This window comes from Pseudomonas sp. NPDC088414 (assembly GCF_044753325.1).
Lineage (GTDB): Bacteria > Pseudomonadota > Gammaproteobacteria > Pseudomonadales > Pseudomonadaceae > Aquipseudomonas.
In genome coordinates this window covers 40,126-97,167 of sequence record NZ_JBIVMY010000020.1, presented here as the reverse complement: position 1 = coordinate 97,167, position 57,042 = coordinate 40,126, and the positions used below count along the sequence as shown (strand labels likewise).

The 57,042-nt window shown below is 62.0% G+C and carries 53 protein-coding genes, 1 tRNA gene and 2 pseudogenes (1 of these 56 only partly in view); 22 read left to right on the top strand and 34 right to left on the bottom strand.

Annotated features, from left to right (window positions below; genetic code table 11):
• The 9 genes and pseudogenes from ACIP8I_RS17870 to ACIP8I_RS17830 form a co-directional block, all read right to left on the bottom strand.
• A protein-coding gene (locus tag ACIP8I_RS17870) for a D-alanyl-D-alanine carboxypeptidase family protein (RefSeq protein WP_025108693.1) crosses the window boundary here: on the bottom strand, positions 1-577 show its 5' end (the start). 581 nt of this gene lie to the left of the window's left edge; 577 of the gene's 1,158 nt are visible here — the first part of the coding sequence; the start codon lies at positions 575-577; the stop codon falls past the left edge of the window.
• A 187-nt stretch (positions 578-764) separates the two neighbouring features.
• Positions 765-1,775, bottom strand: coding sequence for a septal ring lytic transglycosylase RlpA family protein (locus tag ACIP8I_RS17865; protein WP_007960588.1), 1,011 nt, complete (start codon positions 1,773-1,775; stop codon positions 765-767).
• On the bottom strand, positions 1,775-2,785 hold the full coding sequence (gene mltB, locus ACIP8I_RS17860) for a lytic murein transglycosylase B (RefSeq protein ID WP_400762744.1): 1,011 nt from the start codon (positions 2,783-2,785) through the stop codon (positions 1,775-1,777). Before mltB ends, ACIP8I_RS17865 begins: the two co-directional genes overlap by 1 nt.
• 17 nt (positions 2,786-2,802) lie before the next feature.
• Positions 2,803-3,906, bottom strand: coding sequence for a rod shape-determining protein RodA (gene rodA, locus ACIP8I_RS17855; RefSeq protein WP_047296919.1), 1,104 nt, complete (start codon positions 3,904-3,906; stop codon positions 2,803-2,805).
• Between the two features lie 31 nt (positions 3,907-3,937).
• Positions 3,938-5,833, bottom strand: a complete 1,896-nt coding sequence (mrdA, locus tag ACIP8I_RS17850; RefSeq protein ID WP_400762742.1) for a penicillin-binding protein 2 — start codon at positions 5,831-5,833, stop codon at positions 3,938-3,940.
• Between the two features lie 10 nt (positions 5,834-5,843).
• Positions 5,844-6,317 (bottom strand): 23S rRNA (pseudouridine(1915)-N(3))-methyltransferase RlmH, encoded by a 474-nt coding sequence (gene rlmH, locus ACIP8I_RS17845; RefSeq protein ID WP_400762751.1) that lies wholly within the window; start codon positions 6,315-6,317, stop codon positions 5,844-5,846.
• 9 nt (positions 6,318-6,326) lie between these two features.
• Positions 6,327-6,815, bottom strand: a pseudogene (gene rsfS / locus ACIP8I_RS17840) (ribosome silencing factor); the annotation flags it as partial.
• 72 nt (positions 6,816-6,887) lie between these two features.
• A complete protein-coding gene (nadD, locus tag ACIP8I_RS17835; RefSeq protein WP_400762741.1) occupies positions 6,888-7,610 on the bottom strand; it encodes a nicotinate-nucleotide adenylyltransferase in 723 nt (240 codons plus the stop codon).
• Complete coding sequence (locus ACIP8I_RS17830; RefSeq protein WP_367085844.1) at positions 7,579-8,850, bottom strand: glutamate-5-semialdehyde dehydrogenase; 1,272 nt, start codon at positions 8,848-8,850, stop codon at positions 7,579-7,581. Before ACIP8I_RS17830 ends, nadD begins: the two co-directional genes overlap by 32 nt.
• Before the next feature lie 177 nt (positions 8,851-9,027).
• On the opposite strand from ACIP8I_RS17830, the gene ACIP8I_RS17825 reads away from it, so the two are divergent.
• Together ACIP8I_RS17825 and ACIP8I_RS17820 are read left to right on the top strand one after the other, a co-directional pair.
• Positions 9,028-9,723, top strand: a complete 696-nt coding sequence (locus ACIP8I_RS17825; RefSeq protein ID WP_400762739.1) for a DNA-3-methyladenine glycosylase — start codon at positions 9,028-9,030, stop codon at positions 9,721-9,723.
• Positions 9,724-9,849: 126 nt separating this feature from the next.
• On the top strand, positions 9,850-11,166 hold the full coding sequence (locus tag ACIP8I_RS17820; protein WP_400762737.1) for a bifunctional DedA family/phosphatase PAP2 family protein: 1,317 nt from the start codon (positions 9,850-9,852) through the stop codon (positions 11,164-11,166).
• A gap of 121 nt (positions 11,167-11,287) precedes the next feature.
• Here the strand turns inward: ACIP8I_RS17820 and ACIP8I_RS17815 are convergent, their stop codons facing one another.
• From ACIP8I_RS17815 to ACIP8I_RS17805, 3 genes are read right to left on the bottom strand one after another with little or no spacing between them, the layout of a single operon-like run.
• Entirely contained in the window at positions 11,288-11,878 is a 591-nt protein-coding gene (locus tag ACIP8I_RS17815; RefSeq protein ID WP_367085848.1) for an LON peptidase substrate-binding domain-containing protein, read from the bottom strand.
• 10 nt (positions 11,879-11,888) lie between these two features.
• Positions 11,889-12,605 carry an LrgB family protein gene (locus tag ACIP8I_RS17810; RefSeq protein ID WP_007960614.1) on the bottom strand — a complete coding sequence of 239 codons (717 nt, stop codon included), beginning with the start codon at positions 12,603-12,605 and terminating at the stop codon, positions 11,889-11,891.
• Positions 12,605-12,967, bottom strand: coding sequence for a CidA/LrgA family protein (locus ACIP8I_RS17805; protein ID WP_400762734.1), 363 nt, complete (start codon positions 12,965-12,967; stop codon positions 12,605-12,607). Before ACIP8I_RS17805 ends, ACIP8I_RS17810 begins: the two co-directional genes overlap by 1 nt.
• A 194-nt stretch (positions 12,968-13,161) precedes the next feature.
• Between ACIP8I_RS17805 and ACIP8I_RS17800 the strand changes: the two genes are divergently transcribed.
• The 3 genes from ACIP8I_RS17800 (at position 13,162) to ACIP8I_RS17790 (ending at position 16,116) form a co-directional block, all read left to right on the top strand.
• Positions 13,162-13,617 carry a MaoC family dehydratase gene (locus ACIP8I_RS17800; RefSeq protein WP_003228575.1) on the top strand — a complete coding sequence of 152 codons (456 nt, stop codon included), beginning with the start codon at positions 13,162-13,164 and terminating at the stop codon, positions 13,615-13,617.
• A gap of 102 nt (positions 13,618-13,719) precedes the next feature.
• Positions 13,720-15,447, top strand: a complete 1,728-nt coding sequence (locus ACIP8I_RS17795; protein WP_400762732.1) for a C13 family peptidase — start codon at positions 13,720-13,722, stop codon at positions 15,445-15,447.
• Positions 15,448-15,474: 27 nt separating this feature from the next.
• The gene (locus ACIP8I_RS17790) at positions 15,475-16,116 is read left to right on the top strand and encodes an oxidoreductase (RefSeq protein WP_095139170.1); all 642 of its coding nucleotides are present in this window, start codon (positions 15,475-15,477) and stop codon (positions 16,114-16,116) included.
• Between the two features lie 162 nt (positions 16,117-16,278).
• Here ACIP8I_RS17790 and ACIP8I_RS17785 read toward each other — a convergent pair whose 3' ends face one another.
• The 4 genes from ACIP8I_RS17785 to ACIP8I_RS17770 all read right to left on the bottom strand — a co-directional run bounded on the left by ACIP8I_RS17785 (position 16,279) and on the right by ACIP8I_RS17770 (position 20,646).
• Complete coding sequence (locus ACIP8I_RS17785; RefSeq protein ID WP_115986843.1) at positions 16,279-16,563, bottom strand: YceK/YidQ family lipoprotein; 285 nt, start codon at positions 16,561-16,563, stop codon at positions 16,279-16,281.
• Positions 16,556-17,203, bottom strand: a complete 648-nt coding sequence (gene ubiX, locus ACIP8I_RS17780; protein ID WP_108589965.1) for a flavin prenyltransferase UbiX — start codon at positions 17,201-17,203, stop codon at positions 16,556-16,558. Before ubiX ends, ACIP8I_RS17785 begins: the two co-directional genes overlap by 8 nt.
• Entirely contained in the window at positions 17,200-18,549 is a 1,350-nt protein-coding gene (gene mpl, locus ACIP8I_RS17775) for a UDP-N-acetylmuramate:L-alanyl-gamma-D-glutamyl-meso-diaminopimelate ligase (protein ID WP_400762729.1), read from the bottom strand. The genes ubiX and mpl overlap by 4 nt, the downstream gene beginning before the upstream one ends.
• 183 nt (positions 18,550-18,732) lie before the next feature.
• Positions 18,733-20,646, bottom strand: coding sequence for a sigma-54-dependent Fis family transcriptional regulator (locus ACIP8I_RS17770; RefSeq protein WP_400762727.1), 1,914 nt, complete (start codon positions 20,644-20,646; stop codon positions 18,733-18,735).
• 442 nt (positions 20,647-21,088) lie between these two features.
• Between ACIP8I_RS17770 and ACIP8I_RS17765 the strand changes: the two genes are divergently transcribed.
• From ACIP8I_RS17765 to ACIP8I_RS17715, 11 genes are all read left to right on the top strand, one after another.
• Positions 21,089-22,609, top strand: coding sequence for an aldehyde dehydrogenase family protein (locus tag ACIP8I_RS17765; protein WP_400762725.1), 1,521 nt, complete (start codon positions 21,089-21,091; stop codon positions 22,607-22,609).
• 301 nt (positions 22,610-22,910) lie between these two features.
• Complete coding sequence (gene eat, locus ACIP8I_RS17760) at positions 22,911-24,281, top strand: ethanolamine permease (protein ID WP_123588866.1); 1,371 nt, start codon at positions 22,911-22,913, stop codon at positions 24,279-24,281.
• Between the two features lie 156 nt (positions 24,282-24,437).
• Positions 24,438-25,832, top strand: a complete 1,395-nt coding sequence (locus tag ACIP8I_RS17755) for an ethanolamine ammonia-lyase subunit EutB (protein ID WP_400762723.1) — start codon at positions 24,438-24,440, stop codon at positions 25,830-25,832.
• A gap of 5 nt (positions 25,833-25,837) precedes the next feature.
• On the top strand, positions 25,838-26,662 hold the full coding sequence (gene eutC, locus ACIP8I_RS17750; protein WP_400762721.1) for an ethanolamine ammonia-lyase subunit EutC: 825 nt from the start codon (positions 25,838-25,840) through the stop codon (positions 26,660-26,662).
• 114 nt (positions 26,663-26,776) lie between these two features.
• Positions 26,777-27,238, top strand: a complete 462-nt coding sequence (locus ACIP8I_RS17745; RefSeq protein ID WP_007968150.1) for an N-acetyltransferase — start codon at positions 26,777-26,779, stop codon at positions 27,236-27,238.
• Between the two features lie 346 nt (positions 27,239-27,584).
• Positions 27,585-28,241: a DedA family protein gene (locus ACIP8I_RS17740; protein WP_247268903.1), complete on the top strand. Its 657-nt coding sequence runs from the start codon at positions 27,585-27,587 to the stop codon at positions 28,239-28,241.
• A gap of 4 nt (positions 28,242-28,245) precedes the next feature.
• The gene (locus ACIP8I_RS17735) at positions 28,246-29,058 is read left to right on the top strand and encodes a zinc-dependent peptidase (protein WP_027612913.1); all 813 of its coding nucleotides are present in this window, start codon (positions 28,246-28,248) and stop codon (positions 29,056-29,058) included.
• Between the two features lie 112 nt (positions 29,059-29,170).
• The gene (ppa, locus tag ACIP8I_RS17730; protein ID WP_003205933.1) at positions 29,171-29,698 is read left to right on the top strand and encodes an inorganic diphosphatase; all 528 of its coding nucleotides are present in this window, start codon (positions 29,171-29,173) and stop codon (positions 29,696-29,698) included.
• Positions 29,699-29,921: 223 nt separating this feature from the next.
• Positions 29,922-30,668 carry a helix-turn-helix transcriptional regulator gene (locus ACIP8I_RS17725; RefSeq protein WP_400762718.1) on the top strand — a complete coding sequence of 249 codons (747 nt, stop codon included), beginning with the start codon at positions 29,922-29,924 and terminating at the stop codon, positions 30,666-30,668.
• A gap of 518 nt (positions 30,669-31,186) precedes the next feature.
• On the top strand, positions 31,187-31,747 hold the full coding sequence (locus ACIP8I_RS17720) for a hypothetical protein (protein ID WP_400762716.1): 561 nt from the start codon (positions 31,187-31,189) through the stop codon (positions 31,745-31,747).
• Between the two features lie 15 nt (positions 31,748-31,762).
• Positions 31,763-32,197 (top strand): hypothetical protein, encoded by a 435-nt coding sequence (locus tag ACIP8I_RS17715; protein WP_027612917.1) that lies wholly within the window; start codon positions 31,763-31,765, stop codon positions 32,195-32,197.
• 23 nt (positions 32,198-32,220) lie between these two features.
• On the opposite strand, the gene ACIP8I_RS17710 is transcribed toward ACIP8I_RS17715, so the two are convergent.
• Genes ACIP8I_RS17710 through ACIP8I_RS17690 form a run of 5 tightly spaced genes read right to left on the bottom strand, consistent with a single transcriptional unit; the run spans position 32,221 to position 40,949 of the window.
• The gene (locus ACIP8I_RS17710) at positions 32,221-33,033 is read right to left on the bottom strand and encodes a YfaP family protein (protein ID WP_400762714.1); all 813 of its coding nucleotides are present in this window, start codon (positions 33,031-33,033) and stop codon (positions 32,221-32,223) included.
• A gap of 3 nt (positions 33,034-33,036) precedes the next feature.
• Positions 33,037-34,656 (bottom strand): DUF2300 domain-containing protein, encoded by a 1,620-nt coding sequence (locus ACIP8I_RS17705; protein WP_400762713.1) that lies wholly within the window; start codon positions 34,654-34,656, stop codon positions 33,037-33,039.
• A 1-nt stretch (position 34,657) separates the two neighbouring features.
• The gene (locus tag ACIP8I_RS17700; protein ID WP_400762711.1) at positions 34,658-39,232 is read right to left on the bottom strand and encodes an alpha-2-macroglobulin family protein; all 4,575 of its coding nucleotides are present in this window, start codon (positions 39,230-39,232) and stop codon (positions 34,658-34,660) included.
• Positions 39,229-39,879 (bottom strand): DUF1175 domain-containing protein, encoded by a 651-nt coding sequence (locus ACIP8I_RS17695; protein WP_400762749.1) that lies wholly within the window; start codon positions 39,877-39,879, stop codon positions 39,229-39,231. The genes ACIP8I_RS17700 and ACIP8I_RS17695 overlap by 4 nt, the downstream gene beginning before the upstream one ends.
• Entirely contained in the window at positions 39,864-40,949 is a 1,086-nt protein-coding gene (locus ACIP8I_RS17690) for a DUF2138 family protein (RefSeq protein WP_400762709.1), read from the bottom strand. Before ACIP8I_RS17690 ends, ACIP8I_RS17695 begins: the two co-directional genes overlap by 16 nt.
• A 39-nt stretch (positions 40,950-40,988) precedes the next feature.
• On the opposite strand from ACIP8I_RS17690, the gene ACIP8I_RS17685 reads away from it, so the two are divergent.
• Both ACIP8I_RS17685 and ACIP8I_RS17680 read left to right on the top strand, forming a co-directional pair.
• Positions 40,989-41,095 (top strand) — tRNA-OTHER (locus ACIP8I_RS17685).
• A gap of 88 nt (positions 41,096-41,183) precedes the next feature.
• Positions 41,184-41,618, top strand: coding sequence for a hypothetical protein (locus ACIP8I_RS17680; RefSeq protein WP_400762707.1), 435 nt, complete (start codon positions 41,184-41,186; stop codon positions 41,616-41,618).
• Here the strand turns inward: ACIP8I_RS17680 and ACIP8I_RS17675 are convergent.
• Positions 41,615-42,406, bottom strand: a complete 792-nt coding sequence (locus tag ACIP8I_RS17675; protein WP_135296650.1) for a YfaP family protein — start codon at positions 42,404-42,406, stop codon at positions 41,615-41,617. The two genes, ACIP8I_RS17680 and ACIP8I_RS17675, sit on opposite strands and share 4 nt — an antisense overlap.
• A 494-nt stretch (positions 42,407-42,900) precedes the next feature.
• Between ACIP8I_RS17675 and ACIP8I_RS17670 the strand changes: the two genes are divergently transcribed.
• The 4 genes from ACIP8I_RS17670 (at position 42,901) to ACIP8I_RS17655 (ending at position 48,058) form a co-directional block, all read left to right on the top strand.
• A complete protein-coding gene (locus ACIP8I_RS17670; protein WP_003228627.1) occupies positions 42,901-43,143 on the top strand; it encodes an exodeoxyribonuclease VII small subunit in 243 nt (80 codons plus the stop codon).
• Entirely contained in the window at positions 43,140-44,027 is an 888-nt protein-coding gene (gene ispA, locus ACIP8I_RS17665; RefSeq protein ID WP_400762705.1) for a (2E,6E)-farnesyl diphosphate synthase, read from the top strand. The genes ACIP8I_RS17670 and ispA overlap by 4 nt, the downstream gene beginning before the upstream one ends.
• Positions 44,028-44,118: 91 nt before the next feature.
• A complete protein-coding gene (dxs, locus tag ACIP8I_RS17660) occupies positions 44,119-46,017 on the top strand; it encodes a 1-deoxy-D-xylulose-5-phosphate synthase (RefSeq protein WP_400762703.1) in 1,899 nt (632 codons plus the stop codon).
• A 154-nt stretch (positions 46,018-46,171) separates the two neighbouring features.
• Positions 46,172-48,058: a TonB-dependent receptor domain-containing protein gene (locus ACIP8I_RS17655; RefSeq protein WP_400762701.1), complete on the top strand. Its 1,887-nt coding sequence runs from the start codon at positions 46,172-46,174 to the stop codon at positions 48,056-48,058.
• Positions 48,059-48,172: 114 nt separating this feature from the next.
• On the opposite strand, the gene ACIP8I_RS17650 is transcribed toward ACIP8I_RS17655, so the two are convergent.
• The 12 genes and pseudogenes from ACIP8I_RS17650 to nrdR form a co-directional block, all read right to left on the bottom strand.
• Positions 48,173-48,973 (bottom strand): cobalamin-binding protein, encoded by an 801-nt coding sequence (locus ACIP8I_RS17650; protein WP_400762699.1) that lies wholly within the window; start codon positions 48,971-48,973, stop codon positions 48,173-48,175.
• Entirely contained in the window at positions 48,973-49,392 is a 420-nt protein-coding gene (locus ACIP8I_RS17645) for a hypothetical protein (protein WP_007968175.1), read from the bottom strand. The genes ACIP8I_RS17650 and ACIP8I_RS17645 overlap by 1 nt, the downstream gene beginning before the upstream one ends.
• Complete coding sequence (gene ribA, locus ACIP8I_RS17640) at positions 49,389-50,006, bottom strand: GTP cyclohydrolase II (RefSeq protein WP_007968177.1); 618 nt, start codon at positions 50,004-50,006, stop codon at positions 49,389-49,391. Before ribA ends, ACIP8I_RS17645 begins: the two co-directional genes overlap by 4 nt.
• 237 nt (positions 50,007-50,243) lie before the next feature.
• On the bottom strand, positions 50,244-50,981 hold the full coding sequence (locus ACIP8I_RS17635; RefSeq protein ID WP_400762697.1) for a substrate-binding periplasmic protein: 738 nt from the start codon (positions 50,979-50,981) through the stop codon (positions 50,244-50,246).
• 34 nt (positions 50,982-51,015) lie between these two features.
• Positions 51,016-51,519: a phosphatidylglycerophosphatase A gene (locus ACIP8I_RS17630; RefSeq protein ID WP_007910933.1), complete on the bottom strand. Its 504-nt coding sequence runs from the start codon at positions 51,517-51,519 to the stop codon at positions 51,016-51,018.
• A complete protein-coding gene (thiL, locus tag ACIP8I_RS17625) occupies positions 51,516-52,481 on the bottom strand; it encodes a thiamine-phosphate kinase (protein WP_400762695.1) in 966 nt (321 codons plus the stop codon). The genes ACIP8I_RS17630 and thiL overlap by 4 nt, the downstream gene beginning before the upstream one ends.
• An 18-nt stretch (positions 52,482-52,499) precedes the next feature.
• Positions 52,500-53,000: a transcription antitermination factor NusB gene (nusB, locus tag ACIP8I_RS17620; RefSeq protein ID WP_123588845.1), complete on the bottom strand. Its 501-nt coding sequence runs from the start codon at positions 52,998-53,000 to the stop codon at positions 52,500-52,502.
• Positions 52,997-53,473, bottom strand: coding sequence for a 6,7-dimethyl-8-ribityllumazine synthase (ribE, locus tag ACIP8I_RS17615; RefSeq protein ID WP_003228649.1), 477 nt, complete (start codon positions 53,471-53,473; stop codon positions 52,997-52,999). Before ribE ends, nusB begins: the two co-directional genes overlap by 4 nt.
• Positions 53,474-53,720: 247 nt before the next feature.
• On the bottom strand, positions 53,721-54,812 hold the full coding sequence (gene ribBA, locus ACIP8I_RS17610) for a bifunctional 3,4-dihydroxy-2-butanone-4-phosphate synthase/GTP cyclohydrolase II (RefSeq protein ID WP_007966103.1): 1,092 nt from the start codon (positions 54,810-54,812) through the stop codon (positions 53,721-53,723).
• A gap of 16 nt (positions 54,813-54,828) precedes the next feature.
• Positions 54,829-55,494: a riboflavin synthase gene (locus ACIP8I_RS17605; protein ID WP_400762692.1), complete on the bottom strand. Its 666-nt coding sequence runs from the start codon at positions 55,492-55,494 to the stop codon at positions 54,829-54,831.
• Between the two features lie 47 nt (positions 55,495-55,541).
• A complete protein-coding gene (ribD, locus tag ACIP8I_RS17600; RefSeq protein ID WP_400762690.1) occupies positions 55,542-56,675 on the bottom strand; it encodes a bifunctional diaminohydroxyphosphoribosylaminopyrimidine deaminase/5-amino-6-(5-phosphoribosylamino)uracil reductase RibD in 1,134 nt (377 codons plus the stop codon).
• A pseudogene (gene nrdR / locus ACIP8I_RS17595) lies at positions 56,672-57,042 on the bottom strand (transcriptional regulator NrdR); the annotation flags it as partial. The pseudogene nrdR and the gene ribD, both read right to left, overlap by 4 nt.

Below are 57,042 nucleotides of genomic sequence, written 5' to 3'. Positions count from 1 at the left end.
AGTGAGCCGGGTCTTCGTGGATGATCGCACGGGCCAGGATTGCCATGTCGTGAGCCGACGAGTAGTGCTCAGGGTTCGGCAGACCGGTCGGGTTCATGAAGTGCGAGTTGGTCATGCCCAGATCGGTAACGGTCTTGTTCATCAGGTCGGCGAAAGCATCTTCGCTGCCGGCGATGTGCTCGGACAGCGCCACGCTGGCGTCGTTGCCGGACTGGATGATGATGCCGTGCAGCAGGTCGCTGACGGTCACTTGCGAGCCGACTTTGATGAACATCCGCGAACCGCCGGTACGCCAGGCGTTTTCGCTGACGGTCACCGGATCGTTTTCACCGATCTGGCCACGACGGATTTCCAGCGTAGCGATGTACGCGGTCATCAGTTTGGTCAGGCTGGCTGGCGGCAGACGCTGGTCACCGTTGTTCTCCACCAGCACGTTGCCGCTGCTGGCGTCCATGAGCACGTAGGCTTTTGCAGCCAGTTGAGGTGGCGACGGCATCATCTCGGCCGCGAAGGCGGCTGGCGAGAGGAGCAGCGGGACTAGCAGACACAGGCGTTTGGCAAAGGTGGTGATGTTCATCCGTCTCTCGAAATCGCTAATGGAAACTTGCCCGAGGGCAAAACTATTCAGACAGCCTTCTGACGGGCCATCGCGTGTTCAGTTGCTCACTCCAGTCACCCTTGCCGGGCTTTTGTTCTTCGACGAGCCAACAACCTGGTTCACCCCCCAAAACCGCAAGTGAACCGTCAATCAAGTGCTACGTATATTACTCGGTGACCACGCTCGGCGAACCGAGATTGGCCAGGCGCACGCTGTTCTGCACCTGGGCGATTTCACCCGGCGAACCGATCGGCCCCAGGCGTACCCGGTGCAGGGTCTGCTGATTGCGCACGATCGAGCTGATGAACACCGGAGCGCTCACCATCCCGCTGAGCTTCGACCTCAGGAGTTCTGCAGCGTCCGGGTTGGCGAACGCGCCCACCTGCAGATACTGGCCAGACGCTGGTGCAGAAGCGTTTTTTTTTGCGCTGATCTGTACAGGTACAGTGTCAGAGGCATGTTGCTGCGGCGGCGGCGTCCACTGCTCGATGGTACCGGCCGACGCCGTGATCACCGGGGCGCTATTCTGCGCGACTTGCGGCTCGTTGAGCATCAGCGGCGCCGGACGGCCTTTCGCGGCCCACCATTGCTGCGGATCGATGCCCTCGACCTTGACCCGTGCAGTGCCGATTTCGGCATAACCGAGCTTCTTCGCGGCCGCGTAGGACAGGTCGATGATCCGGTCCGAATAGAACGGCCCGCGATCGTTGACCCGCAGGATCACGCTCTTGTTGTTGTCCAGGTTGGTCACCCGAACGTAACTTGGCAGTGGCAGAGTCTTGTGAGCGGCACTCATGCCGTACAGGTCATACACTTCGCCGTTGGCGGTGTTTTGCCCGTGGAACTTGGTGCCGTACCAGGACGCCGTGCCCGAGGCAACGTAGGTCTTGGATTCCTGCAACGGGAAATAGGTCTTGCCCAGCACCGTGTACGGGTTGGCCTTGTACGGGCCGGTGTGCAGGGTCGGCGTGGCGTCGGGGATGCGCGAAACATCGACATCCCACCACGGCGCGCCGTCTTTGTGTGCGCGATTGATGTCCAGCCCCGGCTGTGCACGCACGGCGGTGGACGAGGTCTTCTGGGTTGGCGCGCGGCTGGTCGAACAGCTGGCGACCAGCACCGCCAACGCGGCGAAAGCCACCAGCTTCAGGGGTTTATTGATAGGCAATGCCCGCATTACTTGACGCCCCGTGCTTTTACCAGCTCTTCAGACAGTTGATGTACGGCCATGGCGTACATCACGCTGCGGTTATAACGCGTGATCGCGTAGAAATTCTTCAGGCCCATCCAGTATTCAGGGCCGTTGTCGCCTTCGAGGCGAAATGCAGTAACCGGCATATCATCGCGCAGCGCATCATGACTTGACCAGCCCAGCGCCCGCAACTCTCCGACCGTTTTCGTCGGCTCGATGCCGGTGGTCAGGCCTTCATCGACCTGCTCGCCGCGCACATCGGCGCGACTGACCACCGGTTCCCCGGCGACCCAGCCGTGGCGCTTGAAGTAGCTGGCCACGCTGCCGATCGCATCGTCCGGATTGGTCCAGATATTGATGTGGCCGTCACCGTCGAAATCCACCGCATAGGCGCGAAAGCTGCTCGGCATGAACTGCGGCAAGCCCATCGCCCCCGCGTACGAGCCTTTGAGGGTCAATGGATCGACTTGTTCTTCACGGGCCAGCAGCAGGAACTCACGCAATTCCTTGCGGAAAAATTCGGCACGGGGAGGATAGTCGAAACCGAGCGTGGACAGCGCATCAATCACCCGGTAATTGCCGGTATTACGTCCGAAAAAGGTCTCGACGCCGATGATCGACACGATGACTTGTGCCGGTACGCCGTATTCCTGCTCGGCACGGGCCAGCACGGCCTCGTGCTGGCGCCAGAAGTCCACACCACGGGCGATGCGCGCGTCGGTGATGAACATCGGACGATATTCTTTCCACTGCTTGACCCGCTCGGCGGGTTTGGAGATGGCGTCGAGAATCGCCTGCTTGCGCTGCGCTTCGCGGAACACCGCCATCAGTTGCTCGCCAGCAAAACCGTAGTCGCGGGTCATTTCACCGACGAATTCGGCCACCTGCGGTGAACCTTCGTAATCGCCGGCCAGCGTTTCCTGCGCGCTGCCAAGGATGCCGACCAGGCCGACCCACGGCGCGTAACGAGTCGCCCAGCTGCGCATGACTTGCATTGAACTCTTCACCTTATTCAAACCTGTGCGATCCACTTGCGATGCGTATGAATCGACATCAAAACCCCAAACGCTGACAGCAGTGTCACCAGCGAAGTTCCTCCGTAGCTAATGAAGGGCAACGGCACCCCCACCACCGGCAACAGGCCACTGACCATACCGATGTTGACGAAAACATAAACAAAAAACGTCATGGTCAGCGCGCCGGCGAGCAGTTTGCCGAACAGCGTCTGCGCCTGGGCGGTAATCACCAGGCCGCGACCGATCAGCAACAGATAGATCAGCAGCAGCGCGCAGATGCCTACCAGACCGAACTCCTCGCCGAGTACGGCGATGATGAAGTCGGTGTGGCTTTCCGGCAAAAAGTCCAGGTGCGACTGGGTGCCCAGCAGCCAGCCCTTGCCGAACACACCGCCGGAACCGATCGCGGCTTTCGACTGGATGATGTTCCAGCCGGTGCCGAGCGGATCGCTTTCCGGGTCGAGGAACGTGAGGATCCGCTGCTTCTGATAGTCGTGCATGATGAAGAACCACATGGCGATCGCCACCGGTACGGCGGCGGCCAGCACGCTGAGGATCCAGCGCCAGCGCAGCCCGCCCATAAACAGCACGAACGCGCCGCCGGCCAGAATCAGCAGCGACGTGCCGAGGTCAGGCTGGCGCACGATCAGAATGAACGGCACACCGATCAGCATCAGGCTGATGCCGACGTGCTTGAGCTGCGGCGGCAGCGTGCGTTTGGACAGATACCAGGCAATCGTCGCCGGCATCAGGATCTTCATGAACTCCGAAGGCTGGAAGCGGATCACCCCGGGGATGTTGATCCAGCGCGTCGCGCCCATGGCGTTGTGGCCCATGATGTCCACCACCATCAGCAGCACCACGCCGACCACGTAACCGAGCGGCACCCAACGCGCCATGAACCGCGGTTCGAACTGGGCGATGACGATCATCGACACCAGACCGATGCCGAACGAAGTGGCTTGTTTGCCCAGCAGATCCCAGCTCTTACCACTGGCCGAATACAGCACGAACAGACTGCCCGCCGCGAGGATCAGCAGCAGGATCAACAGCGGGCCATCGATATGCAAACGTTGCAGCAGCGTCGCCCGGCGACGCATCACATCCTCGCTGGAGAGCATGCGATCAAAATTATTCATCACGGGCCGTAGCCTCCGCACTGATAGGACCGGCGTATTCAGCCTTCAATCGACCCTCCTGATCCAGAAGCCAGGCGTCCATGACCTGACGCACCACTGGCGCGGCGACCCCGGAGCCGGACTCACCGTTCTCGACCATCACCGAGACCACGATTTTCGGGTTGTCGGCCGGGGCGAAACCAACGAACAAGGCGTGGTCGCGGTGGCGCTCCTGAACCTTGGAACGGTCGTATTTCTCACCTTGCTTGATTGCGACGACTTGTGCCGTACCGGACTTGCCGGCGATGCGGTATTGCGCACCGATCGCCGCCTTGCGCGCGGTCCCTCGGGCGCCGTGCATCACCTGCTGCATGCCGTGGTTGACCTTGGTCCAGTCGGACGGATCACGCAGGACAATGTCCGGCATCGGGTTCTCGTCTACCGGTTTGGCGCCTTCGATGGTCTTGGCCAGGTGCGGGCGGTTCCAGATGCCTTTGTTGGCGACCAGCGCCGTGGCCTGCGCCAACTGCAACGGTGTGGACTGCATATAACCCTGGCCGATCCCCAGAATCAGGGTTTCGCCCGGGAACCACGCCTGTTTGCGGGTCGCGCGCTTCCACTCGCGGGATGGCATCAGGCCGGGGGATTCTTCGAACATGTCCAGCGAGACCTTCTGGCCGATGCCGAACTTGTTCATATAGGCCGACAACCGATCGATGCCCAGCTTGTGCGCCAGGTCATAGAAGTAAGTGTCGTTGGAACGCATGATCGCCGTGTCGAGATCGACGAAGCCGTCACCGGTGCGGTTCCAGTTGCGGTATTTGTGATCGTAGTTGGGCAGCATGTAGTAACCGGGGTCGAACACCCGGCTAGACGCCGTCACTACGCCAGAATCGAGACCGGCAATCGCCACTGCCGGCTTGATCGTTGAACCCGGCGGGTACAGACCGCGCAGCACGCGGTTGAACAGCGGACGGTCGATGGAATCGCGCAGCTCGGCATAGGCCTTGAAGCTGATGCCGGTGACGAACAGGTTCGGGTCGAAGCTCGGCTGACTGACCATCGCCAGCACTTCGCCAGTCTTCGGATCGAGCGCCACCACCGCGCCACGCCGCCCGCCCAGCGCAGCTTCGGCCGCCTCCTGCAGTTTGATGTCCAGGCTCAGGACGATGTCCTTGCCGGGAATCGGATCGGTACGCTTGAGCACGCGCAATACGCGGCCGCGGGCGTTGGTCTCGACCTCCTCGTAACCCACTTGGCCGTGCAGTTCCGGCTCGTAGAAACGCTCGATGCCGGTCTTGCCGATGTGGTGGGTGCCGCTGTAGTTGACCGGGTCGAGGCTCTTCAGCTCTTTCTCGTTGATGCGCCCCATGTAACCCACCGAGTGCGCAAAATGCGCGCCCTGCGGGTAATGGCGCACCAGTTGCGCAACCACTTCCACCCCAGGCAGGCGGAACTGGTTCACCGCGATCCGGGCGATTTGCTCTTCGGTCAACTCGAACAGGATCGGCACGGGCTCGAATGGCCGACGCCCCTGACGCATGCGTTTCTCGAAGATCACCCGGTCCTCGGGCGTCAGTTGCAGCACTTCGACGATCACGTCGAGCACTTGCTGCCAGTCGCCGGAACGCTCGCGCGTCATGCTCAGGCTGAAGCTCGGACGGTTGTCCGCCACCACCACGCCGTTGCGGTCGAAGATCAGCCCGCGGGTCGGCGGAATCGGCTGCACGTGGACGCGGTTGTTTTCCGAGAGCGTCGAGTGGTACTCGTACTGGATCACCTGCAAGTAGTACAGCCGCGCAATCAACACGCAGATCAACAGCATGACCGCAATGGCCCCGAACACGACGCGGCTGCGCACCAGGCGGGCGTCCTTTTCGTGGTCCTTGATGCGGATCGGCTGAGACATGAGGGCAGGACTACTTGTGGTAAGGGTGACCGGACAGCACGGTCCAGGCACGGTACAGCTGTTCGCCGATCAGGATCCGCACCAGCGGGTGCGGCAAGGTCAGCGGCGACAACGACCAGCGCTGATCGGCGCGGGCGCAGACTTCCGGCGCCAGCCCTTCGGGGCCGCCGACCATGAAATTGACCGTGCGCGAATCCAGCCGCCAGCGGTCGAGTTCGACCGCCAGTTGCTCGGTGCTCCAGGGCTTGCCGTGGACTTCCAGCGTGACGATCCGCTCGTTCGGCCCGACCTTGGCCAGCATGGCTTCGCCTTCCTGGCGGATGAAACGGGCCACGTCGGCGTTCTTGCCACGGGTATTGAGCGGAATTTCCACCAGTTCCAGCGCCAGCTCGGACGGAAGACGCTTGGCATATTCATGCCAGCCTTCTTCCACCCACTTGGGCATGCGTGAACCGACGGCGATCAGTCGCAGTCGTACATCTATTGCTTTGTGCTGGTCTTTGTTGAGCTTGGTGAAATGCTCGTGGGTGTTTTCCGGGCTGTGGTGCTTGGCGTCCGCCGCACGGCTTTGCTCGGCACCGGCCCACAGGCGCTCCAGGTCGTAGAACTGACGTGCCGAGGCAGTCATCATGTGCACGATCACCAGGTCGAGGTCGAGCAGCACCCAGTCGCTGTCGCCCTTGCCTTCTTCGCCCAGCGGCTTGGCGCCCTGCTTTTTGACTTCCTCACGGACCTTGTCCAGCATCGCGTTGATCTGGCGATTGGACGTACCGGTGGCGATGATCATGTAGTCGGTGATGCTCTGCTTGTCGCGAACATCGATGATCTGGATGTCTTGTGCCTTGACGTCTTCCAGGGCTGCCACGGCAACCTTGACCAGCTCGTCGCCCTTCAGCGGCTCGTTGGTGTTGGCGACTTCCGGCAGCGGCGCGCTCTTGAACGTGCCTTTGCGCTTGACTTTGCTTACATCTTTGTCGGTCATATAAAACTCGTTTTGCTCATGTATTCGGCGGCTTGGCGATACGTGGATTCGTATCAGTGAAGCACGCCTTGTTCAGTTCGACGCACGGTACAGACCGTGCGCATCGATGTAGGCCAGGACCGCGTCGGGCACCAGGAAACGTACCGACTTACCGCTGGCCAGCAGTTGACGGATCTGGGTGGCGGAAACCGCGAGCGGTGTCTGCCAGACGAATGCAATCTGTCCGCTCGGCCCGTTCAGGGCCAGCGGGTCGCTCACCGAACGCGCTGCCAGCAGGTTGCGCAAGGCATCCGGCGGTTCGCTGTCGGCGTCCGGGCGCTGTAGCACCAGGATGTGGCAATGCTGGAGCAACTCTTCCCAGCGGTGCCAAGTGGGCAGGCCGCAAAATGCGTCCCAGCCCAAAAGCAGAAAAACCTGGGTCTCGGCGGCCATTTCAGCACGCATCAACTCCAGGGTATCGATGGTCCAGGACGGTTTGTCCCGCTGCAATTCGCGGGCGTCCACCACCAGCGGCGGCACTCCGGCCACCGCGCACTCAACCATTGCCAACCGATCCTGCGCCGACACCTGCGGCGTATCGCGGTGCGGCGGCCGGGCGCTGGGCATCATGCGCAACTCGTCGAGCGCCAGCGCTTCGGCGACTTCCAGCGCACCGCGCAAATGGCCGATGTGCACCGGGTCGAACGTGCCGCCCAGCACGCCGATGCGTTGCGGGCGAGACTCGCTGCCGGGTTGCGGCGCTGTCAGGTCGAGGTCGGTCAAGTCAGACCGTCGCCTGGCCGCGCAACTGGCCATCACCGACCACGATGTACTTCTCGCATGTCAGTCCTTCGAGGCCCACCGGACCGCGGGCGTGCAGCTTATCAGTAGAAATGCCGATCTCGGCACCCAATCCGTATTCGAATCCATCGGCGAAGCACGTCGGGGTGTTGATCATCACCGATGCCGAGTCGACTTCCGCGACGAAACGCCGAGTGTCGGCGAGGTTTTCGCTGACGATCGAGTCGGTGTGATGCGAGCCGTAATGGTTGATGTGTTCGATGGCCTGGTCCAGTCCGTCGACCACGCGGATCGACAGGATCGGCGCCAGATACTCGGTGCTCCAGTCGTCTTCGCTGGCCGCCACCGCGTCGATGCTCGCCCGGGTGCGTTCGCAACCACGCAGCTCGACGCCTTTTTCGCGGAACTGGGCAGCCATCGACGGCAGGAAATCCTTGGCAACACTTTGATCGACGAGCAAGGTCTCCATCGCGCCGCAGATGCCATAACGGTAAGTCTTGGCATTGAAGGCGATGCGCTGGGCTTTCGCCAGATCGGCATGGGCACTGACATACACGTGGCAGATGCCGTCCAGGTGTTTGATCACCGGCACCCGGGCGTCACGGCTGATACGTTCAATCAGGCCACGGCCACCGCGTGGCACGATCACGTCGACGTACTCGGGCATACTGATCATCGCGCCGACGGCGGCACGGTCGGTGGTTTCGACCACTTGCACCACGGCTGCCGGCAACTCGGCCTCGGCCAGACCGCGCTGGATGCACGCGGCAATCGCCCGGTTGGAATGAATCGCCTCCGAACCACCACGCAGGATGGTCGCGTTGCCGGACTTCAGGCACAGACTGGCGGCATCGATGGTCACATTGGGCCGGGATTCGTAGATGATCCCGATCACGCCCAGCGGTACGCGCATCTTGCCGACCTGAATGCCGGACGGGCGAAAGCTCATGTCACGGATCGCACCGACCGGGTCCGGCAGTGCCGCCACCTGACGCAGGCCGACGATCATGCCGTCGATGCGTGCCGGGGTCAGTTCCAGACGCTCCAGCAGTGCCGGCTCCAGACCGTTGGCGCGACCGGCCGCCAGATCCTGTTCATTGGCTGCGGCCAGCTCGGCGCGCGCAGCGTCCAGCGCATTGGCAGCAGCCTGCAGGGCGCGGTTCTTCTGCGCGGTGCTGGCACGGCCGATGACCCGGGAGGCTTCGCGGGCGGCGCGACCCAATCGGGTCATGTAGGCAAGAACGGACTCAGTCATGGTCTGCTGGGGTCTTGGCAAAGAGGAAAGCGGCAGATTATAGCTGTCGCGTCCCGGGACTAACAGCGGTGACAGGCGGATGGTCGAAATGGACTGCAATTTGCCGACGTTCAGCCGTAATTAAGCCGCGGATTGTTATCATCACGACCTCCTTCGCCTGGATAAACACCGTTTGCCATGTCCAACCTGACCGTTCGCGCTACCGCCGGGCGCCTGCCACTGGGCCTTCCGGACGCTTTCTTTGACCGTGACGCGCAAATGCTGGCCCGCGATCTACTGGGCAAAGTCATCCGCCACCGGGTCGGCGATCTGTGGCTCAGCGCCCGGATCATCGAAACCGAAGCGTATTACTGCGCGGAAAAAGGCAGTCATGCGTCTCTCGGCTACACGGAAAAACGTAAGGCTTTGTTTCTGGACGGCGGGCACATCTATATGTACTACGCCCGCGGTGGCGATTCGCTGAACTTCAGCGCTCAGGGGCCCGGCAATGCGGTGCTGATCAAGTCCGCCTACCCGTGGGTCGATGAAATCAGCGGACCGGCGAGTCTGGCGCAGATGCTGCTGAACAATCCTGATGCTCAAGGCCGACCGCGCCCTTCGCAAAAGCTCTGCGCCGGGCAGACGCTGCTGTGCAAGGCGCTGGGGCTGAAGGTGCCGATGTGGGACGCCAAGCGTTTCGATCACGAGCTGATGCTGGTGGAAGACACCGGGCCGGCGCCGACCCAGATTATCCAGACCACCCGCCTGGGTATCCCCCAGGGCCGCGACGAGCACCTGATGTACCGCTTCGTCGACGCCACGTATGCCCAGTGGTGCACGCGCAACCCGCTGCGCCGGGGTCAGGTAGAAGGTCGCGATTATTTCCTGCTGTAAATACAAGCCTGTGCAGGAGCTGCCGCAGGCTGCGATCTCTTGATTTTGTTTTAAAGCATCAAGATCAAAAGATCGCAGCCTGCGGCAGCTCCTACATGAGGTGATCAATAAAATGGAGTTATTTGTATGGGCCCATGGCTCGATAGCGTGACCGGTTGGCTGGCGGCCAATCCACAGTGGCTGGCCGCCGCCGTATTGATTGTCGCCTTCGTGGAGTGTCTGGCGATTGCCGGGCTGATCGTGCCCGGCACGGTGTTGCTGTTTGCCGTCGCGGTACTGGCCGGCAGCGGCGCGTTGTCGCTTAGCGAGACCCTGCTGCTGGGCTTTCTCGGCGGTATTCTCGGCGATGTGATTTCGTATTTCCTCGGCCGCCACTTCCATCAGAACATCCGCCGCTTGCCCGGCCTGCGCCATCACCCGGAATGGATGGCCGGGGCCGAAACCTACTTCCAGCGTTACGGCATCGCCAGTCTGCTGGTCGGGCGCTTCATTGGCCCGCTGCGGCCGATGCTGCCGATGGTTGCCGGAATGTGCGACATGCCCTTCCCGCGCTTCGCCGCAGTCAGCCTGCTGGCCGCTGCCGGCTGGAGCATCGCCTACCTGCTGCCGGGTTGGGCCACCGGCGCGGCGATCCGTCTGCCGCTGCCGGAAGGTTTCTGGCTGCAAGCCGGCATCGTCGCCGCCAGCATTGCAGTGATGGTCGGCCTGAGCGTCAACAGCAGCTTGCGCCAGCATCGCCGGGCGACGATCTGGATCAGCAGCATGAGCCTGTTGATTCTGATCGGGCTGTTTATTGGCTATCCGTACCTGCACGCCCTCGACCAGGGCGTGATGACTTTGGTGCAGGAACATCGTCAGCCGATGCTCGATGAAATCGCCGTGACGTTCACCCTGATCGGTGAATTCCGCAACATGCTGCTGTTCAGCGCCCTGCTCACCGGTCTGTTGCTGCTGTGCCGGCAATGGCGTCAGGCGATTTTTGCCGGCGGTACGCTGCTGTGCACCGCGCTGCTGAATACCGTCACCAAACAGTTTTTCGCCCGGGTTCGCCCGGACGTGCTGACCGATCCGCTGACCAGCTACAGCATGCCCAGCGGCCATGCCTCGGGTTCGTTCGCCTTGTTTCTGGTGCTGGCGGTTCTCGCCGGTCGCGGCCAACCGCCGCGCATGCGTCTGACCTGGCTGTTGCTCGGCTGTATTCCGGCGCTGTCGATTGCCTTGTCGCGGGTGTATCTGGGCGCGCACTGGCCGACGGATATTCTGGCCGGCGCAATGCTCGCAGCGTGCGTGTGTGCGGCGGGGTTGTGGCTGAGCCAGCGCAAGGCGCCGCTCAACGCCATGCCGTTCAAGGTCTGGTGGCTGATCCTGCCGGCGCTGCTGGCGCTGTTCAGCCTGTTCGTTCTGCGGCATTTGCCGGACACGATGTTGCGTTACGCTTATTGAGAAGCAAAAGATCGCAGCCTGCGGCAGCTCCCACACGGGATTTCGTTTACACCTGCGCCATCGTGCGCATGTGAACAAACCCCTGTAGGAGCTGCCGCAGGCTGCGATCTTTTTCGATGGCTCAGGCGAACAATTCGCCCTGAAGCTCATCGAGCAGCGCCTGGATCGCATCCAGCCGCTGCTGCGGATCGTCGAGTTGCAGCAGGTCGATCTTGTCTTCTTCGGCGAACGGCAGCAGATAGGCCAGTTGATTGGCCAACGACTGCTGCCCCAGCGCTTCGGTGCCCATGTTCAGCGCCTCGACCATCGGGTGCTCGGCCAAGGCCTTGAGCAGCGCCACCAGATCGGCGTCTTCGTCCTGCAACGGTTGCTCCGGTTCATCGTCCAGCCATTCGATGTCGGCGAGGATCAACTGATCGCGCTGCACCTCAGTGCGCAGCACCTGAAAGCGCCGCCCGCCCTGCACCCGGATCCCCAACAGACCGTTGTCCTGTTGCTGGAAATCGGTGATCCGCGCCTCGCAACCGACCAAGGCAAAGCCTTCTGGCGCAACGCCGACTTCATGGCCGTCGAGGATGCACACCACGCCGAAACCGCCGCCCTGTTTCATGCAGCGGCCGATCATGTCCAGGTAGCGCGCCTCGAAGATCTGCAAGTCGAGGTTGCAACCGGGAAACAGCACTGTGTTGAGCGGAAAAAGCGGCAGACTCATAGACATTTCCTTACACCACCATCGACACCGCCAACGGCAGGAACACCGCCGTGGCCACGCCCATCAGACTCATCGCCAGCGCCGCGAAGGCGCCGCACTCATCGCTTTCCTGAAGCGCCACCGAGGTGCCGACCGCGTGCGCGGTCATGCCCAGCGCCATGCCGCGCGCCTCGGGGCTGTGCACGCCGAGCCGGGTCAGCAGCGCCGGACCGAAGATCGCGCCGATCACCCCGGTGATCAGCACGAACACCGCCGCCAGCGCCGCCACGCCACCGATCTGCTCGGCCACCAGCATGGCAATCGGCGAGGTCACCGACTTGGGGGCCATGGTCATCAGGATCATGTGCTCGGCACCGAACCACCAGCCCAGCAAAACACCCATGCCCGTGGCGACCACCCCACCAATCACCAGCGTAGTAAAAATCGGCCAGAACAATTGGCGGATGCGCTTAAGGTTGAGATACAGCGGCACCGCCAGCGCCACCGTCGCCGGCCCCAGCAAAATGCTGAGGATCTCGGTGCTCTTGCGGTACTCGGCGTAAGTCAGGCCGCAGCCGACCAGCACGCCGATCACCAACAGCATGGAGACCAGCACCGGTTGCAGAAAGATCCAGCGGGTTTTCTCGAACGCCGCCAGCACCAGTTGATAGGCGCCAAGGGTGATGCCGATGCCGAACAGCGGATGATGAATGACCGAAGCCCAGGCGCCTTGCCAATCGAAGAGCATCAAGCGTCCTCCGATTTCGGTGCGTGACGCTTGACCAGCCGTTGCATCAACACGCCGGCGAAGGCCATCGACAGAATCAACGACAGCACCAGCGCACCGACAATCGCCCAGAAATCGGCGGCAATGTCGCTCGCATACACCATCACGCCCACGGCCGGCGGCACCAGCAGCAACGGCAGATAACGCAGCAGGCTGCCCGCCGCGAGGTTCAGCGGCTCGCCGACTTCACCGCGAATGATCAGGAACACCAGCAACAGCAGCAGACCGATGATCGGCCCCGGCAGCACCGGCAACAGCAAATGGTTGAGTGCCGTGCCGAGCAATTGGAACAGCACCAGCATGGTCAGGCCGCGTAGCAACATCCGACATCTCCGTCTTACTTTTTCACCCTGCAAGTGGTCGGCATTATAAGCACGGCTGCGCTATGGATCGGCATTCGCCAAAAGCATGGCAGGTTGACCGGAGCAAATCGCCATGTTGATCTACAGTGGTTCGCAGGGCGGTCAAATCCCCCACCTGAAAAACTATAAAACCGATGAACCCAAGGAGAGTCTCAATGCCCTATGTTCCCGTTGCAGAGCTCAAAGATTATGTCGGCAAGGAACTCGGACGTTCCGAATGGCTCACCATCGATCAGGAGCGCATCAACCTGTTCGCCGAAGCCACCGGGGATTATCAGTTCATCCATGTCGACCCGGTCAAAGCCGCGCAAACGCCTTTCGGCAGCACCATTGCTCACGGCTTCCTGTCGTTGTCGCTGATCCCGAAACTGATGGAAGACATCCTCGTGCTGCCGCAAGGCCTGAAGATGGTGGTCAATTACGGTCTGGACAGCGTGCGCTTCATCCAGCCGGTGAAGGTCAATTCAAAAGTGCGCCTGAAAGTCGATCTGGCCGAAGTGACCGAGAAAAAACCCGGTCAATGGCTGCTCAAGGCCACCGCGACGCTTGAGATAGAAGGCTCGGACAAACCGGCCTATATCGCCGAACCGTTGTCGCTCTGCTTCGTTTAAGTGCCCCGGATGCGAAGCGGCTCACGCTGTTTCGCATTCCCTCTCTATATATGCGACACATAGCTGCGGCATACTCGGTCGCCTAATTGCCCGGATCCCGCTATGCGCCCACTCGCTTCCCTTGCACCCCTTGCCCTGACCCTGATGCTCACCGCGTGCGGCGACGGCGAATCGCTGTTGCCCCCGGATGCGCGCCTGCCGGACGGCGGACGCTATCGCGGCGAACTGGTCAACGGCTTGCTGCAAGGCCAGGGCCGGGTCGACTACCCCAATGGCAGCTGGTACGCCGGGCAGTTCGACAAGGGCCAATGGCATGGCCAGGGCGAGTGGCACGGCAGCAACGGCGAGGTCTATCGCGGCCAGTTCCAGCAAGGCCTGTTCGATGGCCAGGGCAGCCTGACCACCAACGCCAGCAGTTACACCGGCGGCTTCAAGCAGGGCCGGCGCGACGGTGAAGGTACGCTGAAAGAAAACGGCATGACCTACCGTGGCGAGTTCAAGGCTGACCAGTATTCCGGGCTGGGCCGCCTGGAAATGGACGACGGCAGCTCCTATCAAGGCCAGTTCGCCCACGGCAAACCCAACGGCGAAGGCCAGCGCGGCGATGCCAGCGGCAACACCTTCAGCGGCCATTTCGTCAACGGCCAGCTCGAAGGCAATGGCACCTTCAACAGTGCCGATGGCGACATCTATGTCGGCGGCTTCAAGAACAGCCAGCTGCACGGCAAGGGCCGCTACGAGAACGCCGACGGCGACGTGTGGCTCGGCCAGTTCAAGGAAGGCGCGCTGACCGGCAAGGGCGAATTGATCGGTGCCGACGGCAGCCACTACATCGGCTTCTTCAACGACTGGCGCTTCAGCGGTCAGGGCCGCTTGAACCTGTCTGACGGCAGCTTCTACATCGGCGGGTTCGACAGTGACAGCTACGCCGGGCGCGGCACCCTGGTGCTGACCGACGGCACCGTGCTCAGCGGCACCTGGATCAACGGCCAGCGCGTACGTGACGCCGACGGCAAGCTGTTGCCCGACACCCTCGAACTCGGCTTGCTGGCCCAAGGGCGTCTGCTCGATGACGCACTGGCCGCCGTGCCCGCCTCGACGCCAGCAGTCGAGCTGTACACCCTGACCCTCGGTGGCGACGGCAAACAAAGCGTGTTCCTGCGCGAGTCCGACTACGTCGCCAACATGCTCACCACACGCTTCGGTGCCTACGGCCAGATTCGTCTGGTCAACCACCGTGACCACCTCGTCGACCGACCGATGGCCACCCGCGAAAACCTGCGCCGCGCCGCGCAGACCCTGGCCGAACGCAGTGGCCCGGAGGACCTGATCTTCATCTACCTGACCAGCCACGGCACCGCCGAACACGAACTGGTGCTCGACCAGCCGCGCATGGAGCTGGCGGACCTGCCCGCCGACGAGCTCGCCACAGTGCTGGCGCCGCTGAAAAACCGCGACAAGGTGATCGTGATTTCATCGTGCTATTCCGGTGGTTTCATCCCCGCGCTGAAAGATGAGCGCACCCTGATCATGACCGCCTCGCGTGCCGATCGGGTGTCGTTCGGTTGCTCGGAAGAAGCCAACTTCACCTACTTCGGCGACGCCTTGTTCGCTCAGGCACTGAACCAGACCGACGATCTGGAGCAGGCCTTCAAACTGGCCAAGGCCACCGTCGCCGAGCGCGAACTGGCGGACAACTTCGAAGCTTCGGAGCCACAGATCTGGGCACCGAAAACCGTGCTGGCGCACTGGCAACTGCTGCGCAAACAGCAGGCAAGAAAAGCGTTGCAGAGTGCTGCATTGAACGACGGCGCAACAAACAGCAACTAAGCTGAACAGTATCAAGGGAGAAACACTATGTACTTGACGCCTCAGCACGTATTGCTTGCCGGAGCCACCGGACTGACCGGTGAACATCTGCTCGACCGTTTGCTCAACGAGCCGACGATCACCCGCGTGCTCGCCCCGTCCCGTCGTCCATTGGCGGAGCATCCGCACCTGGAAAACCCGGTGGGCGACCCACAGGCGTTTCTGCCGCAGCTCAGTGGTCGCGTCGATATCGCCTACTGCTGCCTCGGCACCACCATCAAACAGGCCGGCTCGGAAGCGGCGTTCCGCGCGGTGGATCTGGACATGGTCGTGGCGTTCGCCAAACGTGCGCGGGAGATGGGCGCGCGGCACTTGATCGTGATCAGTGCACTGGGCGCCGATCCGAAATCATCGATTTTCTACAACCGGGTCAAAGGTGAGATGGAGCAGGCGTTGCGCGCGCAGGACTGGCCGCAACTGACCATCTGCCGGCCATCGCTGTTGCTGGGTGATCGTACCGAACCGCGCCTGGGCGAACAGCTGGCGGCGCCGTTTTCCAAACTGATTCCCGGCAAGTACCGCGGCATCGAAGCCTGCCAACTGGCCCGGGCGATGTGGCGCCTGGCGCTGGAAGAACAGGATGGGGTGCGGGTGGTTGAGTCGGATGAGCTGCGCAAGCTCGGCAAGTAAACACCGTACTTTGTGGCGAGGGAGCTTGCTCCCGCTCGACTGCGCAGCAGTCGCCAGCCCTGAATTATGCGGTGTATCTGAAGGATTTAGTCGCGGGGTTTGGGGCCGCTTCGCAGCCCAGCGGGAGCAAGCTCCCTCGCCACAGGTGTGCGCAGCACTCCCCTACAATCCACCCGTCGCCTGAAACCCCACGCCAATCACCGTAAGTAACGACAACGGCAACAACAGCGTATCGAGCAACGCACTCGCCGGCAGATCCACGCCCGGATAACTCGGTGCCTCAGCGCCGAAGCGATCCATCGCACAGCACCCGCCATTCATCGCGTACAAATCCAGGCGCGTCCCGGAATACACCACCGGCGCGCCCGGTTTGGCCGCATCCAGCGTACGCGCGGTGGCGCAGCCGGCCAGTTGCAGCGCCAGCACAATCGTCAGCAGCTTATTCATCGCTGCTCAGATGATGCTCGCCCCAACGCGGCAGCATGTCCTGTGGAATGCCCAACAGATTGAGAATCCGTGCGACGACAAAATCGATCAGGTCGTCGATGGTCTGCGGCTGGTGATAGAAGCCCGGCGAGGCCGGCAGAATGGTCACGCCCATGTTCGACAGCTTGAGCATGTGCTCCAGATGAATGCTCGAATACGGTGCTTCGCGCGGTACCAGGATCAACTGGCGGCGCTCCTTCAAGGTGACGTCCGCCGCGCGCTCGATCAGATTGTTGCAGGCACCGGTGGCAATCGCCGACAAGGTGCCGGTGGAGCACGGCACCACCACCATCGCCGCCGGCGCGCCGGAACCCGACGCGACCGGCGACATCCAGTCTTCCTTGCCGTACACACGAATCTGCCCGGCGGCCGCCCCGGTGTATTCGGTAAGGAACGCCTGCATCATCTGCGGCTTGGCCGGCAGCGTGACATCGGTTTCAGTGGCCATCACCAGTTGCGCGGCTTTGGAAATCAGGAAGTGCACTTCGCGATCTTCACGCACCAGGCAATCGAGCAGGCGCAAACCGTACTGCGCGCCGGACGCGCCGGTCATCGCCAGCGTGATGCGTTCCGGGCCGCCGCTCTGGGCAAAAGTGTTCATTGCAGCGCCTCGGCCAGTTTGCCGTGCAGACCGCCGAAGCCACCGTTGCTCATGATCACCACATGGGTACCGGGCTGGGCCTGGCTCTTCACGCGCTCGATGATGCCTTCGAGCGAATCGCTGACAATCGACGGCATGCTGCACAGTGCGGCAGTGGCGCCCAGATCCCAACCGAGGTTGGCCGGGGCGTACCAGATCACCTGATCGGCATCGACCACGCTGTCGGGCAGGCCATCGCGGTGCGCGCCGAGCTTCATCGAGTTGGAGCGCGGTTCGATGATCGCGATCAGCGGAGCATCGCCGATGCGCTTGCGCAAACCGTCGAGGGTGGTGGCAATGGCGGTCGGGTGGTGGGCGAAGTCGTCGTAGATGGTGATGCCGCGCACTTCGGCGACTTTCTCCATGCGGCGTTTGACGTTCTTGAACGCGCTCAACCCGGCGATGCCCATCGATGGCACCACACCGACATGCCGCGCCGCTGCCAGCGCAGCCAGGGCGTTGGCGACGTTGTGCTGACCGGTCAACTCCCATTCCACGGTGCCCTGGCACACGCCTTCGAACATCACTTCGAACGCCGAGCCATCGTCCTTGAGCAACTTGACCTGCCACTGACCGCCGACACCGGTGGTTTGCACCGGGGTCCAGCAACCCATTTCGATCACGCGCTGCAAAGCAGGCTCGGTGGTCGGGTGAATCACCAGACCTTCACTCGGAATGGTTCGCACCAAATGGTGGAACTGCCGCTCGATGGCCGACAGATCGGGGAAGATGTCGGCGTGATCGAACTCAAGGTTGTTGAGGATCGCGGTGCGTGGACGGTAGTGGACAAACTTCGAACGCTTGTCGAAGAACGCGCTGTCGTACTCGTCAGCCTCGATCACGAAAAACGGCGTACCGCCCAGACGTGCGGAAACCGAGAAGTTTTGCGGCACGCCGCCGATCAGGAACCCCGGGCTCATGCCGGCGTGTTCCAGGACCCAGGCGAGCATGCTGCTGGTGGTGGTCTTGCCGTGCGTACCGGCAACCGCCAGCACCCAGCGCCCTTGCAACACGTGATCGGCCAGCCATTGCGGGCCGGAAACGTACGGCAGGCCTTTGTTCAGCACATACTCCACCGCCGGGTTGCCGCGGGACATGGCGTTGCCGATCACCACCAGATCCGGTGCCGGATCGAGCTGGGCCGGGTCGTAGCCTTGGGTCAGCTGAATGCCCTGGGCCTCAAGCTGCGTGCTCATCGGCGGATAGACGTTGGCGTCGGAGCCGGTCACGTGATGGCCCAGCTCTTTGGCCAGAACCGCCATCGAGCCCATGAAAGTCCCGCAGATACCCAGAATATGAATGTGCATAGTCGACCTCGTAAAACATGGCCGCAGGTTAGCGCAGGGAGGGGGAAATCGCACTCTTTAGCTGATCACCATCACCCCACGATCACCACCCCGCCTGTAGGAGCTGCCGAAGGCTGCGATCTTTTGATCCTGTAAAGAACAAGATCAAAAGATCGCCGCCTTCGGCAGCTCCTACAGGGGGGGTTATGCGGTTCGGGCGATGCCGTGTTTGCGCAGCTTTCTGTAGAGGGTGTTGCGGCTCACGCCGAGTTGCTCGGCGGTGTGGGTCATGTGCCAGCGCGTTTGCTCCAGCGCATTGAGCAACGCCAGTCGCTCGGCGTCTTCCAGCGGATGCTCGGACTCAACCGACGTCAGCGCAAGCGTCGGACGCCCCTGCCGAATCATCGCCGGCAAATCCTCAAGGCCGATTCGCCCGTCATCACACAACGCCGCCAGCGTGCGCAGGACATTGCGCAACTGCCGCACGTTGCCCGGCCAGTTGAAGGCCAGCAACGCTCGCCGCGCCGGTTCGTCGATCACAATCACTTCGCCGCCCGCCTCCTCGGCCAGCAGAAAATCCAGCAACTGCGATTTATCACTGCGTTCGCGCAGCGCCGGCAACGCGACTTCGAGGCCATTGAGCCGGTAATACAGATCTTCGCGGAAGCTGCCGTCTTCGACCCGTTCCAGCAGATTGCGGTGCGTGGCGCTGATAACCCGCACGTTGACCGCCTCCGGTTCGCCGCCAATCGGCACCACCTGCCGGTCTTCCAGCACTCGCAACAAGCGAGTTTGCAACGCCAGCGGCATGTCACCGATTTCATCGAGAAACAGCGTGCCGCCATCGGCCTGCTGCAACTTGCCGCGCATGCCGTCCTTGCGTGCGCCGGTGAAACTGCCGCCGCGATAACCGAACAGTTCGCTCTCGATCAGGCTTTCCGGGATCGCCGCGCAGTTGAGCGCGACAAAGGCTTTGCTGGCGCGCTGGCTGGCGTGATGCACAGCCTTGGCGAAGGCTTCCTTGCCGGAACCGGTTTCGCCATTGATCAGCAGCGGCACGTCGCGCTCGAACACCCGTAGCGCCTTGCGGAAATCCGCTTGCAGCGCCGCGTCACCGAGGCAGATGCCCGCCAGCGGTTGCGGCTTGGCCACCACCGGGGCCGGCATGATCGGTGCCGGTTTGCGCGATTCGCCGCGCAGCAAGGCAAACAGATGCCGGCCCCCGCGGGTGCGCAGCGGCCAACTGGCGCTGGCATTGGCGCTGGCACGACCGAGCAACTCGTCCAGCGAGCAATCGAAAAACGCCTCGACCGGTTTGCCGAGCAAACCACCGCGAATATGCCCGAGCAGGTTCAGCGCACTCTGGTTGACCGCGCTGATCCGCCCTTCGCCGTCAAACGCTAGCAGCCCTTCACTGAACAGTCCGACCGATTCGGCCTGCAAATGAAAACGCAGCAGCCACTGGTTATCGAAGCAGCGCAGGAAATAGCAGCTCTCGATCATCTTCGCCGACAGATTGACCAGCGCCATGGTGTGGAACTGGCTCTGGCGCGAGACATCGTGGCGCGCCGAGGACACGTCGAGCACTGCAAGCAATTCGCCATGTGGGTCGAACACCGGGCTCGCCGAGCAGGTCAGGCCGGTGTGGCGGCCGCGAAAGTGTTCGTCCTGATGGATGGTCAGCGCCTGACGCTCGACCAGACAGGTGCCGATGCCGTTGGTGCCTTCGCAGGCTTCGCTCCAGTCGGCGCCGAGCCAGAGCCCGGCCCGTTCGAAAATCTTGCGCTCGGCAGGTGCGGTGACGCAGTTGAGGATCACCCCGCGCGCATCGGTCAACAGCACCGCATGACCGGCGCCGGACAGTTGTTGATGCAGGCTGCTCATTTCATTGCCAGCAATCTGCAACACCTGTTGCAGGCGTTCGCGGCTTTCGAGCACGCGCCCGTGTTCAAGCACAGTCGGCGCCATGGTCAGGGCCGGATCGAGGTGATAGTCCTCGAGACAGCGCAGCCACGAGCGGGCAATCGACGGATCAGCACCGGGTCCGTGCAGGTGCGGCTTGCCCTGACTGACGGTGAGCACCTGCTGGGCATGGCGACTCAAATGGTTGTCGTGCATTTCTTATTGTTCTCCCCGAAAGGTCGCCCCTTCCAGACTACCAACACTGACCTGTGGCGAGGGAGCTTGCTCCCGCTCGAGTGCGAAGCGCTCGCCAAAGTATATGAGCGGTAAACATTTCAGGGCTGCTGCGCAGCCCAGCGGGAGCAAGCTCCCTCGCCACAATAATCAACCACTGGGCGATTGGCAGTCAGCATCCTCCAGCCATCGGCGCATTGCAATGCTGGCAAGACCACCCGGTCACGGTCTGTGCCGAAAGCGGTACAAACTGTCACCCCGTCTGTACCGAAACCATCACAGGCTGCGCCCGCCCGTCCGACAAAAACCACGCAAGGCCTTGATTTGCCTGCCCTGTACGGCAGTGGCCCGACCTTTGCTCTACGCTTATAGCAAGCGCACTTGCGCGTTTCTCTAATAAGTACAAAGCCAAGGAGAACACATCATGCGTTACGCTCACCCCGGTACTGAAGGCGCCAAAGTCTCGTTCAAGAGCAAGTACGGTAACTACATCGGCGGCGAGTTCGTCGCGCCTGTCAAAGGTCAGTACTTCACCAACACCTCGCCAGTGAATGGCCAGCCGATTGCCGAATTCCCCCGCTCCACTGCCGAAGACATCGACAAGGCACTGGACGCCGCCCACGCCGCTGCCGATGCGTGGGGCGCGACTTCGGTGCAGGCGCGCTCGCTGACCCTGCTGAAAATCGCCGACCGCATCGAACAGAACCTCGAACTGCTGGCGATCACCGAAACCTGGGACAACGGCAAAGCCATCCGCGAAACCCTCAACGCCGACATCCCGCTGGCAGCAGACCATTTCCGCTACTTCGCCGGGTGCCTACGCGCCCAGGAAGGCAGCGCAGCCGAAATCGACGGCAACACCGTGGCCTATCACATCCATGAGCCGCTGGGCGTGGTCGGGCAGATCATCCCGTGGAACTTCCCGCTGCTGATGGCCGCGTGGAAACTCGCCCCGGCGCTGGCCGCCGGCAACTGCGTGGTGCTCAAGCCGGCCGAGCAGACCCCGCTGGGCATCTGCGTGCTGATGGAGCTGATCGGCGATCTGCTGCCACCGGGCGTGCTCAACGTGGTGCAAGGCTTCGGCAAAGAAGCCGGCGAAGCCCTGGCCACCAGCAAACGCATCGCCAAGATCGCCTTCACCGGCTCCACCCCGGTCGGCTCGCACATCATGAAATGCGCCGCCGAGAACATCATTCCATCCACCGTGGAACTGGGCGGCAAGTCGCCGAACATCTTCTTCGAAGACATCATGCAGGCCGAACCGACCTTCATCGAGAAGGCTGCCGAAGGTCTGGTGCTGGCGTTCTTCAACCAGGGCGAAGTCTGCACCTGCCCGTCCCGCGCGCTGGTGCAGGAATCGATCTACGACGAATTCATGCAAGTGGTAATGAAGAAAGTCCTGCAGATCAAACGTGGCGACCCGCTGGACACCGACACCATGGTTGGGGCCCAGGCGTCCGAGCAGCAATTCGACAAGATTCTTTCGTACCTGGAAATCGCCAAGGGCGAAGGCGCCGAGCTGCTGACCGGCGGCAAGGTGGAAAAACTCGAGGGCAATCTGGCGACCGGCTATTACATCCAGCCGACCCTGCTCAAGGGCACCAATAAAATGCGCGTGTTCCAGGAAGAAATCTTCGGCCCGGTGGTGAGCATCACCACCTTCAAGGACGAAGCCGAAGCCCTGGCGATCGCCAACGACACCGAGTTCGGCCTCGGCGCCGGCCTGTGGACTCGCGACATCAACCGCGCCTACCGCATGGGCCGGGCGATCAAGGCCGGTCGTGTGTGGACCAACTGCTACCACCTGTACCCGGCGCACGCCGCGTTTGGCGGGTACAAAAAGTCCGGCGTCGGCCGTGAAACCCACAAGATGATGCTCGATCACTATCAGCAGACCAAAAACCTGCTGGTGAGCTACGACATCAATCCGTTGGGCTTCTTCTAAAACCCGGGGCAACACAGGTTTCTGTGTTGCCCTCCAAATAGCTATCGCTGGCAAGCCAGCTCCCACAGGGATCTTTGCAGATCTCGATAACGGGAACACCACAGATACCTGTGGGAGCTGGCTTGCCAGCGATGGCGTCCTCAATGACACAACCCCAAGGCCTGGCCGCTCTGGCACGGCCCTTGCGTACCCGTCATTCAGGTTTTGCACGAAAACTGCCGCTGCGTGAACAGCATCCATCCACCTTAACCGCTGCACCCGAAAGTCCAACAGATCGAACAATAAAAAACAGAGAGGACTTATGACTTCCACCACACAGCTCAAACCCACACTCGGCACCCTGCACCTCTGGGGCATCGCCGTCGGCCTGGTGATTTCCGGCGAATACTTCGGCTGGAGTTATGGCTGGGGCACCGCAGGCACCCTCGGATTTCTGGTCACGGCGCTGATGGTCGCGACCATGTACACCTGCTTCATCTTCAGTTTCACCGAACTGACCACCGCGATTCCTCACGCGGGCGGGCCGTTTGCCTACAGCCGCCGGGCGTTCGGCGAGAAAGGCGGATTGATCGCCGGCATCGCCACGCTGATCGAATTTGTTTTCGCCCCACCGGCAATCGCCATGGCCATCGGCGCCTACCTCAACGTGCAGTACCCGGAGCTTGATCCGAAGGTCGCGGCGGTCGGCGCGTACTTCGTGTTCATGACCCTGAACATCCTCGGCGTCAGCATTGCCGCGACTTTTGAGCTGGTGGTCACCGTGCTGGCGGTCGCCGAACTGCTGGTGTTCATGGGTGTGGTCGCGCCGGGCTTCAGCTTCAGCAATTTCGTGCTCAACGGCTGGTCGGGTGCCAACGAGTTCACGATGGGCTCGATCCCCGGAATCTTTGCGGCGATCCCGTTTGCGATCTGGTTCTTCCTCGCCATCGAAGGCGCGGCCATGGCGGCCGAAGAAGCCAAGGATCCGAAACGCACGATTCCCAAGGCTTACGTCAGCGGCATCCTGACCCTGGTGTTCCTCGCCATCGGCGTAATGGTGATGGCCGGCGGCGTCGGCGACTGGCGCCAACTGTCGAACATCAACGACCCGCTGCCGCAGGCGATGAAAGCGGTGGTCGGCAACAATTCATCATGGATGCACATGCTGGTGTGGATCGGCCTGTTCGGTCTGGTGGCGAGTTTCCACGGGATCATCCTCGGCTACTCACGACAATTCTTCGCCCTCGCCCGCGCCGGGTACCTGCCGAAGAGCCTGGCCAAGCTGTCGCGCTTCCAGACCCCGCACCGGGCGATTCTGGCCGGTGGCGTGATCGGTATCGCGGCGATTTACAGCGATGGTCTGGTCAACCTGCAAGGCATGACCCTGACTGCCGCGATGATCACCATGTCGGTGTTCGGCGCGATCGTGATGTACATCATCAGCATGCTCAGCCTGTTCAAACTGCGCAAAACCGAACCGAACCTGGAACGCACCTTCCGCGCCCCGGGCTATCCGGTGGTGCCAGCGATTGCGCTGTTTCTGGCGGTGGTGTGCCTGGTGGCGATGGCGTGGTTCAACACGCTGATCGGTTGTGTGTTCCTGGGGTTCATGGCCGCTGGTTATCTGTATTTCCAGCTGACCGCCAAACAACGCGCCGACGCCCCGGCAGACGCTATGCTCGAAAGTATCTAGTTGCCATATAACAGTGCGTAGCGCCCCATGTAGGAGCTGCCGAAGGCTCGGGCCGCGTTCGGACGATCTTTTGACTTTGATTTTCTAAAAACAAGATCAAAAGATCGCAGCCTTCGGCAGCTCCTACAGGGGGTGTATCAATTACAGGAGGACAGCATGGCCGCATTTGCCCATTCCGTCGGCGCCCAGACCTACCGCTTCGACAGCCTCAAGGACGTCATGGCCAAGGCCAGCCCGGCGCGCTCCGGTGACTTTCTGGCCGGCGTTGCCGCGCTCAATGACGGCGAACGCGTGGCTGCACAAATGGCGCTGGCCGACATCCCGCTCACGCATTTTCTGCAGGAAGCGCTGATTCCCTATGAGACCGATGAAGTCACCCGACTGATCATCGACACCCACGACAAACAAGCCTTCGCCGTGGTCAGCCACCTCACCGTCGGCGGCTTCCGCGACTGGCTGCTCAGCGACGCCGCTGACGAAACCAGCCTGCGCACCCTCGCCCCCGGTCTAACGCCGGAAATGGTCGCCGCCGTGTCGAAGATCATGCGCGTGCAGGATCTGGTGCTGGTGGCGCAGAAGATCCGCGTGGTCACAAAATTTCGCGGCACCCTCGGCCTGCGCGGGCGCTTGTCGACCCGGCTGCAACCGAACCATCCGACCGACGAGCCCTCCGGCATCGCCGCGAGCATTCTCGACGGTCTGCTGTACGGCAATGGCGACGCGATGATCGGGATCAACCCGGCCACCGACAGCATCGCCTCGATCTGCGCGATGCTGGAAATGCTCGACGCGATCATCCAGCGCTATGACATCCCGACCCAGGCCTGCGTGCTGACCCACGTCACCACCTCGATCGAGGCGATCAACCGTGGCGTGCCGCTGGACCTGGTGTTCCAGTCGATTGCCGGCACTGAAGCGGCCAACGCCAGTTTCGGCATCAACCTCAACGTATTGCAGGAAGGCTATGACGCGGGGCTGAGCCTGAAGCGCGGCACTCTGGGGCAGAACCTGATGTATTTTGAAACAGGGCAAGGCAGCGCCTTGTCGGCCAACGCCCACCACGGTGTCGATCAACAGACCTGCGAGACAAGAGCCTACGCCGTGGCGCGACACTTCAAGCCGTTTTTGGTGAACACCGTCGTAGGATTTATCGGCCCGGAATACCTCTACAACGGCAAACAGATCATCCGCGCCGGCCTCGAAGACCATTTCTGCGGCAAGTTGCTCGGCGTGCCGATGGGTTGCGACATCTGCTACACCAACCACGCCGAAGCCGATCAGGACGACATGGACACCCTGCTGACCCTGCTCGGTGTGGCCGGGATCAACTTCATCATGGGCATCCCCGGCTCCGACGACATCATGCTCAACTACCAGACCACCTCGTTTCACGACGCGCTCTACGCGCGCCAGACCCTGGGCCTGAAACCGGCGCCGGAGTTCGAGCAATGGCTGGCGAACATGGGCATTTTCACCCAGGCGGACGGCAAGGTTCGCTTTGGCAACAACCTGCCGCCGGCCTTCCGCCAGGCGCTGGCGCAACTGGGATGAGTGTTATGGAAAAACCGCCTGTCGACCCGCAAAACCCGTGGCTGGAGCTGCGCCGCCTGACCCCGGCGCGCATCGCTCTGGGCCGCACCGGCACCAGCCTGCCAACCCGCGCTCAACTGGACTTCCAGTTCGCCCATGCTCAGGCAAGGGACGCGGTGCATCTGCCGTTCGATCATGCCGGACTCAGCGCGCAGTTGAGTGAACGCGGGCGCGAGAGCCTGTTGCTGCACAGCGCGGCGGTAGATCGAAACAGCTATCTGCAACGGCCGGATCTGGGGCGCAAGCTCGGTGATGCGTCGGCACAAACCCTGCGAGACTACGCGCAGGCCAACCCCGGCGGGGTCGATCTGGCGATCGTGGTGGCGGACGGACTGTCGGCACTGGCCGTGCATCGGCATACCTTGCCGTTTCTGACCCGCCTGGAGGAGCAAATGGCCGCCGACGGCTGGTCGATTGCCCCGGTGGTGCTGGTGGAACAGGGCCGAGTGGCCATTGGTGACGAAATCGGTGAGTTGCTGGGTGCAAAAATGGTCGTGATGCTGATCGGCGAGCGTCCGGGCCTCAGCTCACCCGACAGCCTCGGTTTATATTTCACCTACAATCCAAAAATCGGGCTGACCGATGCCTACCGCAATTGCATCTCCAATGTGCGGCTGGAGGGCTTGAGTTATGGCATGGCGGCGCATCGCCTGCTGTATCTGATGCGTGAGGCCTGTCGGCGGCAGTTGTCGGGGGTCAATCTGAAGGACGAGGCACTGGTTCAGACGCTGGAGTCGGACGCCGGTGCGGACATGAAGGGAAATTTCCTGCTTGATCCGCCCACAACCTGAACCGTTTCCGCATTGCGTTTCTGCGCCGCTTTCAGGCAGGATCGACGCACGGCCGCAGGGTTTCCCATCGCCGTCAGAGCAGTTGAAGACAGCCACTTGAAGACGAGACCTATCATGCGGATTATTCAAGCGACCCTCGAACACCTGGATTTGCTGACCCCGTTGTTCGTCAAATATCGCGAGTTCTACGGTTCCCTGCCTTACCCGGATTCATCCCGCGCTTTTCTCGAAAAACGCCTGCGCCGCAAGGAATCGGTGATTTATCTGGCCCTGGCCGATGATGACGACAAGAAACTGATGGGTTTTTGCCAGCTCTACCCGAGCTTTTCCTCGCTGTCGCTCAAGCGCGTGTGGATCCTCAATGACATTTATGTTGCCGAAGATGCCCGCCGCCAACTGGTGGCCGACAACCTGATCCGCACCGCGAAGAGAATGGCCAAGGAAACCCAGGCCGTGCGCATGCGCGTGTCCACCAGTGCCGACAACGAAGTGGCGCAGAAAACCTACGAATCCATCGGTTTCAAGGAAGACACCGAGTTCAAGAACTACGTGCTGCCGATCAGCGACGAGCTCTAGCGCTCATCAAGGGCCTGTTGTGGCGAGGGAGCTTGCTCCCGCCGGGCTGCGAAGCGGCCCCACCTCAGTCATCGCAACAGGTCAGGCAGATCAAGGCTTGGGAGTGCTCCGCCCTCCAGCGGGAGCAAGCTCCCTCGCCACACCAAGCTTGCCGCCACCATCAATACCTGCCTGACATTTATTCACACCCCGACATCCCTCGCTACAAAACCAACGCGCTTTTCACCTCTCAGACCGTATAATCCCGAGCTTTCCGGCTTGTAAGAAAAACTACACCCCGCTGTAGGCTTACACCCGAATCATCCGCACAGGCCTGCCGAGTCGGGCCGTCACCACAGGTGCCCCCATGGATTTCAACCCGCTCGACCTTATCCTGCATCTCGATGTGTACCTCGATTTGCTGGTGACCAACTACGGGCCGTGGATCTACGCGATTCTGTTCGCTGTCATCTTCTGTGAAACCGGTCTGGTGGTGATGCCGTTCCTGCCGGGTGATTCGCTGTTGTTCATCGCCGGAGCCGTGGCGGCGGGCGGTGGCATGGATCCGGTGCTGTTGGGTGGACTGTTGATGCTCGCGGCGATCCTCGGCGACAGCACCAACTACGTGATCGGACGAACGGCGGGCGAAAAACTCTTCAGCAACCCGAATTCGAAAATCTTCCGTCGCGACTACCTGCAAAAAACCCACGATTTCTACGACAAGCACGGCGGCAAAACCGTGACCCTGGCGCGTTTCCTGCCGATTATCCGCACGTTTGCACCGTTCGTCGCCGGCGTCGGCAAAATGCCCTACCCGCGCTTCTTCGCTTTCAGCGTATTCGGCACCATCCTCTGGGTCGGTGGCCTGGTGACGCTGGGTTACTTCTTCGGCAACGTGCCGTTCATCAAGAAGAACCTGTCGCTGCTGGTGGTCGGCATCATCCTGCTATCGCTGATTCCCATGATCATCGGCGTGGTGCGCAGCCGTTTCGGCGGCTCCAGCTCCAAAGCCGAAACCCACTGATCCGATGTGGTCACTGAGCGCCTGGCGTCGCCGGCGCATTCTGGCCAGGCACCCGATTGCCGACGACCTGTGGCAACGGGTGCGCCATCACCTGAGCTTTCTCGACGGTATCAGCGCCGCCGAAGACCAATGGTTGCGTGAAGCCAGCGTCCTGTTCCTCGAAGAAAAACACCTGACCGCCCTGCCCGGCGTCGAATTGCATCAGGAACAACGTCTGCTGCTTGCCGCGCAAGCCCAGTTGCCGCTGCTCAATCTGGGCGATTTGAACTGGTATCAGGGCTTCCACGAAATCGTCCTCTACCCTGACGACTTCCTCAGCCCGCAACGGCATCGCGATGCCAGCGGCGTCGAGCACGAGTGGGACGGCGAGCACAGCGGCGAAGCCTGGCAACAGGGGCCGATCATCCTCGCCTGGCCGGGAGTGATGGCCAGTGGTGGCTGGGAAGGCTACAACCTGGTTATCCACGAACTCGCGCACAAACTCGACATGCTCAACGGCGACGCCAACGGCCTGCCGCCGCTGCACGCCGACATGCGCGTCAGCGACTGGGCCGAGGTCATGCAACACGCCTACGATGACCTCAACCGCCAGCTCGACCGCAACCCCGACGCCGAAACCGCCATCGACCCGTACGCCGCCGAAAACCCGGCGGAGTTCTTCGCGGTCACCAGCGAATACTTCTTCAGCGCTCCGGATCTGCTGCACGCGGCTTACCCACAGGTCTACTTGCAACTGCAGCTTTTCTATCGGCAGGATCCGTTGGGCAGGCTGCGGCAACTTCAGGCCACAGACCCGGTCTATCAGGCGCACGAGTAAGCGCTGCACGACTTCTGGTACGTGGCGTCGGCGTAGGAATGTGCCTATAATCGCCGCCACTTTTTGGTCAATCCGGCCAAGTGTTTTTGGTCAACTACGGGGGCAACGCCCAATGAGCTACAGCAAGATTCCGGCTGGCAAAGACCTGCCAAACGACATCTACGTCGCGATCGAGATCCCGGCCAACCACGCGCCGATCAAATACGAAATCGACAAAGACAGCGATTGCCTGTTCGTTGACCGTTTCATGGCCACCCCAATGTTCTACCCGGCCAACTACGGTTACATCCCGAACACCCTGGCTGACGACGGTGATCCCCTCGACGTGCTGGTTGTGACCCCTTACCCGGTTGCTCCAGGCTCGGTGATCCGCGCACGTCCGGTCGGCATTCTGAACATGACCGACGACGGCGGCGGCGATGCCAAAGTCATCGCAGTCCCACACGACAAGCTGTCCCAGCTGTACGTCGATGTGAAGGAATACACCGACCTGCCACCGCTGCTGATCCAGCAGATCGAGCACTTCTTCGCGAACTACAAGGATCTCGAAAAAGGCAAGTGGGTCAAGATCGAAGGCTGGGCTGGCGCTGACGCCGCTCGCGAAGCGATCACCAAGTCGGTTGCCGCCTACAAGGGCTAAGCACCTGTTTGCTGCATGACGCTTGAAGAAAACCCCGGTTGATCCGGGGTTTTTTGTGTCTGCAAAAAGTCGTCTTAAACAGTGTGTTTATCGCGGACTACAGAAAAGTTTCGAAGCGAGTGATTTCCCACAAGCACGTCTTACATCCAGTCGCAAAATACAGCCTTTTTTTGAACGCCCGGTTTATTCAAAGCGCTCTGGCACGGCCGTAGACTCCGTGTTTATGAGAAAGAACACTAGCGGTCCAAGATTCAAGGCACTCCTGGAAGCAGCGAACATCACCACCACGGGATTCGCAAAGTTCTGGGGCACGGAAGCCCAAAACATTCATAACTGGTACACCCGGGGCGTCCCGGCGTATCGCATGGAGGAAGTCTCACGCCTGCTCTCGGTCAACAGCGACTGGCTGAAAACCGGTGAAGGCAGCAAAGAATTACCCCGTCTGCATAGTCCTGCCAGCAACGGCGACACCTTTGACGCGCAGTCCGTCAACGGCGTCTATTCCATCATCGACCCCAACGACATCGAACTGCCGTTTTTCAAGGAAACACCGCTCACCGCCGGCGCCGACAAGACCCACGTCGTCCTCGACCCCGAGCAAACCGTCCGCCTGCCGCGCGCCCACCTCGCGCAACTGGAAATCCGCCCAAGCGACGCCATCTGTGCACACATGATCGGCAACAGCATGGCCGAACGCATCGAAGACGGCTCCATCGTCGGCATCGACCGCGGCCTGACCCAGGTAGTCGACGGCGAAATCTACGCCATCGAACACGACGGCATGTTGCGCATCAAATACCTGCACCGCATGCCCGGCAACGCCCTGCGCCTGCGCAGCCACAACAGCGCCGAGTACCCGGACGAAATCTTCCGTGCAGCGCAGATCGATGAGCAGCGGATCCACATTCTGGGCTGGGTATTCTGGTGGTCGACCCTGGGCAAACGCCGGCCGGTGGTGCCTTTTCTCTGATCCTGCGCCACTCCCCGGCCCAACACAGAACCCTGTGGGAGCGGGCTTGCCCGCGAAGAGGCCCTGAAAGTCAGTACAAAACCCGAATTTCTACCGCCGCCGCCGCTCTATTGCGCACTTGAGACTGGGAATCCCCAACAAAACTCAGTATCCTGCGCCCCACATTTGCGCATCGCCCCGCTCCCGCGGCTCAGATGACGCCTGACGCGGCAGACCAACGTCTGACCAAGTCCCACAGCCGGACGCAGATCCGGGTGTACATTTTGAAGGCTGACGCGGTTTACCAAAAATAAACCAAGCCAGTCCCCGAGAAGCCGGCCACAAGCCGGCTTTTTAATGCCTGCCTGAAAGCAACGTTATCTTGACGAGCTCGACAGATTAACCGGGTAGTGCTTGTCACTCAGGCATCGCAATAAGCCATTAGCACATCCGCCCTAATTGCCCCACGCCCAACCTCACCACTAAATTTCCATTCTGTTTTTTTGCATTACAAAAGCGCCAAGGAATGGAGCAACACCATGTCGTCGTTTTTCAAACTCACTCAATCCGCTGTTCTGCTGACCGCACTCCTGACCGCTACCAGTTCAGCCTTGGCCGAGGAGCCGAAGCTCGTCGGTGACTGGTGGATCATTTACGGCAACGGCGTTCCCCACAAGAACATCATGTATGTCGCCGACAGCACGTCAGTCGTGCCGTCGAAACACACCAAAGGCGCCAAGTTGGTCGCCGTGACGCTGGTGTACGAAGAACCGGGCAAGCCGATGATCGATGCCTACAACCTCGAGGTTCAGTGTTCGACGAACAAGGTCCGAATGCTCAATGGCCAGTCGGTTGATCGCATCGCCTACATGATGCGCAACCTGAAAGTTAATGACCAATGGCAGCAGCCGAAAGAGTTCTGGGTGCAGCGCACCAGCGAGTTCGTTTGCTCACCTGCCAAAAAGGACATGATCGCGCTGGGCAAGATGGAGTACTTGCAGATGATTCAGGGCCTGCAGCAGATGTTCTTCAAACTGGCGCCGATTCAGGAGAAAGGCCAGATGATGGATAACCTCGACTCGATCCTGGGCAACAAGTAAGCGGCGGGCATCACGATGAACCCATGGACTAAAACGTTATTGGCGCTGCTGATAACGCCCGCTGTTTTGCTGATCAATGGTTGCCACTTGATTGCCCAGTCGCGCTGGGAAGGACGCGATGTTCAGGAAGCGCTCGATCTGTTTGGCAAACCCGACTCGATGAAAAAACAGACCGGGGCCAACGGCGAGAATCTGGCTGTGCTCACCTGGTACAAATCGTCCAGTTGGACCACCACGGAAGCGGCCGGTACTTCAATGAATCACACCGGTAACGGCATGGTTTACACCGAGTACTACGAGACGGTCGGTCACAGTTCCGATTGCAAACTCGAAGCCACCGTCAACAAGGCGAAAAAGATCGTGCTGTTCAGGATCGAGGACGGAAAGATCATTCACGGCAAGTGCATCAACGTGCCGTTCGTACCTGGTTACATTCCGCCCGGTTTCTAGTGCAACCCTGAGCAGGCTGCTGCTCAGGGATAGCTGAACGACTTCACCAACGTCAGTTCACCCACCGCCCGCATCGGCACCACAAACGTCTCCATCTTCTCGCTTGGCGTGCCTTCCTCGGTAATCACCGTCACCTGCGCCGTGGTCAGCGGCTGCACCGCCTCCTCCCCGCCTTCATCATCACCGCGATAACCACCGCCGAAGTAGTTCACATACACCAGATACTGGCCCTTGATCGGTGCCGGCATGGCAAAGATTTCCGGGCCGTAGCCGGTGGTGACGTCGACGTCGAGTGCGGCGCCATTGGGTGCGACGCGGTCGCCGTACCAGATGTGCGCGCCATCAGGGGTGATCAGGTGCAGGTCGAGGTCGGTGCCGTCGCTGTCCCAGGCCAACAGCACGCGCAGTTTGGCCGGGGTGGCGCCGCCGCTGGCGTTGAGGAACTGCGTGCGGTGGCGTTGCTGGCCGTCGGGGCTGCGCACTTCGACGCTGTTGCTACCGTTAGGGAAGGAGAACGGGCGGTCGAAGCGGCCACTGTCGTCGATTTTCAGCGGCATGCTGACACCGTTGACGATCAGCCGGCCGGGATCCTTGCTCTTGGGGGTGGCTTTGATTTCGCCGCTGATGCGCGCGGTGTTGGCCTGGCCGACCGGGGTGTTGACCGAAGAGGCCGGGTAGTTGACGGTCTGGCGGAAGTTCTCGCCTTCGCCCTCGGGCGCGCCGGTGCGCCAGCCGCCGACCGGGGTGTCGAGTTTGACGCTGTCAGCGGCCATTGCCATCGGCCATGCATTGAACGCGCAGAGCAACAGCAAGACCTGTGGATAACGGAGTGTCATGGTCTATTCCAGCAAGAGGTGACGGGCGAGCCCTTCGATGTAGGTTTCATCCTGGCCATTGGGATGTGCTTCAAAGGCCAGGTGCAGGTATTCGTGAGTCAGGTCGAGGCGATCCTGCAAAGTCAGCACGCCGCGCACATAAATGCGCTGGCGTTCGCGATCGACAAACGGGCGGCCGAACGCCAGTTTGCACACGGCGAACGAGCTGACTTCGTTGTAGCCGGTTTCGCTTTCCAGCGTCGGACGCCAGCCGCGACGCTGCTTTTGCAGCCAGTCCTGTGCGGCGGGCAGTGCTTCGCAGGAAGCAACCGGGTTGTCCCAACGGCTGAGGCTGGCGCGCGGATAGGCGTGCAGCAGAATCGCGTCGTAGCGCTGGCCGGCGTTGGCCTGCTCGACGGCTTGTTGCCAGGCCAGTTTGTCCGGGCCGGGTTGATCGGAGTGATAGGTGACGGTGCTGCCGGCCAGCACCAGATCCGCTGTCCATGCGGCGATGGCGCGCGACTCGGCGGAGGCCGGGCGTGGGGCGACGCGCTGACGGTTGCTGCTGTCGTCGATGCTCAGGCAATCGCCGTTGCGCGTGGCGTTTTGCAACAGATAGGTGCGGATCGCCACGGCCAGTGCCTTGGCAGCTTCGGCGGGTTCAGGTTTGGCTTCGCGCTCAAGCACACGGGCGACGTATTCTTCGCGATCGAGCCGTGCAACGAGTTTGCCGTTGAGCAGAAACAGTTCCCCGGCGCTGTGGATATCCAGCGCATTGCCGTTGGCGAATTCGACGCGGTAGTCGCCCTGCAACGAGCCGGAAGTCACCACCCGATCCCCCGCCAGAACACGCGACAGCGGATAACGCGAGAACAGTTCGACCTCGACACAACGCCCTGCTTCCGCCGGCCAGGAAGAAGGCAACACCGTCGCCAGTGCTTGGCCGTAATGGCGCAAGACCATCTGACTGGTGCCGCGCCCACCGGCCCAGATCGGCGAGCCGTCCGCCGTCCATCCGGCAAACCCGCCCTGCCGCGACTGCGGATCCTGATCACCGAGCCAGCTCCAGGTTTTCACCCGCAGGCGCCCGCCCAGCTCACCGACGACATTGCCGTCCGCCGCGTTCAGCACGACGTCAAGCAACACGCGGCGCATCTGCTCTTGCGCCGGCAGCACCGACAACACCTTCAGCAAGTCAACCACGGAAACCCGCGTGGCCGGTTGCACGGTTGGCAAATCCAGCAACCACGACGGCGCCTGCCGCGCCTGCCAATACGTGCGCCAATCGGCAGCAGCAATGCCCAACCGCGCCGGCTCGAAGTACAAGCCGCAGGATTTGACCAACGCCTGATCACGCTCGATCCTGCCACCCGCCGAGCAGCAATAAACCTCCTCCTTCGACTGCCCGCGACATTCGTACGCCGGCTCGCGCGCACCGGTATCTACCAGCCACGCATACACGAACAATTTCCACAGACTGCCCAGCGGCGTATCCAGCGTCGGCGGCAATGGCTCGCGAGCGATCAGTTGCGTGTGATTCAACGCCAGCAACTCGCCCTTGTACGCCAGCCGCAACGGCTCATCCTGCGCCGTCGCCAGCGCAGGCATCACACACATCAGCAGCCACAGCAGCGGCCGGTTCATGTCAGTTGACCGTGACCTGACCGAGGGCGGCTTTCGCTTCCTGGGCCTGATGCTGCGGCGCGTACACCTGAGTGAAACGCACCGGCGGCAGGTTGAACTGACCCTTCTGCGAGAAACGCACCAGATGGCGCAGACGCAATTCGCCGCTCAGCGCATCCACCGGCACCGCGTAGGCCAGTTGCCCCGGCTCGAAGCGCGCCTTCTCCAGCGCGGTCGGTTCAGTGCCGTCCTTGCCCTGCAACTTGATGCCCCAAGTGGTGCGCTCGACATCGGCGCCCGGTGGCAACGGCACTTCGAGCATGCCGTAGCGCAGCGGTTTCGGTGCCTTGCTGGTGATAATCACTTCGTCCAGGTACAGGCTATCGCTGGACAGCGGTTTGTTGCCGACCGGTTCCAGTTTGAAGGTGAACGCTTCGTCGCCCGGCACCAGTCGCGACAGGCGCCGGGTGATGGTCACGGCCATTGGATCGACGGCCGGTTGCTGGGTCTGGAAGCTCAACGCCGCCCGCAGCGGACGCTCCTGAATGCCGGACACCGACAACACGCTCGGCACCGGTGTCGCACCCTGCCAGGTCCAGAACATTTCACCGGTCGCGCCGTAGTTTTTCTTCCAGCCTTCACCCGGCAGCAGCGCGATGGTCGGCGACGCCTGAGCGATGCTGCGTTGCAACCAGCTCAGCGCCAGGGCGCGTTCGAGGGTCGATTGCTGTGGCAGCAGACGTTGCAGCAACGCCGTCGCGCGAGTCTGATCGAACGGTTGCAGCGACAGGTTCAGCGCTTCGGCAAACGGCTGCGAACTGACCGCCAGACGCTGTTGCGCAGCGCCGACCTGACGGTTGAATGCGTCCGGCAACGCGACTTTCGACTGGGTCGCCAGCGCCGCAGTCAACACCCGCGCTGCCGCCAGACCGAGCGCCGAATCCGGGTCGCTCATCACCAGACTGTCTTCGCCATCGTCCATCAGGGTTTCGGCATTGCCCTCACCGGCCTTGGCCAAATCGTCCATCAAACCGCTGAGCAAGGTGTTCACCGGCAAATGCATCTGTTTGGCGAACGACAGGATCAGCGCCCGCTGCAGTAACGGCGTGTTCGGCGCTTGCTTGGCGTAGACCTCCAGCACTCGCTGCCAATGCTCCGGCGGCAAGGTCAGTTCCAGCACCTGACTGGCGTTCCAGTCGGCGTAGTAGGCGTAAGCGGTCAGGAATGCATCCGGCTCACCGTCGAAACCCCACCAGGTGAAACTCGCCGACGGCCCGGCCATCTGCACCAGACGCAAGCGGCTGTTCTGCATGATCAGGCGCAGACGATCGCGGATCTGCGGGTTCGACGCCAGCGACGGATAGGCGATGCTCAGCGGCAGCAAACGGCTGGCAGTCTGCTCGACGCCACCGTACGGGTAGCTCAGCAGATCATCGAGCGCGGAACGGAACAGCGCTTGCGGGCTGTCATCCAGACGCAGGCGAATGTCGGTGGCGTCGGCCGGCAGACTCAACGGGGTATCGCCGCTGGCGACGTCGATGCTCTGGGTTTGCGTCACTTGCCAGCCGTCGCCGGTGGCGCTCAGGCGCGCAGCGAGAGAGTCCGCGGTTTTACCATCCTGCACCAGCTCGGCAGTCCACTCACCCGAGGCCAGGGCGAACGCTGGCAGCGGCACGTAGTTGATGCCGTTGTTCAGGGTTACTGGCAGGCGTTGTTCGGCGCCCGCGTAATGGGTGACCAGTTCAGCCTTGACCGGTTTTTCGGCCTGACTGAAAGCGAATACGCCGAGTTGCGGCTGATCGCCTTTGCGGAATTTGCTCGGCCCGCTCCACTTCAGGTACAGCGGTTTTTCCGAACGGACGAACTGCTTCTTCTGCCCGACCTGGCCGTCATCGGCAATGGCCCGCGCAGTGATGCGCCAGCGGGTCAGCGAGTCCGGCATCTTGAAGGTGAAGCGGGTTTTGCCGTCAGCACCGGTCAACAACTCTGGCTGCCACGCGGCGGTGTCGACGTCTTCACGACGCGGACGCTCCAACACTTTCACCCCACGCTCGCTGCGGTTGGCCTTGCCCGGCGCGCCGGGGCTGCCCGGCAGCGCCACGTCGTAACTGATGAACGCCAGGCTGGCGCTGGTGCGCACGTTGTTGCGCCGTGGGTGGTAGAAGAACTGGTCAATGGTCGGCGCGACTTCCGGTTGCAGCGCATAGACCATTTCGTCGACGACGCTGACGGTCAGATGTGCCGGCACCGCTTTGCCGGCGAACTGCGTGGTCAGGTCAACGGTAACGGTATCGCCCGGCTGATACACCGCTTTGTCGGTGCTGATCGCCACATCGATTTGGGGCGCAATCACCTTGATCCCGGCGTTCTGGAAGCTGTACTGCCCGCCTTTGGTGTACAGCACGGAGAAGGTCAGGTTCGGCGCGAAATTGTCCTTCACCGGAATGCGCGCGCGGTATTGGGTGTCGCTGAGTTTTTCCAGTTTCAGCCAGTCGCCGCCCTTGGCCAGCAGCGCGGTGGCTTCGACCTTATCGCGCTCCAGCGACAGCAGTGCATCGCTGACTGGCTCCGGGAAGGTGATCAGCGCCAGTGCTTCATCGCCAGCCTTGTACTCGGGCTTGTCGAGGACGATTTCCACAGTGCCCGGCACCGCTTTGACACCGTCACCGGTGACCGAATGGCCGGTGGCGCCGAGGACGCGACCGTGCTGATCCTTCAGCGTCAGGTTGTAAGTACCCGGACGTTCGAAGGCAATGCTGAAGCCCTTGTCCGTCGCCGCCAGTTTGCCTTCGCCGGTGCTCTGGTCTTCCAGACGCACCCAGCTGTAGCTGCTCGGGGTCACGGCTTTGCTCTGCTCGCTGCCGCCCTCGTTGGCGTACCTGAACGCGACTTTGTCGTTGACCGCGCTGAAACGTTGCGGCGCGCTCAGACGGAAGCTTGCAGCGCCACGGTCGATGAGGATTTCCTTGGTGGTCTTGACCCGATACGCCGCGCCGTCGCTGGCAAACACGGTGAGCATGTAGCGGCTCGGTTTGTCGGCGGCCGGCAGGTCGAGGGTCGCGTTGCCCTTGCTGTCGGTGGTCAGTTCGGTGCTGGTCAACTCCACCGGGAATTGCCCGAGGTATTGCAGCTCGTTGTCGACCATCGACAGTTGCTGGGCGCGCAGGCTCAGGCTCAGTTTGGCGTTGGCCACCGGTTTGCCGTCCGGGTACAGCAGCACCAGACTGCCCTTCACCGGCTCACCGGTGCGGTAATCCTGCTTGGCCAGGTTCAGCGAAATCTCGAAGTGCGGCTTGATGTACTCAGCGACGCGGAAGGCGCTGCTGTAGGCCTGATCCTTGTAGTTGAAGCGGATCTCGTAACCACCGGCCACGGCGTTGTCCGGCAACTGGAAACGGCCCTGAGTGCCAGCCTTGGAATCGAGTTTCAGGTCGAGGCGCTGCAGCTCGGTGCCGGTGGCATCAAGCACGCTGACGTTGACGTCAGCAGCGCCCGGCAATACCGAATCCCGCGCATTCTTGAACTCGCGACCGACGATTTTCAGCGACACCCAATCCCCCGGGCGATACAGCGGCCGGTCGGTGAATGCGTAGAGTTTGGTGTCGTAGATTTCGCTGTCGTAATAGAAGTTTTCCGAGACGAACACCCCGCCCTCTTCGTCCTCGCCGATCACGAACGAGCGCTCGGGGCTGACGTGTTTCAGGCGCAGCAAACCATCGGCATCGGTGGCGCCGCTGCTCATCACGCCGAGGCCGTCGGTCCACAGCACATTGACCTTCGGCACAGAACTGCCTTGGTGTTTGCGCGCGGCCCAGACCAGCAGTTCATCGCCGGCAATCTTGCTCACCGCCACGGTGTTGGAGACGAACACCATGGTGGTCGCGCGGTACTTGCCGATCAGCGCTTCGACCAGGTACAGGCCCGGTTTGAGGTTGCCCAACGGGATGTACACATTACCCGGTGCAACGCTGACGAACTCGCTGGAAGACCCGGCCAGATTGACCCCGGCCGGCGGCTGGATCGGTTTGGCCTGCCACAGCGGATAACGGAACTGACTGACCACCGGCAGGCCCGGGATCAAGGCGAATTGCGGTTGCGCGTCGTACGGCGTCGGCGCGGCGATGGCGTTGCCCATCTTCAGTTCCGGCACTTCTTCGGTGACCTGCTTGCGCGACTCGTAGGAGAACGCACGCTGCATCACCCGCCGCGATTTGCGGTACCAGTTGTCCCACAGGTACGCGAGGGTGTTGGACAGGCCTTCGCCCTTGAATTGACCGTCGCTGACCACGCGGTGCAGGTTCTTTTGGCGCTTGAGGAAATCCAGCGGTTTGTCGATGCGGTATACGCGAATGTCGGCACCGCCATAGGGTTCCATGCGGAAGCGGCGGTAGTCGCGACCGGGTGCTTCGAGACGCACCATCGCCTGCTCGTCGGCGGCGAAACTGCTGTCGGCCAGCAGGAAGAAGCTTTCACCAGAGACCGGCGTGTAGCCGCTCGGCTCCACCGAATCTTCAGCGTTGACGGTCGCCAGTGGCAGCAACAGCGCCAGCAGCAGAGGAATTCGAGCGCAGAGTCGCAGCATGCGGGCACCGGTCATTGGGAGAGAAAGTTCAGTCGATAGACGCCGATGAAGTTGGGGTTGGCTGCGTCGGGTATCCATCGGGTGTCCTTCCATGTCATGAGTTGCTGCAGGCTTGCCGAACGCATGCCGTTGTCAGTGGGGGTGGTGGTGCCGGTGTGATAGGCGATGTAGCGGCCCATCCAGATCATCAGGTGCTGGTCGTCGCCCTGATCGAAAAACATCAGGTCGCCGGGGCGTGCCTGGGACACGTCGCGGCTGACCAGATGGCTGTTGAACTGAATCAGTTTGATCGCGTTGACGTACGGCCCGACCTTGCCGCCGCCCTGCTGCCATTGCCGGGCGAGCTTGCGCTGCTCGTCGCTGAGCGTCAGCTCCGGCGGCAGGTAGCGATTGGACAGGCCATTGCTGCGCAGCCATTTGTCGTCGTGGATTTTCAGCGCTTCGTTGGCGGCGAAACGCACAAGGCCTGCGCAGTCCTGCTGATACCAGCGCGGGCTCGGGCCCTGGCTCAGTTGCTCCTGAGCGATGCGCACGAACCAGGCGCGGAACACCTGGGACTGCGCCGGATCCAGCGCCGGTGCTTCAACCGCTCGGGCACCGGCGCTGAGCAGCAGCGCGAGCAAGCCGAGGCTGCGGATCAATGCCGTCACAGCGCTTTCCATTCCAGCGGCAGCCATTGCCAGTGGCCGTCAGGCTCGCTGCCTTCGGGCAGGGTCAGCGCGTATTTGCCGTAGCCACCAAGGGTGCGCAGTTTCGGGATCAGGTAGGTTTGCGCGGCGTTGTAGAACACCGGCTCCATGTCCTGCGGCAGGCTGTCGAGGGTTTCCTGCTGCATCAGTTGCGCCATCGAATCCGGGCCGAAGTAGATCGGCATCAACACGTCTTTGGGCAGCACGTCGGCCATCGGCGGAAAGCGTTTGTCGAGAGTACCGAGGGCCTTGTCGACCAGTTTGTCGTCGAGGGAAAACAGCAGCGTCGAACCGTGGCGGGCGAGGCTGACTTTCATGAACGCTTTACCGCTGATCGCATCCGGATTCTCGGCAGTCTTGGCGGCGTACGGGCCGAAATTGGAGCTGACCTGACGCTGCCAGACATGGCTCTGGCCTTCCTGTTTCTCGACCACCGGGAACGCGTGCTCGTCGACATTCGTCTCGTAGGCGCCCACCATCGAACCGAACAGCGTGCCCAGGTCGCCATCGAGCTTGCTGCTGTCCTCATCCTTCAGGCTGGCGACCAGCAACGGCGTGTACAACCGCGAATCGGCGTACCAGCACAGGCCCGCCGCGCCGGCCACGTGCTCGGTGAGCTTCTGCGCCACCGCTTCGTCGGCACCGAGTTTCACCAGCAGCGGTTTCTGCGGTTCGGCCGCCACCGGCAGGGTCACGCAGGCACTGGCGCCCAGCGGCATGGCTTGCCACACCGGTTTGAAATCGAAGTCCGGCTGGTTATCCAGTTCATCCATGGCCAGGTAGCTGTGCCAGCCCTTGTCGTCCATGTCGAAACGCAGCCCGGCGAAGTTCGGGATGAAGCGCTGATAGCCCATCGCAAGGACGCTGGAATTGACCGACAGACGCTGTTTGATTTCCGGCGCCTTCGCGGGCAGACCGAAAGCCTCGGCGAACAGTTTGTCGCCGTTGAGCAGCGCGGCCAGCGCCTGCGGCGAGACGTGTCCGGACTCTTCCGATTCACCGTTGGCCGGGTCGTAATACTTGTTCGGGTTGGACAGCACCACCAGCTTGTCGCCGCGCGACGCGAACAGCAGCGATTTGCTGGCGTTGTAGCTGAGCTGGTACAGCGGTACTTCGTCGCTGCCAACCTTGAGGCTGCCGAAGACGCTGAGCTGCGAATCATCCAGCGCGACTTTCGCCAATGGCTCCAGAAGCTTCGCCAATCCACCGCGGTCCATCACCAGCAGGAAATCCTTGAGCCGGCCATCGGCGCCACGCCACAGCGCGACGTCGGCCGGTTGATCGAAAAGCTGCTCGATCAGGCTGTCCTGCAGCTTCAGGTCGTGTTCGTAGATGATCCGCCGCAGGCTGCCGATCAGCCCCAGGCGGTCGGCGTGGGTTTCGTAATAGAAGACGAAATCTTCGGTGAGCGTGGCCTTGAGAAACGGCACCGTCAGCAGGTCCTTGGGCAACTGGCTCAGGGAGCGGGTTTCCAGCAGCGCATCCGGACGACTCAGGCCGAGTTTGTCACTGGCCAATGCCGCCGCCGGCACCTTGGGCTTGTGCAGCAGCCAGCCGAGACCACCGGCCACCCCGGCCACCAGGACCAGGCCGATCAGCAGCGCTGGCCAGCGCCGGGAAGGTTGGCCGGCAGGTGTCGGGACGACCGGAGAAGCAGCGTTATCACTCATGTTCACAAAACCCGAAGTTCATCCGTGGAGCGGGATGCTTAATAGTTGAAAGTCTTGACCAGCAGCAGATCACCGATCGCCCGCAGGGGCACGATGAATGTTTCGCGTTTTTCGTCGACCGTGTTTTCGTTGAGCACCAGCGTGATTTGCGAGGTGATGACCTCGTTCTGATTGCTGGCCTCCTCGAAGTTATAGCCGCCGTCGCCGAAGTTGCCCCAATAGTTGACGTAAACCAGATAGGTGCCATGCAGCGGCGCGGTCATGGTGAACATTTCCGGGCCGGGGCCATCGACACCGTCCGGGTCCAGACCGCCGCCGTTGGTCAGCGCCGTGTGGGCGAAAAACGCATGCTGGCCGTCCGGGGTAATGATGTGCAGGTCGAGTTCGGCCTTGGGATCGTCCCAGCCGAGCACCACACGGATCTTCGCCGGGGTGCGCAGGTTATTCGCTTCATAGAACTGCACGCGCTTGAGCGACTGCCCCTCGGCGCTGCGCACTTCGACACTGTTGGAGCCGGCGCCGAACGCATACGGCCGGGCGAACCGCCCGTCATCGTCGGTGTACAGATTCAATGGATTACCGTTGACCGCCAGGGTGTGCGGCCCGCGCTGATTGCCGATGGCCTTGAGCTGGCCCTGAATCATCGTGCGATTGCGCTGAATGCCGCGATCGATCGGCGGCGTGGGGTAAGCGACTTGCGGATTTTCACTGCGGTCGAGCAGACCGTTGTAACGCCAGCCACCGGATGGCTCAGACAGCTCGGCAGTCGGCGCCGCCCACAGCGCAGGCGCGCAGGCCAAGCCGATCAGCAGCCAAAGAAATGAACGCATGTAATGCCTCCTGCCATGCCTGAACGAAACCTTGCACCCGATCCTCGGTACTTCACAGCGGTGGAAACTGCGTTTCGTCTGAAAGACCCCGTGACTAGCGGGTCGTAGAAGGCGCGAAGATTAGCGATTCGGCAGTTTTTTAACAATCGGATACATCTGGATTTGCGGCGAGAATCACGCAGGGGTGTTGGGCGTGAGCCGAATAGAAGCGTTATTCGGCTCACAAAATGAGCCGAATAAGCTCCAGCCTTCATGAGTCATCACAAATACTGTGGCGAGGGAGCTTGCTCCCGCTGGACTGCGCAGCAGGCCCAAACCGGTCAATGCAATCTGCCTGAATAACTGCGATGGCGAGTTTTGGGGTTGCTGCGCAACCCAGCGGGAGCAAGCTCCCTCGCCACAGTAAAATGAGGTCGTCCGGGGAGGCTCATTTGCCCATAAACCCCCTATCTGCTAGTGTCGCGCCGGTTTAACGTCAACCGGAAATCGCCGCCATGGCCCGCAAAAAAGCTGCACTGGATTTCGAACAGTCCCTCGCCGACCTGCAAACACTGGTCGAGCGTCTGGAGAACGGTGAATTGTCGCTGGAAGACTCGCTGACCGCTTTCGAGCAGGGCATCGGTCTGACCCGTGACTGCCAGGCGGCGCTGGCCCAGGCCGAGCAGAAGGTGCAAGTGCTGCTGGAGCGCGATGGCGAACTCGCCGAGGAACCCTTCGACGCGGAACAGCCAGAATGATTGCAGCGTATTCGGCGACCAGCCAGGCGCGGGTCAATGCGGCGCTGGAAATGCTCTTCAAGGCGCCGCTGCCAGAGTTGTCGCGCCTGTATGAGGCGATGCACTACAGCGTGATGATCGGCGGCAAACGCGTGCGTCCGCTGCTGGCCTACGCCGCGTGCGAAGCGCTGGGCGGCAAGGCTGAGCAAGCCAACGGCGCGGCCTGCGCGGTTGAGCTGATCCACGCTTATTCTCTGGTGCACGACGATTTGCCGGCGATGGACGACGACGATCTGCGTCGCGGCCAGCCCACCACCCACAAGAAATTCGACGAAGCCTGCGCGATTCTCGCCGGTGACGGCTTGCAGAGCCTGGCCTTCAGCGCCCTGCTCGACCCGCGTCTGAGCAACCTCGACGCTGACATCCGTCTGCAACAGGTCACGGCGCTGGCGCACGCGGCCGGCCCGGCAGGCATGGTCGGCGGTCAGGCCATCGACCTCGGCTCGGTCGGCCTGAAGCTGGATCAGCAAGCGCTGGAGCAAATGCACCGGCACAAGACCGGCGCGTTGATCGAAGTCAGCGTCAAGCTCGGCGCCCTGGCCAGCGGCCGTGCCGAGCAGAATGAGCTCAAGGCCCTGCAGACTTATGCACAGGCCATCGGTCTGGCCTTTCAGGTGCAGGACGACATTCTCGACGTCGAAAGCGATACCGAAACCCTCGGCAAGCGCCAGGGCGCCGACATCGCCCGCGACAAGCCAACCTACCCGGCCCTGCTGGGGCTGGACGCGGCCAAGGTCTATGCGCTGGAACTGCGCGATCAGGCGCTGCACGCGCTGCGACCGTTTGACGCGGCAGCCGAGCCTTTGCGCGATCTGGCCCGGTATATCGTCGAGCGGCGCAACTGAACGCCAACCTGCCAAAAAAGACCAACGCGTGGGCAGGGGGCGATGCATCAGGTAAACTGCCGCATCTTTTATACCTATAACGATTCGCCTGATGCCCACGACGTTTCATGAGATTCCCCGCAAGCGCCCGACCACGCCCCTGCTCGACCGCGCGAACACGCCGGACGGCCTGCGCCGGTTAGGCGAAGCCGAGCTGGAAACCCTGGCCGATGAGTTGCGCCTGGAATTGCTCGACACGGTCGGCCAGACCGGTGGGCATTTCGGTGCCGGCGTGGGCGTCATCGAGCTGACCATCGCGTTGCATTACGTCTTCGACACCCCGGATGACCGGCTGGTGTGGGACGTCGGTCATCAGGCGTATCCGCACAAGATCCTCACCGGTCGTCGCCAGCGCATGGAAACCCTGCGCCAGAAGGACGGCATCGCTGCCTTCCCGCGTCGCGCCGAGAGCGAGTACGACACCTTTGGCGTCGGCCACTCCAGCACCTCGATCAGCGCCGCGCTGGGCATGGCAATTGCCGCCCGCCTGCAAGACAGCGATCGCAAGGCGATTGCGGTGATCGGTGATGGCGCGCTGACCGCCGGCATGGCCTTCGAGGCGCTGAACCACGCGCCGGAAGTCAACGCCAACATGCTGGTGATCCTCAACGACAACGACATGTCGATCTCGCGCAACGTCGGTGGCCTGTCCAATTATCTGGCGAAGATTCTTTCCAGCCGCACTTACGCGAGCATGCGTGAAGGCAGCAAGAAAGTCCTGTCGCGCCTGCCCGGCGCCTGGGAAATCGCCCGTCGCACCGAAGAATACGCCAAGGGCATGCTGGTTCCCGGCACCCTGTTTGAAGAGCTGGGCTGGAACTACATCGGCCCGATCGACGGCCACGACCTGCCGACCCTGATCGCCACCCTGCGCAACATGCGCGATCTGAAGGGCCCGCAGTTCCTGCACATCGTCACCAAGAAAGGCAAAGGCTTCGCCCCGGCGGAAGTCGACCCGATCGGTTACCACGCCATCACCAAGCTCGAACCGCTCGATGCCCCGGCCACTGCGCCAAAAAAGGCCAGCGGGCCGAAATACTCGGCGGTGTTCGGCGAATGGTTGTGCGACATGGCGGCAGCTGACCCGCGCTTGGTGGGCATCACCCCGGCGATGAAGGAAGGCTCGGACCTGGTGGCGTTCAGCGAACGCTTCCCGCTGCGCTACTTTGACGTGGCGATTGCCGAACAGCACGCCGTGACGTTCGCCGCCGGCATGGCCTGCGAAGGCGCCAAACCGGTGGTGGCGATCTACTCGACGTTCCTGCAACGCGGCTACGACCAGTTGGTGCACGACGTCGCGGTGCAGAACCTCGACGTGCTGTTCGCCATCGACCGCGCCGGTCTGGTGGGCGAAGACGGCCCGACCCACGCCGGCAGCTTCGACCTGTCGTACCTGCGCTGCATCCCGGGCATGGTCATCATGACCCCGAGCGATGAAAACGAATTGCGCAAGATGCTCACCACCGGCCACCTGTACAACGGCCCGGCGGCGGTGCGCTACCCGCGCGGCACCGGCCCGAACGCGACCATCGACAAGGATCTCGAACCGATCGAAATCGGCAAGGGCATCGTCCGTCGTCAGGGCAGCAAAGTCGCCCTGCTGGTGTTCGGCGTGCAACTGACCGAAGCGCTGAAAGTCGCCGAGAAGCTGGATGCGACCGTGGTCGACATGCGTTTCGTCAAGCCGCTGGATGAAGCGCTGGTGCGCGAGATCGCCGGTAGCCACGAGTTGCTGGTGACCATCGAAGAGAACGCGATCATGGGCGGCGCCGGTGGCGCGGTCAGCGAATTCCTGGCGCGCGAGAATATCCTCAAGTCGATGCTGCACCTGGGCTTGCCGGACATTTACGTCGAGCACGCCAAACCGGCGCAGATGCTGGCCGAGTGCGGGCTGGATGAAGCGGGAATCGAAGCGGCGGTGTGTGAGCGCCTGACTCTGCTTAACAAGTAATCACCATCCCTGTGGGAGCGGGCTTGCCCGCGATGAGGTCGGCCCAGTCAACATTGATGTTGGATGTACCGACGCCATCGCGGGCAAGCCCGCTCCCACAGTGTTTTGTGTCGCTAGAAATTTTGTGCACACCAGAAATACCAACGGAATACCGATGAACCTCTCGCGCCTCGCCCTGCCCCTCCTCCTGCTGCCAGCCACCAATGCCCTCGCCGACACCTTCGAACGCGACGAAGCGCTGAAGCTGCCCGACACGCTGATCAGCGCCAACCGCCAGGTCGAAGCACGCAACGACAGCAGCGCGGCCAACACTGTGTTCACCCGCGAAGACATCGACCGCCTGCAACCGGGCAGCGTCACCGACCTGCTGCAACGGGTACCGGGCGTACAAGTGGCGCAGGCTAGCGGACGCGGCAGTCTGCCGGGGATCTACATTCGCGGCACGCAGTCGGCGCAGAGTCTGGTACTGGTCGATGGCCAGCGCATCGGCAGTTCGACCTCCGGCGACAGCAACCTGCAGCACCTGAACATCGACCAGATCGAGCGCGTGGAAGTGCTGCGCGGTTCGCGCTCGGTGATTTACGGCAGCGATGCGATTGGCGGGGTGATTCAGATCTTCACTCGGCGCGGCACCGAGCAAGGCCTGCAGCCGCGCTTGCACGTCGGCTTCGGCAGCAACCAGACCTGGGAACGCAGCCTCGGCCTGTCCGGTGGCGACGAGAAGACCCGCTTCAACCTTGGCGCCAGCCTCGATGACACCGCCGGTATCGACCGTACCCACGAGTCGTACCCGAGCGACAGCGATCACGATGCCTATCGCAATAAATCCGTCAGCCTGAGTCTCAGCCATGCGCTGACCGACGACGTCGAGGTCGGCGCCAACCTGTTGGATAACCGTGGCAAAAGCGAGTTCGATAACCCGTTCGGCCGCTTCGACACGACCACTTTCGAGTCGGTGCAGCAGCAGCCCTACAGCGACTTCAACGTCAGCAGTGTCAGCAGCTACGTCGATGCGCGGGTCAACGAAACCTGGAAAACCCGCGTCGAACTCGGTCATACCGAGAACCGCGAAAAAACCTTCGACAAGCTCAGCGACGAGCGCACGGTGTTCAACACCTATCGCGACTCGGTGACCTGGCAGAACGACCTGAGCCTGGATGCACGTAACAGCCTGATCCTCGGCGGCGACTGGTATGAAGACCGGGTCAACAGCAGCACCGCATTCAACGAAGACAGCCGCTGGAATCGCGCCGCGTTCATCCAGCATCGTTATCAGGCCGACAGTTTCTCCACGGAACTGGGTCTGCGTCACGACGACAACCAGCAGTTCGGCAGCCAGAACACCTGGAGCGGCACCTTCACCTTACCGCTGAACCCGGACAACGATCTGCTGCTGAGCTACAGCGAAGGCTTCCGCGCGCCGACCTTCAACGACCTGTACTACCCGGATTTCAGTAACCCGGATCTGAAACCGGAAATCTCGAAAAGCTATGAGCTGCAATGGCGCAGTCAGTTGAGCGATAGCAGCCGCCTGGAAGCGTCGATTTACCGCACTGATCTGCAAGACGCGATCATCTTCGGCAGCAACTCACGCCCGGAGAACGTGGCTTCGGCACGGATCAATGGTTTTGAAGCGGCGCTGAAGCAGGACCTGTTCGGCTGGCAAAGCAACCTTGGTGTGGCGATTATCGACCCGCGTGATCGCGAAACAGGGCACACGTTGGCCCGTCGTGCGCGGCGTACTGCCAGTTGGGATCTGGATCGCCAGTTCGATCGTTTGGGGCTTGGGGCCAGTTGGCAGTTGGTCAGCGGCAGTTACGACGATCTGAACAACACCCAGCCGCTGGGTGGCTACGGTACCGTCGGCTTGCGCAGCAGCTGGGCGCTGAACCGCGAGATCAAACTGGATCTGAAGGTCGATAACCTGCTGGACAAGGGTTACAGCCGTGCGTTGTACAGCTATGACGGCAGCCAGTACGGCTATCGCGAGGAAGGTCGTGCGTGGATGTTTGGCGTCACCTGGACCCCGGATATCCACTGATTTCAACTGTAGGAGCTGCCGAAGGCTGCGATCTTTTGATCTTGATCCTCAGCGACTCCAAGCCAGCCGAAAGCAAGATCAAAAGATCGCAGCCTTCGGCAGCTCCTACAGGGGTCAGCGGTGTGGCTGGATGAGTTGGCAGAGTTTGGCGGTGGCCTCGATCATTTGCCCGCTCGGGCGTTCCAGGCCTTTATCCGTGACCAACAGCAACTGCCCTCTCCTCACCGCATCAACCTGCGGCCAGGCTTTCCACGCATCGAGCTGGGCCTGCTCACCGGCCAGAATCACCTGTGGATCACGCTGCAACACCGCTTCGATACTCACCTGTGGCGCCGGCAAACTCAGGTCGGCAAACACATTGCGCGCGCCACAGACTTCGAGCGCATCGCTGATGATCTGCCCGCCACCGACGGTGTACAACGGCTTGTCCCAGACCTGATAGAACACTGTCAGCGGCGTATCCCGGCGATAGCGCTGGCGCAGGTCATCGAGTTTTTTGCGCAAATCCGCCGCCAGTTTCACCCCGCGCTCAGGCCGATCGAGTCGTGCGGCGATGGCTTCGATCTGTGCAGAGAGTTGTTCGAGACTGCGCGGTTCAGCAACGAATGTCGGGATGTTCAGGCGTTTGAGTTGATCGCGTTGCGCCGGGCCGACGCTGCCGGGCCACAGCAGCAACAAATCGGGCTTCAGGCTGAGCAGGCGTTCCATGTCCAACTGACCATAGCGCCCCACTGACGGAACATCCTTGAGCGAAGTCGGACGCTCACCGGCATCGAGAACACCGACCAGCAGATCGGCCGAATCAAGCTCAACAACGATTTCAGACAGAGAAGGCGCGAGACTGACCACTCGCAGACTCGCCAGCACCGGGCTGGCGCAGGCCAGCAGCAGAACCGCCAGCCACAGACGGCGCATCAGCCGAGTTGACGCGGGATACGGTAGAGGTAGAACAGCACGGCCGTGGACAGCGCCAGCAACATCAGCGGTACGGCTTCGAGGCCGACAAACACCGCCAGCGCACCGATCCACGCCGGAAGCGATGCTGCGAGGAACGCGACACGACGACGGGCCGCCAGCGCGATCCACGCCGCCGGTTCGGCAGGCGTATCGAGGGCTTTCTGGGTGGCGATCAGGGCGTGTTTGTAGCCACCGAAAAACTTCAGGCTGACAAACATCGAGGCCACGCCGGCAATGAACATCGGCATGGTCAGTACCGGCAGAAACGCTTCATATTGGCCGAACAGTGCGTTGAGCACGAACAGCGGCAGCAGCGCCAACGCCAGATACTTCCACCAGTCGACCGCCAGACGGCGACGCACCTGACCGCGGGTCACGCGCGGTCGACCTCGCCCTGATGCTCGTTACCCATCATGTGGTCGAGCTTGCTGGCCTTGGTCGCCAGGTACAGTTTGTTGTGCGGGTTGTGGCCGGTGTGCAGCGGCACGCGCTCGGCGACGACGATGTTCATGTCGGTCAGGGCTTTGACCTTGCGCGGGTTGTTGGTCATCAGACGCAACGACTTCACGCCCAGATGCTCGAGCATCGGCAGGCACATGGCGTAGTCACGCTGATCGGCGGCAAAGCCCAGACGTTCGTTGGCTTCAACGGTGTCGGCGCCGCCGTCCTGCAACTCGTAGGCACGGATCTTGTTCAGCAGACCGATGCCGCGACCTTCCTGGCGCAGGTAGAGCAGCACGCCACGGCCTTCACGGGCGATGGCCTTGAGCGCCGCTTCCAGTTGCGAGCCGCAGTCGCAGCGCTGGCTGAACAGCGCGTCACCGGTCAGGCACTCGGAGTGCAACCGGCCGAGGACCGGCGCACCGTCATCAATTTCACCGAGGCTCAGCACGACGTGCTCGCGGCCGGTGGCTTCATCGAGAAAACCGTGCATGGTGAATTGCGCAAAAGGCGTTGGCAGCTTGGAAGCGGCGACAAAAACGACAGGCACCGGTGTGCTCCTGATCTAAAAAGTCTGAAGATTCGCAGGCCGGCATTGTAACAGCAGGTTCCTGCAGACGCTTAGGCTGAATTGTCGGGCATAACGATCAAAAAGTTTGATGACTCCTCGGAGAACAGCGGCCCCTGTAGGAGCTGTCGAGTGAAACGAGGCTGCGATCTGTTGATCCGTTTTTTCAAGATCAAGATCAAAAGATCGCAGCGTGCCGCAGCTCCTACAGGGGGCGCGTCAGTTCGGCTCGAATGGATACGGTTGCTGCCACTGCTCGAAAATCGGCTTCAGCTCGCCACTCTTCACCAACTGCTCCATGCGCCGGTCGAACAGCGCCATCAGCGTGCGCGCTTGCGGCGTGTTGGCGAAGCACAGGTACAGCGGCAATTCGGCGATGTGGGTCTTGCGAAACTGTGTCGGATCCTTGGCCCGGCCGATCACGTAATCGATTTCGGTTTGCGCATCGATGTAATAGTCGGCGCGATTATGGGTGAGCATCGACAGGATCCCGGTGCGCCGCACGACTTCATTGTAGTTGCGCACATTGGGCAAATAATCCTGATAGTCGTAACCGCGCACCCAGGCCAGACGATAGCTGCCGAGGGTTTCCGGGGTCGGTGACGGGTTGCTCGCCAGCCCCAGGGCATAGATGTGATCGGTGTCGAAGTTCCAGCGCGGGTATAGCAGGTCGCTGGCCTCGTTTTTATACGAACCGACGCAGGCATCGACTTCGCCGCGCTCGGCCAGGCCCACGGAGCGCGTGTAAGGCTCGGTGCGGATGTCGAGTTTCACCCCGGCCGGCTCGAACACCTTGCGCAGCACGTCCCAGCCCAGGCCATGGCCGTCGGCGGCGGTGTAGTCTTCCCAGTCTTCGCTGGCCAGATGGATGACCGCGGGCGTCGACGCAACTTCCTGCGCACTGGCGACAGTGCCCAGCAGGGTCAGAAACACCAGCGCCAGCCAGCGTCGAGCCATCCTTAGTCTCCTCACTTAACCCTGACGATCCGGGTCAGGCGAAAATCCACACCAGCCCCTGCATCGCCAGCCAGGCAAACACACCGGCCAGCACGTCGTCGAGCATGATGCCGACGCCACCGTGGACATGCCGGTCAATCCAGCGGATCGGCCACGGCTTGAGAATGTCGAAGAAGCGGAACACCAAAAACCCCGCGAGCAACCAGTACCAGCCTTCCGGCACCAGCCACAGGGTGATCCACATCCCGACCATTTCGTCCCAGACGATGCCTTCGTGGTCGTGCACCCGCAGATCGTCGGCGACCTTGCCGCACAGCCAGAAGCCGAACAGCATGGTGATTCCGAGCATCAGCCAGTAACCCCAGTCGGGCAACATCTGCCACAACGGGATAAAGGGTAGCGCAACTAACGAACCCCACGTGCCCGGCGCTTTCGGCAAGGTGCCGGAACCGAAGCCGAACGCGAGGAAATGCCAGGGATTGCGCCAGACCGACGGCGGAACGAATTCGGCCGGAACCTGTTTCGGGTGATCTGTCACGGTGTCTCCTGAAAATGTTGATAACCCCGGATTTGCGGGGTGATGTCGTGTCCTTCGCGATCCAGCAGCACCACACCCTGGCCCTGCTCCACACGCCCGATCACATGGATCGGCCAACCATCGGCCAGCAGCGCCGGCAACTCGACGGACGGTAGCGTGAACGCCAGCACATAGTCATCGCCGCCGCTCAACGCCGCCCGCTCGGCACCGCGCTGGCCGAGAAACGCCACTAAAGCATCGGACAACGGTACACGCTCACGTTCAACTTCGAGGCGAACCTGCGAGGCCAGGGCGATATGCCCGCAATCGGCGAGCAGGCCGTCGGAGATGTCCAGCGCCGCAGTGGCCTTGCCACGCAGTGCCTGACCAAGGGCCAGTTGCGGCTGGGGCGACCAGTAATGATCGAGCAACGGCTGAGCGATATCCGCCGCGGCCTCGCGCTGACCAAGCACCAGCGGCAAGGCACCGGCGGCATTGCCCAACTCGCCGCCGACACAAAGCAGATCGCCAGGTTGCGCGCCACTGCGGGTCAGGGCCTGCCCGGCCGGCACCCGACCGAACACCGTGACCGTCAGGCTCAAAGGCCCGCGCGTGGTGTCGCCGCCGACCAGCGCGACGCCGCAGCTCTGCGCCATGCGGTTCAAACCGTGGGCATAGGCTTGCAGCCAATCGGCAGTCACCGTCGGCACAGTCAGGGCAAGGGTAAAGGCAACGGGCGTGGCGCCCATGGCGGCCAGGTCGCTGACCGCGACGGCCAGCGAGCGCTGACCGAGCAGAAACGGATCGCAGGGATCGGCGAAATGCACGCCGGCCACCAGCGTATCGGTGGAGATCGCCAGCTGTTCCCCGGGGGGAACCGCCAGCAAGGCGCAGTCATCGCCAATCCCCAGGACAACGCCCTCGCCGCCCTGCGCACAAGGCGCGGCGGCGAAGAAATGGCGGATCAGCTCAAACTCGCCCATTGCGATATCAAGCGCTGATCAGCGCTTGAACGCCTTCACTTCAGCTTCACGCAGGCGCGGAGCCAGCTTGTCGAGTACGCCGTTGACGAACTTGTGGCCGTCGGTCGAACCGAAGACTTTCGCCAGCTCGATGCCTTCGTTGATCACAACGCGGTATGGCACGTCGACGCGCTTGAGCAGTTCCCAGGTGGACAGGCGCAGAACTGCCAGTTCAACCGGATCCAGCTCTTCGATTTCGATGTCCAGGCACGGCTTGAGCGCGGTGTCGATTTCAGTCTTGAACTGCGGAACCCCGTGCAGGATCTCGCGGAAGTAAGCGCCATCGACATCGGTGAAATCGTTATCAACGCGGAACTGCGCTTCGATCTCGTTCAGCGACGCCTTGGCCATGTGCCATTGATACAGGGCCTGAGTCGCGAGCTGACGGGCTTCGCGGCGCTTGACGCTTTTCGATGGCTTGCCGGCATCCGCAGGTTTCGGATCGCGCGGGTTGAAACGATCGCTATCGTCGCTAATCACTTGGCCTCCAACTGCGCCAGCAGGCTGACCATTTCCAGAGCGGACAGGGCAGCTTCAGCACCTTTGTTGCCGGCCTTGGTGCCGGAACGTTCGATGGCTTGTTCGATGGAATCCACGGTCAGGACGCCGAACGCGACCGGTACGCCGAATTCCATGGAGACCTGGGCCAGGCCCTTGGTGCACTCGCCTGCCACGTATTCGAAGTGCGGGGTGCCGCCACGAATGACCGCGCCGAGGGCGATGATGGCTGCGAACTCGCCTTTCTGGGCGACTTTCTGCGCAACCAGCGGGATTTCGAAGGCGCCAGGCGCGCGGATGATGGTGATGTCGCTTTCGCTCACGCCGTGGCGAACCAGGGCATCAACTGCACCGCTGACCAGGCTTTCAACCACGAAGCTGTTGAAACGGCCCACTACCAGAGCGTAGCGGCCTTTGGGGGCGATGAAGGTACCTTCGATGGTCTTCAGGGTCATTCGTCAGATCTCTTAAAGAGCCGGGACGCGTTTCGTACGCATCCCTCAGTGATATTTGAACCGCGAATACAGCGTCGGAAATCGCACTCGGTGTTCACTTGCACATCTTTGTGGCGAGGGAGCTTGCTCCCGCTTGGGTGCGCAGCGCCCACAAGAGGGGCCGCTGCGCAGCCCAGCGGGAGCAAGCTCCCTCGCCACAATAAATCAAATATGCCTTGAGCGAACAACGAGGCCAAAACCCGGCGTCTTATTCGGAGGGCACGTATTCTACAACTTCCAGATCGAAACCGGATATCGCATTAAATTTCATTGGCGCCGACATCAGGCGCATTTTGCGCACGCCGAGGTCACGCAGGATCTGCGAACCGGCACCGACGATGCTGTAGGTGGTCGGTTTTTTCACCGCCGCCTGATCAGCGGTTTCGCGGATGTGCGCCAGCAACACGTCGCCATCGAGCGGGTGACCGAGCAACAGCACCACACCGCTGCCGGCCTCGGCCACCGCGGCCATCGCGGCGCGCAGGCTCCAGCGGCCCGGTTGTTTGACCATGAGCAGGTCGCGCAGCGGGTCCATGTTGTGCACGCGAACCAGGGTCGGCTCTTCGGCGCAAACGGTGCCCAGCGTCAGGGCCATGTGCACGTCGCCTTCCACCGAATCACGATAGGTCACCAGGTTGAATTGGCCCAGTTCGCTGTCCAGCGGCTGTTCGGCAATCCGCTGAACGGTACGTTCGTGGATCATCCGGTAGTGAATCAGGTCGGCGATGGTGCCGATCTTGATGTTGTGTTCGGCTGCGAACGCTTCCAGCTCGGCGCGACGGGACATGGTGCCGTCGTCGTTCATCACTTCGCAGATCACCCCGCTCGGCTCGAAACCGGCCATGCGCGCCAGATCGCAGGCGGCTTCAGTGTGGCCGGCACGGGCCAGCGTACCGCCGGCCTGGGCCATCAGCGGGAAGATGTGGCCCGGGCTGACGATGTCTTCAGCCTTGGCGTCCTTGGCCGCAGCCGCCTGCACGGTGCGCGCGCGGTCGGCGGCAGAGATACCGGTGGTGACGCCTTCGGCGGCTTCGATCGACACGGTGAACTTGGTACCGAAACCGGAACCGTTGCGTGGCGCCATCAGTGGCAGCTTCAACAGTTCGCAGCGCTCGCGGCTCATCGGCATGCAGATCAGGCCGCGGGCGTGCTTGGCCATGAAGTTGATGTGCTCGGCCTTGCAGCATTCGGCGGCCATGATCAGGTCGCCTTCGTTCTCGCGGTCTTCGTCATCCATGAGGATGACCATCTTGCCTTGGCGGATGTCTTCAACCAGTTCTTCGATGCTATTGAGCGCCACAAGGCACCCCCTTCAGTCAGGATTTGAGGTAGCCGTTGGCGGCCAGAAAGCTTTCAGTGATCGTGCCGCCAGCGCTCGGCTCTGCGGCCTTGTCGCCGAGGAGCAGACGCTCCAGATAACGCGCCAGCAAATCGACTTCCAGGTTCACCCGGCGGCCCGGCTTGTAGGAAGCCATGATGGTTTCGCTCAAGGTGTGCGGAATGATCGTCAGCATGAATTCGGCGCCATCGACCGCGTTTACGGTCAGGCTGGTGCCGTCGACAGTGATCGAGCCTTTGTGGGCGATGTACTTGGCCAGCTCTTTCGGCGCGCGGATGCGAAATTCGACGGCGCGGGCATTGTCGCTGCGCGAGACGATTTCGCCGACACCGTCGACGTGACCGCTGACCAGGTGCCCACCGAGACGGGTGGTCGGGGTCAGGGCTTTTTCCAGATTGACCGGGCTGCCGCTTTTCAGGTCATTCATCGCGGTGCAGTCGAGAGTTTCGCGGCTGACGTCGGCGGCAAAGCCGTTGCCCGGCAGTTCAACCGCCGTCAGGCACACGCCGTTGACCGCGATGCTGTCGCCGAGTTTGACGTCGCTCAGGTCGAGCTTGCCGGTTTCGACATGCACCCGCACATCACCGCCCTTGGGGGTCAGTGCACGGATACTGCCGATGGATTCGATGATGCCGGTAAACATGGGGTTCTCCTTGAGAACGAAGCCAGCGCAAAGGCGATGGCCGGGAATTATACGCTCGCCGAAACGACTGGCGTCGCAGTGACTCGCCAGTCATCGCCAACCGCGCGGATTTCAGTGATTTTCAGCTCGGGAGCGTCCTTCATATAGGCCAGCGGCCAGTCCAGCAGCGGCCGCGCCGTGGAGCCGAGAAACTTGCCGGCGATGAAGATCACGAACTCGTCGACCAGACCGAGCTGAGCGAATGCACCCGCCAGACGCGGGCCGGCCTCGACCAGCACTTCGTTGACGCCACGGTTGGCCAGTTCGATGAGCAACTGATGCAGATCGACCTGACCGTCGTCACCCGGCACGATCAGGCATTCCGGGCCATTGGCGTATTGCTCTTCGACCGCCATGCAGGTGGCGACCAGCGCTGGGCCGGCCTTGAAGAACGGCGCATCCAGCGGCACTCGCAAGCGCCCGTCGATCAGCACCCGCAGCGGCGGACGGCTCATGACCAGTGCGGTTTGTTCGGCATTCAGACCCAGTTCGTCGGCGCGCACGGTCAGGCGCGCGCCGTCGGCCAGTACGGTGTCGGCGCCGGTCAGCACCACGGCCGCCTGCGCGCGCAAACGCTGCACGGCGGAACGCGCGGCCGGGCCGGTGATCCACTGGCTCTCGCCACTTCCCATCGCCGTGCGACCGTCGAGACTCATCGCCAACTTGACCCGCACGAACGGCAAGCCGTGCTCCATGCGTTTCAGGAAACCTTGATTGAGCTGGCGCGCCTCGGCTTCGAGCACGCCGCTTTCGGTGGCGATCCCGGCATCAGCCAGACGCTGCAAGCCACGCCCGGCGACCTGCGGATTCGGATCGCGCATCGCGGCGACCACCCGAGCAACCCCGGCAGTCACCAGCGCATCGGCGCACGGCGGCGTGCGGCCATGGTGGCTGCACGGCTCAAGGGTCACGTAAGCCGTGGCGCCTCGGGCCCGTTCACCGGCTGCGCGCAGGGCATGGACTTCGGCGTGGGGTTCGCCGGCGCGCTCGTGAAAGCCTTCGCCGACAATCTGCCCGTCACGCACGATCACGCAGCCAACCCGTGGATTGGGATGGGTGGTGTAGTGGCCTTTGCGCGCCAGTTCCAGCGCGCGTGCCATGAAGTGGGCGTCGAGGATCGCCTGCTCGGCGGTGCTGGTCATTCTTTCACCGGTTCGCGGGCGAGGCGGTCGATCTCTTCACGGAACTCGTTGAGGTCCTGGAAGCGCCGGTACACCGAAGCGAAACGGATGTAGGCCACTTCATCGAGCTTTTGCAGCTCGGCCATCACCAGTTCGCCGACCACGAGGGATTTGACCTCGCGCTCGCCGGTGGCGCGCAGCTTGTGCTTGATGTGAACCAGAGAGGATTCGAGGCGCTCGACGCTCACCGGACGTTTCTCCAGCGCGCGTTGCATGCCGGCGCGGAGTTTTTCTTCGTCGAACGGTTGGCGGCTGCCGTCGGTTTTGATCAGGCGCGGCAACAACAGTTAGGCCGTCTCGAATTTCTTGAAACTTTCGACGCAGGCCA

Coding starts and splice junctions, on each gene's coding strand:
- ribE (WP_003228649.1), bottom strand. CDS start 53,473: ATGACCCTGAAGACCATCGAAGGTACCTTCATCGCCCCCAAAGGCCGC.
- mrdA (WP_400762742.1), bottom strand. CDS start 5,833: ATGTCTCAGCCGATCCGCATCAAGGACCACGAAAAGGACGCCCGCCTG.
- thiL (WP_400762695.1), bottom strand. CDS start 52,481: ATGGGCGAGTTTGAGCTGATCCGCCATTTCTTCGCCGCCGCGCCTTGT.
- ACIP8I_RS17830 (WP_367085844.1), bottom strand. CDS start 8,850: ATGACTGAGTCCGTTCTTGCCTACATGACCCGATTGGGTCGCGCCGCC.
- ribD (WP_400762690.1), bottom strand. CDS start 56,675: ATGACCAGCACCGCCGAGCAGGCGATCCTCGACGCCCACTTCATGGCA.
- ACIP8I_RS17670 (WP_003228627.1), top strand. CDS start 42,901: ATGGCCCGCAAAAAAGCTGCACTGGATTTCGAACAGTCCCTCGCCGAC.
- ACIP8I_RS17740 (WP_247268903.1), top strand. CDS start 27,585: ATGGATTTCAACCCGCTCGACCTTATCCTGCATCTCGATGTGTACCTC.
- ispA (WP_400762705.1), top strand. CDS start 43,140: ATGATTGCAGCGTATTCGGCGACCAGCCAGGCGCGGGTCAATGCGGCG.
- ACIP8I_RS17800 (WP_003228575.1), top strand. CDS start 13,162: ATGCCCTATGTTCCCGTTGCAGAGCTCAAAGATTATGTCGGCAAGGAA.
- ACIP8I_RS17865 (WP_007960588.1), bottom strand. CDS start 1,775: ATGCGGGCATTGCCTATCAATAAACCCCTGAAGCTGGTGGCTTTCGCC.
- ubiX (WP_108589965.1), bottom strand. CDS start 17,203: ATGAACACTTTTGCCCAGAGCGGCGGCCCGGAACGCATCACGCTGGCG.
- ACIP8I_RS17735 (WP_027612913.1), top strand. CDS start 28,246: ATGTGGTCACTGAGCGCCTGGCGTCGCCGGCGCATTCTGGCCAGGCAC.
- ACIP8I_RS17710 (WP_400762714.1), bottom strand. CDS start 33,033: ATGACACTCCGTTATCCACAGGTCTTGCTGTTGCTCTGCGCGTTCAAT.
- ACIP8I_RS17815 (WP_367085848.1), bottom strand. CDS start 11,878: ATGAGTCTGCCGCTTTTTCCGCTCAACACAGTGCTGTTTCCCGGTTGC.
- ACIP8I_RS17715 (WP_027612917.1), top strand. CDS start 31,763: ATGAACCCATGGACTAAAACGTTATTGGCGCTGCTGATAACGCCCGCT.
- eutC (WP_400762721.1), top strand. CDS start 25,838: ATGGAAAAACCGCCTGTCGACCCGCAAAACCCGTGGCTGGAGCTGCGC.
- ACIP8I_RS17675 (WP_135296650.1), bottom strand. CDS start 42,406: ATGCGTTCATTTCTTTGGCTGCTGATCGGCTTGGCCTGCGCGCCTGCG.
- mpl (WP_400762729.1), bottom strand. CDS start 18,549: ATGCACATTCATATTCTGGGTATCTGCGGGACTTTCATGGGCTCGATG.
- ACIP8I_RS17745 (WP_007968150.1), top strand. CDS start 26,777: ATGCGGATTATTCAAGCGACCCTCGAACACCTGGATTTGCTGACCCCG.
- ACIP8I_RS17805 (WP_400762734.1), bottom strand. CDS start 12,967: ATGTTGCTACGCGGCCTGACCATGCTGGTGCTGTTCCAATTGCTCGGC.
- ACIP8I_RS17650 (WP_400762699.1), bottom strand. CDS start 48,973: ATGCGCCGTCTGTGGCTGGCGGTTCTGCTGCTGGCCTGCGCCAGCCCG.
- ACIP8I_RS17770 (WP_400762727.1), bottom strand. CDS start 20,646: ATGCACGACAACCATTTGAGTCGCCATGCCCAGCAGGTGCTCACCGTC.
- ACIP8I_RS17635 (WP_400762697.1), bottom strand. CDS start 50,981: ATGGCTCGACGCTGGCTGGCGCTGGTGTTTCTGACCCTGCTGGGCACT.
- ACIP8I_RS17605 (WP_400762692.1), bottom strand. CDS start 55,494: ATGTTTACCGGCATCATCGAATCCATCGGCAGTATCCGTGCACTGACC.
- nadD (WP_400762741.1), bottom strand. CDS start 7,610: ATGGCCAGTTGCGCGGCCAGGCGACGGTCTGACTTGACCGACCTCGAC.
- ACIP8I_RS17795 (WP_400762732.1), top strand. CDS start 13,720: ATGCGCCCACTCGCTTCCCTTGCACCCCTTGCCCTGACCCTGATGCTC.
- ACIP8I_RS17695 (WP_400762749.1), bottom strand. CDS start 39,879: ATGGAAAGCGCTGTGACGGCATTGATCCGCAGCCTCGGCTTGCTCGCG.
- ACIP8I_RS17820 (WP_400762737.1), top strand. CDS start 9,850: ATGGGCCCATGGCTCGATAGCGTGACCGGTTGGCTGGCGGCCAATCCA.
- ACIP8I_RS17705 (WP_400762713.1), bottom strand. CDS start 34,656: ATGAACCGGCCGCTGCTGTGGCTGCTGATGTGTGTGATGCCTGCGCTG.
- ppa (WP_003205933.1), top strand. CDS start 29,171: ATGAGCTACAGCAAGATTCCGGCTGGCAAAGACCTGCCAAACGACATC.
- rodA (WP_047296919.1), bottom strand. CDS start 3,906: ATGCGTCGCCGGGCGACGCTGCTGCAACGTTTGCATATCGATGGCCCG.
- ACIP8I_RS17825 (WP_400762739.1), top strand. CDS start 9,028: ATGTCCAACCTGACCGTTCGCGCTACCGCCGGGCGCCTGCCACTGGGC.
- ACIP8I_RS17790 (WP_095139170.1), top strand. CDS start 15,475: ATGTACTTGACGCCTCAGCACGTATTGCTTGCCGGAGCCACCGGACTG.
- eat (WP_123588866.1), top strand. CDS start 22,911: ATGACTTCCACCACACAGCTCAAACCCACACTCGGCACCCTGCACCTC.
- ACIP8I_RS17810 (WP_007960614.1), bottom strand. CDS start 12,605: ATGCTCTTCGATTGGCAAGGCGCCTGGGCTTCGGTCATTCATCATCCG.
- mltB (WP_400762744.1), bottom strand. CDS start 2,785: ATGCAAGTCATGCGCAGCTGGGCGACTCGTTACGCGCCGTGGGTCGGC.
- ACIP8I_RS17655 (WP_400762701.1), top strand. CDS start 46,172: ATGAACCTCTCGCGCCTCGCCCTGCCCCTCCTCCTGCTGCCAGCCACC.
- ACIP8I_RS17720 (WP_400762716.1), top strand. CDS start 31,187: ATGTCGTCGTTTTTCAAACTCACTCAATCCGCTGTTCTGCTGACCGCA.
- dxs (WP_400762703.1), top strand. CDS start 44,119: ATGCCCACGACGTTTCATGAGATTCCCCGCAAGCGCCCGACCACGCCC.
- ACIP8I_RS17785 (WP_115986843.1), bottom strand. CDS start 16,563: ATGAATAAGCTGCTGACGATTGTGCTGGCGCTGCAACTGGCCGGCTGC.
- ACIP8I_RS17765 (WP_400762725.1), top strand. CDS start 21,089: ATGCGTTACGCTCACCCCGGTACTGAAGGCGCCAAAGTCTCGTTCAAG.
- ACIP8I_RS17755 (WP_400762723.1), top strand. CDS start 24,438: ATGGCCGCATTTGCCCATTCCGTCGGCGCCCAGACCTACCGCTTCGAC.
- ACIP8I_RS17725 (WP_400762718.1), top strand. CDS start 29,922: ATGAGAAAGAACACTAGCGGTCCAAGATTCAAGGCACTCCTGGAAGCA.
- ACIP8I_RS17700 (WP_400762711.1), bottom strand. CDS start 39,232: ATGACCGGTGCCCGCATGCTGCGACTCTGCGCTCGAATTCCTCTGCTG.